The organism is Streptomyces sp. BV286 (genome assembly GCF_019090165.1).
Taxonomy (GTDB): Bacteria; Actinomycetota; Actinomycetes; order Streptomycetales; family Streptomycetaceae; genus Streptomyces.
Window position 1 is genome coordinate 113,506 of sequence record NZ_JAHRIB010000181.1, and the last position, 45,770, is coordinate 159,275.

General features: G+C 69.1%; 38 protein-coding genes and 2 pseudogenes. 22 read left to right on the top strand and 18 right to left on the bottom strand.

Annotation, left to right across the window (positions count from 1 at the left end; all coding sequences use genetic code 11):
• Nucleotides 1-459: 459 nt before the first annotated feature.
• Together KUF83_RS35595 and KUF83_RS35600 are read left to right on the top strand one after the other, a co-directional pair.
• A pseudogene (locus tag KUF83_RS35595) lies at nucleotides 460-1,560 on the top strand (polysaccharide lyase family 1 protein); the annotation flags it as partial.
• 78 nt (nucleotides 1,561-1,638) lie between these two features.
• Complete coding sequence (locus KUF83_RS35600) at nucleotides 1,639-3,174, top strand: fused MFS/spermidine synthase (RefSeq protein ID WP_374106228.1); 1,536 nt, start codon at nucleotides 1,639-1,641, stop codon at nucleotides 3,172-3,174.
• Nucleotides 3,175-3,280: 106 nt separating this feature from the next.
• On the opposite strand, the gene KUF83_RS35605 is transcribed toward KUF83_RS35600, so the two are convergent.
• Both KUF83_RS35605 and KUF83_RS35610 read right to left on the bottom strand, forming a co-directional pair.
• Nucleotides 3,281-3,943 (bottom strand): response regulator transcription factor, encoded by a 663-nt coding sequence (locus tag KUF83_RS35605; protein ID WP_217459174.1) that lies wholly within the window; start codon nucleotides 3,941-3,943, stop codon nucleotides 3,281-3,283.
• A complete protein-coding gene (locus KUF83_RS35610) occupies nucleotides 3,940-5,067 on the bottom strand; it encodes a sensor histidine kinase (RefSeq protein WP_217459175.1) in 1,128 nt (375 codons plus the stop codon). The genes KUF83_RS35605 and KUF83_RS35610 overlap by 4 nt, the downstream gene beginning before the upstream one ends.
• Before the next feature lie 239 nt (nucleotides 5,068-5,306).
• Here KUF83_RS35610 and KUF83_RS35615 point away from each other — a divergent pair, with 239 nt between their 5' ends.
• Nucleotides 5,307-5,702 carry a DUF6223 family protein gene (locus tag KUF83_RS35615; protein ID WP_217459176.1) on the top strand — a complete coding sequence of 132 codons (396 nt, stop codon included), beginning with the start codon at nucleotides 5,307-5,309 and terminating at the stop codon, nucleotides 5,700-5,702.
• Nucleotides 5,703-5,841: 139 nt separating this feature from the next.
• Here KUF83_RS35615 and KUF83_RS35620 read toward each other — a convergent pair whose 3' ends face one another.
• Nucleotides 5,842-6,348: a hypothetical protein gene (locus tag KUF83_RS35620; RefSeq protein ID WP_217459177.1), complete on the bottom strand. Its 507-nt coding sequence runs from the start codon at nucleotides 6,346-6,348 to the stop codon at nucleotides 5,842-5,844.
• 417 nt (nucleotides 6,349-6,765) lie between these two features.
• Between KUF83_RS35620 and KUF83_RS35625 the strand changes: the two genes are divergently transcribed.
• Nucleotides 6,766-7,290 (top strand): hypothetical protein, encoded by a 525-nt coding sequence (locus KUF83_RS35625; RefSeq protein ID WP_217459178.1) that lies wholly within the window; start codon nucleotides 6,766-6,768, stop codon nucleotides 7,288-7,290.
• Between the two features lie 171 nt (nucleotides 7,291-7,461).
• Here KUF83_RS35625 and KUF83_RS35630 read toward each other — a convergent pair.
• Nucleotides 7,462-7,743: pseudogene (locus KUF83_RS35630) on the bottom strand (carboxymuconolactone decarboxylase family protein); the annotation flags it as partial.
• A 169-nt stretch (nucleotides 7,744-7,912) separates the two neighbouring features.
• On the opposite strand from KUF83_RS35630, the gene KUF83_RS35635 reads away from it, so the two are divergent.
• Nucleotides 7,913-8,284, top strand: a complete 372-nt coding sequence (locus KUF83_RS35635) for an STAS domain-containing protein (RefSeq protein ID WP_217459180.1) — start codon at nucleotides 7,913-7,915, stop codon at nucleotides 8,282-8,284.
• Nucleotides 8,285-8,421: 137 nt separating this feature from the next.
• On the opposite strand, the gene KUF83_RS35640 is transcribed toward KUF83_RS35635, so the two are convergent.
• The gene (locus tag KUF83_RS35640; protein WP_217459181.1) at nucleotides 8,422-9,267 is read right to left on the bottom strand and encodes a DUF4097 family beta strand repeat-containing protein; all 846 of its coding nucleotides are present in this window, start codon (nucleotides 9,265-9,267) and stop codon (nucleotides 8,422-8,424) included.
• 82 nt (nucleotides 9,268-9,349) lie between these two features.
• Complete coding sequence (locus tag KUF83_RS35645) at nucleotides 9,350-9,877, bottom strand: toxin-antitoxin system HicB family antitoxin (RefSeq protein ID WP_217459182.1); 528 nt, start codon at nucleotides 9,875-9,877, stop codon at nucleotides 9,350-9,352.
• A gap of 205 nt (nucleotides 9,878-10,082) precedes the next feature.
• Between KUF83_RS35645 and KUF83_RS35650 the strand changes: the two genes are divergently transcribed.
• Nucleotides 10,083-10,706 (top strand): SMI1/KNR4 family protein, encoded by a 624-nt coding sequence (locus KUF83_RS35650; protein ID WP_217459183.1) that lies wholly within the window; start codon nucleotides 10,083-10,085, stop codon nucleotides 10,704-10,706.
• A gap of 344 nt (nucleotides 10,707-11,050) precedes the next feature.
• Complete coding sequence (locus tag KUF83_RS35655) at nucleotides 11,051-12,244, top strand: hypothetical protein (protein ID WP_217459184.1); 1,194 nt, start codon at nucleotides 11,051-11,053, stop codon at nucleotides 12,242-12,244.
• Nucleotides 12,245-12,328: 84 nt separating this feature from the next.
• On the opposite strand, the gene KUF83_RS35660 is transcribed toward KUF83_RS35655, so the two are convergent.
• From KUF83_RS35660 to KUF83_RS35690, 7 genes are all read right to left on the bottom strand, one after another.
• Complete coding sequence (locus KUF83_RS35660) at nucleotides 12,329-13,759, bottom strand: DUF2252 domain-containing protein (RefSeq protein ID WP_217459185.1); 1,431 nt, start codon at nucleotides 13,757-13,759, stop codon at nucleotides 12,329-12,331.
• Between the two features lie 172 nt (nucleotides 13,760-13,931).
• A complete protein-coding gene (locus tag KUF83_RS35665) occupies nucleotides 13,932-14,306 on the bottom strand; it encodes an amphi-Trp domain-containing protein (protein ID WP_217459186.1) in 375 nt (124 codons plus the stop codon).
• Nucleotides 14,307-14,387: 81 nt separating this feature from the next.
• Complete coding sequence (locus tag KUF83_RS35670; RefSeq protein WP_217459187.1) at nucleotides 14,388-15,899, bottom strand: MFS transporter; 1,512 nt, start codon at nucleotides 15,897-15,899, stop codon at nucleotides 14,388-14,390.
• Nucleotides 15,900-15,950: 51 nt separating this feature from the next.
• The gene (locus KUF83_RS35675) at nucleotides 15,951-17,798 is read right to left on the bottom strand and encodes a glycoside hydrolase family 15 protein (RefSeq protein WP_217459188.1); all 1,848 of its coding nucleotides are present in this window, start codon (nucleotides 17,796-17,798) and stop codon (nucleotides 15,951-15,953) included.
• A gap of 179 nt (nucleotides 17,799-17,977) precedes the next feature.
• Complete coding sequence (locus tag KUF83_RS35680) at nucleotides 17,978-18,157, bottom strand: hypothetical protein (protein WP_217459189.1); 180 nt, start codon at nucleotides 18,155-18,157, stop codon at nucleotides 17,978-17,980.
• Between the two features lie 16 nt (nucleotides 18,158-18,173).
• Entirely contained in the window at nucleotides 18,174-18,647 is a 474-nt protein-coding gene (locus KUF83_RS35685) for an SHOCT domain-containing protein (protein ID WP_217459190.1), read from the bottom strand.
• Between the two features lie 205 nt (nucleotides 18,648-18,852).
• Nucleotides 18,853-19,512, bottom strand: a complete 660-nt coding sequence (locus KUF83_RS35690) for an HdeD family acid-resistance protein (RefSeq protein WP_217459191.1) — start codon at nucleotides 19,510-19,512, stop codon at nucleotides 18,853-18,855.
• A gap of 381 nt (nucleotides 19,513-19,893) precedes the next feature.
• Here KUF83_RS35690 and KUF83_RS35695 point away from each other — a divergent pair, with 381 nt between their 5' ends.
• On the top strand, nucleotides 19,894-20,622 hold the full coding sequence (locus KUF83_RS35695) for an SDR family oxidoreductase (protein ID WP_217459192.1): 729 nt from the start codon (nucleotides 19,894-19,896) through the stop codon (nucleotides 20,620-20,622).
• On the opposite strand, the gene KUF83_RS43120 is transcribed toward KUF83_RS35695, so the two are convergent.
• On the bottom strand, nucleotides 20,594-20,908 hold the full coding sequence (locus tag KUF83_RS43120; protein WP_374106229.1) for a DUF5984 family protein: 315 nt from the start codon (nucleotides 20,906-20,908) through the stop codon (nucleotides 20,594-20,596). The two genes, KUF83_RS35695 and KUF83_RS43120, sit on opposite strands and share 29 nt — an antisense overlap.
• 15 nt (nucleotides 20,909-20,923) lie before the next feature.
• Nucleotides 20,924-21,283 (bottom strand): SH3 domain-containing protein, encoded by a 360-nt coding sequence (locus KUF83_RS35700; RefSeq protein ID WP_217459193.1) that lies wholly within the window; start codon nucleotides 21,281-21,283, stop codon nucleotides 20,924-20,926.
• Nucleotides 21,284-21,786: 503 nt separating this feature from the next.
• Here KUF83_RS35700 and KUF83_RS35705 point away from each other — a divergent pair.
• A complete protein-coding gene (locus KUF83_RS35705; RefSeq protein WP_217459194.1) occupies nucleotides 21,787-22,629 on the top strand; it encodes a phosphotransferase in 843 nt (280 codons plus the stop codon).
• 171 nt (nucleotides 22,630-22,800) lie between these two features.
• On the opposite strand, the gene KUF83_RS35710 is transcribed toward KUF83_RS35705, so the two are convergent.
• Both KUF83_RS35710 and KUF83_RS35715 read right to left on the bottom strand, forming a co-directional pair.
• Nucleotides 22,801-23,250, bottom strand: coding sequence for a hypothetical protein (locus KUF83_RS35710; RefSeq protein ID WP_217459195.1), 450 nt, complete (start codon nucleotides 23,248-23,250; stop codon nucleotides 22,801-22,803).
• A 31-nt stretch (nucleotides 23,251-23,281) separates the two neighbouring features.
• A complete protein-coding gene (locus KUF83_RS35715) occupies nucleotides 23,282-24,499 on the bottom strand; it encodes a TIR domain-containing protein (protein WP_217459196.1) in 1,218 nt (405 codons plus the stop codon).
• Nucleotides 24,500-24,663: 164 nt separating this feature from the next.
• On the opposite strand from KUF83_RS35715, the gene KUF83_RS35720 reads away from it, so the two are divergent.
• The 3 genes from KUF83_RS35720 (at nucleotide 24,664) to KUF83_RS35730 (ending at nucleotide 29,591) form a co-directional block, all read left to right on the top strand.
• Nucleotides 24,664-25,461, top strand: coding sequence for a trans-aconitate 2-methyltransferase (locus KUF83_RS35720; protein ID WP_217459197.1), 798 nt, complete (start codon nucleotides 24,664-24,666; stop codon nucleotides 25,459-25,461).
• A 34-nt stretch (nucleotides 25,462-25,495) separates the two neighbouring features.
• The gene (fxsT, locus tag KUF83_RS35725; protein WP_217459198.1) at nucleotides 25,496-28,528 is read left to right on the top strand and encodes an FxSxx-COOH system tetratricopeptide repeat protein; all 3,033 of its coding nucleotides are present in this window, start codon (nucleotides 25,496-25,498) and stop codon (nucleotides 28,526-28,528) included.
• A gap of 85 nt (nucleotides 28,529-28,613) precedes the next feature.
• A complete protein-coding gene (locus tag KUF83_RS35730; RefSeq protein ID WP_217459199.1) occupies nucleotides 28,614-29,591 on the top strand; it encodes a hypothetical protein in 978 nt (325 codons plus the stop codon).
• 227 nt (nucleotides 29,592-29,818) lie between these two features.
• Here KUF83_RS35730 and KUF83_RS35735 read toward each other — a convergent pair whose 3' ends face one another.
• Nucleotides 29,819-30,166 (bottom strand): hypothetical protein, encoded by a 348-nt coding sequence (locus KUF83_RS35735; protein WP_217459200.1) that lies wholly within the window; start codon nucleotides 30,164-30,166, stop codon nucleotides 29,819-29,821.
• Between the two features lie 131 nt (nucleotides 30,167-30,297).
• On the opposite strand from KUF83_RS35735, the gene KUF83_RS35740 reads away from it, so the two are divergent.
• From KUF83_RS35740 to KUF83_RS35785, 10 genes are all read left to right on the top strand, one after another.
• The gene (locus KUF83_RS35740) at nucleotides 30,298-33,219 is read left to right on the top strand and encodes a BTAD domain-containing putative transcriptional regulator (protein WP_217459201.1); all 2,922 of its coding nucleotides are present in this window, start codon (nucleotides 30,298-30,300) and stop codon (nucleotides 33,217-33,219) included.
• 175 nt (nucleotides 33,220-33,394) lie between these two features.
• A complete protein-coding gene (locus KUF83_RS35745) occupies nucleotides 33,395-34,489 on the top strand; it encodes a DNA glycosylase AlkZ-like family protein (RefSeq protein WP_217459202.1) in 1,095 nt (364 codons plus the stop codon).
• 242 nt (nucleotides 34,490-34,731) lie between these two features.
• The gene (locus KUF83_RS35750; RefSeq protein ID WP_217459203.1) at nucleotides 34,732-34,896 is read left to right on the top strand and encodes a hypothetical protein; all 165 of its coding nucleotides are present in this window, start codon (nucleotides 34,732-34,734) and stop codon (nucleotides 34,894-34,896) included.
• Between the two features lie 710 nt (nucleotides 34,897-35,606).
• On the top strand, nucleotides 35,607-37,085 hold the full coding sequence (locus KUF83_RS35755; RefSeq protein ID WP_217459204.1) for a sugar transferase: 1,479 nt from the start codon (nucleotides 35,607-35,609) through the stop codon (nucleotides 37,083-37,085).
• A 73-nt stretch (nucleotides 37,086-37,158) separates the two neighbouring features.
• On the top strand, nucleotides 37,159-38,475 hold the full coding sequence (locus KUF83_RS35760) for a nucleotide sugar dehydrogenase (protein ID WP_217459205.1): 1,317 nt from the start codon (nucleotides 37,159-37,161) through the stop codon (nucleotides 38,473-38,475).
• Nucleotides 38,465-39,745 carry a glycosyltransferase family 4 protein gene (locus KUF83_RS35765; protein WP_217459206.1) on the top strand — a complete coding sequence of 427 codons (1,281 nt, stop codon included), beginning with the start codon at nucleotides 38,465-38,467 and terminating at the stop codon, nucleotides 39,743-39,745. Before KUF83_RS35760 ends, KUF83_RS35765 begins: the two co-directional genes overlap by 11 nt.
• Complete coding sequence (locus KUF83_RS35770) at nucleotides 39,742-41,112, top strand: Wzz/FepE/Etk N-terminal domain-containing protein (protein WP_217459207.1); 1,371 nt, start codon at nucleotides 39,742-39,744, stop codon at nucleotides 41,110-41,112. The genes KUF83_RS35765 and KUF83_RS35770 overlap by 4 nt, the downstream gene beginning before the upstream one ends.
• Nucleotides 41,109-42,635: a Wzz/FepE/Etk N-terminal domain-containing protein gene (locus KUF83_RS35775; RefSeq protein ID WP_217459208.1), complete on the top strand. Its 1,527-nt coding sequence runs from the start codon at nucleotides 41,109-41,111 to the stop codon at nucleotides 42,633-42,635. The genes KUF83_RS35770 and KUF83_RS35775 overlap by 4 nt, the downstream gene beginning before the upstream one ends.
• Nucleotides 42,636-42,638: 3 nt before the next feature.
• The gene (gene asnB / locus KUF83_RS35780; RefSeq protein WP_217459209.1) at nucleotides 42,639-44,573 is read left to right on the top strand and encodes an asparagine synthase (glutamine-hydrolyzing); all 1,935 of its coding nucleotides are present in this window, start codon (nucleotides 42,639-42,641) and stop codon (nucleotides 44,571-44,573) included.
• A gap of 17 nt (nucleotides 44,574-44,590) precedes the next feature.
• Nucleotides 44,591-45,770: zinc-binding alcohol dehydrogenase (locus KUF83_RS35785; protein WP_217459210.1), on the top strand; the 1,180-nt coding region annotated here is incomplete at its 3' end.

A 45,770-nucleotide genomic window follows, 5' to 3' on the forward strand; every position in this document is an offset into this window, starting at 1 on the left:
GGGGCAGCGTCGCGCCACGCGAGCATCCGCACGCGAAGGGGAACCCCAGGGACGCGGACAGCTCGCCTCCAAGGAGCAGTCACCGGGCGCAGACCGGCAGATCGATGGCCGTGCGGCCGAGTTCGAGGCGGACACGGCACGCGACGCCGGGCGCCCTGCATCACAGCGCCCGAGGGTCGACGGGCTCCGACTCGACCCTTACACGGGTTCATGTCCATGAATAATGATCAAGTACGCGACTATTGACGCGTCCACGGCAAGAGTTCTAGCTTCCCATAGAAAGCGCTTGCCCGCAGCGCGCCCGGGCGGAACCGGCAACCGATCCACTGCAAGCAGCGCACCCACTTGTGAGCCGGCCGACGACCGGCCCAGTAACAGGTCGGCAGCCCCCACGGCCTGCCGAAAGGACCACCGATGTAGCAGCAGACCCAGCATTCAATGACGAATGGGGAGACAAGAATGAGTCGACCAGTCGCACTCCGGCTCTATGCGGCGCTGGCCACGCTGGCTGTCGCGGCCACGACCGGCGCGGTTCTGCAGGTACCCGAAGCATCAGCAGCCGCCGGGAGCGCCAGCGGTTACGCGACCCAGAACGGCGGGACCACCGGCGGCGCGGGCGGTCAGACGGTACGGGCCACCACGGGAACCGCGATCCACGCGGCCCTGTGCGGCCGGGCCAGCAGCAGCACCCCGATCACCATCGAGGTCCAGGGCACCATCAACCACGGCAACACCAGCAAGGTGTCGGGCGCCAGCTGCAACACCGCCGCCGGCGTGATCGAGCTCAAGGGCATCAGCAACGTCACGATCATCGGAGTCGGCAGCGGCGCCGTCTTCGACCAGTTGGGCATCCACATACGTGAAGCCCGCAACATCATCATCCAGAACGTGACCATCCGGAACGTCAAGAAGTCCGGCTCCCCCACCTCCAACGGCGGTGACGCCATCGGCATGGAGCGCAACGTCCGCAACGTCTGGGTCGATCACACCACCCTGGAGGCGTCGGGCGGTGAGTCGCAGGGATACGACGGTCTCTTCGACATGAAGGACAACACCCAGTACGTGACCCTCTCCTACAGCACCCTGCGCAACTCCGGCCGCGGTGGCCTCGTCGGGTCGAGCGAGAGTGACGTCTCGAACAGCTTCATCACCTACCACCACAACCGGTACGAGAACATCGACTCCCGCGCACCCCTGCTGCGGGGCGGCACAGCCCACATGTACAACAACCACTACGTGAGACTGAACGAGTCCGGCATCAACTCCCGCGCCGGAGCCCGCGCCAAGGTGGACAACAACCACTTCGAGGACTCCAAGGACGTCCTGGGCACGTTCTACACCGACGCGGCCGGCTACTGGCAGGTCAGCGGCAACATCTTCGACAACGTCACCTGGTCCGCGCCCAGTCAGGAGAACCGGCCCGCCGGCCCCAACCCGCAGTCCAACACCACCGTCAGCATCCCCTACGCCTACACCCTCGACACGGCCAGTTGCGTGCCGAGCATCGTGAGCCGGACGGCCGGCGCGAACAAGGGCCTGCTGGTGTCGGACGGCAGGTGCTAGCAGGGCCGTCGACCGGCGGAATCAGGGATTTCGCCCTGCTGCCGGGCCGATGAGCCGCGTGCGAGGATGACGTCCGTGACCAATTCGTCTTCCTCGCCTGCCGCCGAGGACGCGACGCACAGCTCCGGCCTGGGTCCCCGGGTCGCCGCCGTGCTTGTGTTCGGGTCCTCGGCCGCAGTCCTGGTGGTCGAGATCGTCGCTCTGCGGCTGCTGGCTCCCTATCTCGGCCTCACCCTTGAGACCAGCACAACGGTGATCGGCATCGCCCTCACCGCGATCGCTGTCGGCTCATGGCTGGGCGGACGCGTCGCCGACCTTGTCAATCCACGGCGGCTCATCGGCCCTTCGCTCGGAGTGTCGGGAGCGGTCGTGGCCCTGACCCCGGCCGTGCTGCGCGCCGCCGCCGAACTGGCTCCCGTACTGCTCCTGTTGATCGCATCGCTGACGATCCTCGTACCGGGCGCACTGCTCGCTGCGGTGACGCCGATCGTGACCAAGCTGCGTCTCACCAGCCTCGCCGAGACCGGAACGGTAGTCGGCCGGCTGTCCGGCGTCGGCACCGTCGGCGCCATCTTCGGCACCGTCCTCACCGGCTTCGTCCTCGTGTCGCGGTTGCCGGTCAGTGGCATTCTGCTCGGCCTCGGAGCGCTGCTGGTGGTCGGCGCGGCACTGGTCGAGTGGCACACACGCCGGTGGAGCGGCACCCCTGCCCTCGCACTCGTCGTCGTCGCCGGCGGCCTCGCCACCGCGGTCGCGCCCGGCAACTGCGACACCGAGACCAAGTACCACTGCGCACAGGTCGTCGCAGACCCCGACCGGGACAGCGGGCGCACACTCGTCCTGGACGGTCTGCGGCACTCCTACGTCGACGTCGACGACCCGACCTTCCTGGAATTCGAGTACGTGCGCGCCATCGCGTCGGTGGTCGACGCCACCTTTCCCGAGGGTGAACCGCTTGTCGCCCACCACCTCGGCGGAGGCGGTCTCACCCTCCCCCGTTACCTCTCGGCCACGCGGCCCGGGACGCGCAGCCTGGTGTCCGAGATCGACAGCGGGGTCGTGCGCGTCAACCGCGACCGGCTCGGTCTGCGGGCGGAGTCAGGTATCGACGTACGCGCCGAGGACGGCAGGCTCGGACTGCGGCGACTGGATGCCGACAGCCGTGACCTTGTCGTCGGCGACGCATTCGGAGGAGTCAGCGTCCCGTGGCATCTCACTACGTCGGAGGCGATGAACGACGTGCGGCGCGTACTCGACAAGGACGGCCTGTACGTCGCCAACCTCATCGATCACGGTGAGATGGCCTTCGCACGGGCCGAAGTGGCCACCCTCGGGGAGGTCTTCGAGCACGTGGCCCTCGTAGGCCGACCCGCGGATATCGGCCTCGGCCCGACCGCCACCGCCAAGGGCGGCAATCTGGTGGTGCTCGCCTCCGACCGACCGGTCGACCTACGTGCGACGCAGGAAGAACTCAACACCCGGCAACCCGGCTGGAAGACCACCACGGGTGACGACCTCAGCGACTGGATCGACGGTGCCCGATCACTCACCGACGACTACGCTCCCGTCGACCAACTACTGCAGCCCTCCAGCCCACGCAGCACCCAGTGACAGGACACACGGCCACGTCCTGCCGACCGTCCTGAACAAGCGGGCACGGTCCCCCTGTCCCTTCTATTGCACGTCTGTTGAACGTCTGTCCCATTGCCCTTGACCGTCACGAGTCGCGCGGTGCCACCAATCCGGATTCGTAGGCCATCACCACGAGTTGGGCACGGTCGCGGGCGTGGAGTTTGGTCATGGCCCGGTTGATGTGGGTCTTCGCGGTGAGTGGACTGATCGCCATGCGGAGGGCGATCTGATCGTTGGACAAGCCGTGCGCGACCAGGGAGACAGCCTCTCGCTCGCGGCCGGTCAACTCATCGAGTCGGGTGCCGGCGACGGCGGGGACCGGTTGACTGACGTACCGGTTGATCAACTTGCGGGTGATGGACGGGGCAAGCAGCGCGTCGCCGCGGGCGGCGACGCGCACCGCATGCACGAAGTCGTCCGGCACGATGTCCTTGACGAGGAAGCCGGCAGCTCCGGCGCGCAGCGCGTCGAGGACGTACTCGTCCAGGCCGTAGTTGGTGAGGATGACCACGTGCACCTGGGCCAGGGCCGGATCCGCGGCGATGCGCCGTGTGGCCTCGATGCCGTCGACGACCGGCATCTGGATGTCGATCAGCACGATGTCCGGCAAGAACCGTCGGGTGAGCGCCAGGCCTTCCAGGCCGTCAGCGGCCTCCGCCACCACCTCGATGTCGTCCTCGAGGTCGAGGAGCGCACGGAATCCGCTGCGAATCAGCGGCTGGTCGTCGACCAGCAGAACACGGATCATGAGATCCGCTCCACGGGGAGTTCGGCCTGGACGGTGAAGCCGTGCTCGCTGCGCGGCTGCGCCCGCAGCCGACCGCCGAGTGCTGTGACGCGTTCACGCATGCCGAGGAGTCCCAGACCGGGCGTCGCCACCGTGTCCGGCGTGGCCTTGCCGTCGTCATCGACCCGGATGGCCAGTGAGCCGCTCCGGTAGTCGATGCGGACCGACGCTGTCGCGGCACAGGCATGCCGGGCGACATTGGTCAACGACTCCTGCACGATCCGATAGGCGGTCCGGCCCACCGCGGCCGGCACATCGGCGCGTTGTCCCTCGATCATCAGCGTCGTCTCCAGGCCGGCCCGGCTCGTCTGCTCGACCAGCTCTGCGATGTGGTCGAGCCCGCGGGGCGAGGTGGCGTCGTCGTCCCGCAACGCCTCCAGGGTGGCGCGCAGTTCCCGGGTCGCCTCTCGTCCGGCCTCCTGGATCGCCAGCAGAGCCTCGGGTACGTGTTCGCCCCGCCTGCGAGCCACGTGGACAGCGACTTCCGACTGCACCTTGATGATCGAGATCTGATGCGTGAGTGAATCGTGCAGCTCCCGCGCGATGTTCAGCCGCTCCTCGTCCGCGCGGCGCTGCGCGGTCGCCTCCCTGGTGCGCTCAGCTTCGTCCGCCCGCTGCTCGGCCTGCCGCAGTGCCTCCCCCGCGGCGAACGCGGCGATCAGCCAAGCGACTTCGAGGACATGACGGGCCTGCGCCAAGGCCTCACGCGCAGGCCCGTCATGGAAGACCAGGGCGGTGAGGTGAAGCATGACCAGCACGGACACGGACGCCGCCGCTGTGAGGGTGCGGTACCCGGCCCGTACCGCGCCGTACACCGCAATCAGATACGGCACGGAGAGAACCTCGAAGCCGGCCGCCAGATATCCCACCGCACACAGCGCGGTGACGGCCAGGACGGCTGTGGGAGCGCGGCGACGCGCTACCAGCGCCAGACCCCCCACTGCCAGCAGCGTGTAGCCGAGCAGGTCGGAGTCCCTGCCGGGAGAGTCTCCGGACAGCCCTGTCCCGAGCAGCAGCGCGGCCGCGCCGAGAGCGATCGCCCAGTCCCTGACCCTGGCCGGGACGCCGAACCATCCATCGTCCATGCGCGCACCCTAACCGGCTGTGGCTGTCGGCAAGTCCCGCTCCAGGACGAGCAGTCGACTACCGCGCCCGCAGTATCCACGTGGTGCCTACCGCATCCGCGGCAGGTGACTGCGCCAGCGATGGCAGAGCAAAGTGCCTGCGTCTGCGGGACGACGCACGGTGCGCTCGGCAGACATGCTCAAGTCACATCTTGACCTTGGAACTGCACTGTACGAAGAGCACGAGGAAGAGGAGAAGCATGTACGCAGCAGACGTGGTGACGGCGGCTGCCGAGGGCGGAGCCATCGGTGACGGACGGACCGGAGCCAACCTGGCTCTCGGAGTAGGACTGGTCGGCGTGGCCATCGGCTGGCTGGCCCTGGCTCGCACCGCCGACCGCATCAGCAGCGGCAAGGCGCGCACGGGCGCCATGTCCGCCATCGCGGCAGGGCTGGCCGGTACGGTCCTCGGGGTCCTGCACCTGGCCACCTCCAGTGGTGGTCCCGGCACGGGCAATGGGCTCGTCGGAGCCATCGCGGCCGTCCCGTTGGGGCTGAGCGCCGTGGTTCTCGGTCGCCGGGCCCTGACTCGCTGCCACCGCACCGAGCCGAGCGGCGAACCGAACGGCGAACCGACCAAAAGGCTGACCGGTTGAGCGCAGCACATCGGGGCGCGGCCCAGGGCAGTCAGCCGCGGACCGCGAGGCCGCACCTGATCGCAGACGCTTCCGGCTGCCGAGCCAGTGGCCCGTACCCTGCTCGCCGCTTCCATCCGGCCAATCCGCCCTGTCCGCCCTATCCGCCCTGTCCGACAAGCAGTTCAGCCGCCCGGCGGTACGGTTCGGACTGCGCCTCGGCAAGCTCCCACAGTGCGGGGAGACCGTCCGCCCTCACCCGCTCCACCGCCCCCTGCTGGCAGGTCAACTCGAAGTCGGCGAGCCGCGTGAAGGACTCGTCACGAGCATCTGACGGCCAGGCGGCTGCGGCCTCAAGTGCACAGTCCAGCCCTTGCGCGGGAACAAGCTCTCGCCGGCCGGGCCGGGTCACCCCGATCGTCACGAACACCAACCTCGTCCAGCCCTCGAAGAAGGCCAGGCCCGGCAGCTCGGCCGGGTATCTGGCGTCCAGCGACCAGTTCTCACCGAACGCCTCGCCCAACATGCTGTCGTCAAGTTCTCGCCCCTCAAGGGAGGCCACGATGCAGCCCACGCCCGCCGCAACCAGTTCGTAGCGGCCGGACAGACCCGCCGCCCGGGAGGCCGACGCCTTCCCCCACGCACAGCTCCCGCTTCCGGCCTGCAAGTTCGTGAGCTGACTGCCGTACACCTTGCCCGGCCTCGCCTCGCTTCCGCTCTCCCGCCAGCCGCGTGTACGGAGCCATGGGGAGCCAAGAGCGTCAGATGCCGCGCCACGGCAGGCCCTCGCCCCGGCTCCCTCTCACTGCCTCGGAGCAGAACCCTCTCCCGCTGGGAGGCAATCACCTCCACGCCGTTCCGGAGAATCGGCCACGGCACCATTCGGTGGCACTCCCGGACGAACCCGTGACCTGCGCATTTACGTCCTCGACTCCACATTGGCGCCACCGACGAAGACGTAGATGCCAAATAGACTCCTCATGGCGCCACTTGTGTGCCATGATGGCGCCAACAGGAGCGCACCTCTCGGCTCGGCGAGGTGAGGGCGCGCGTTTGTCGGGGTGAATAGTCAAAGGGGCGGATCATGAAGACAGTGCAGAGCCGGCGACAGACGGCACCCGGCGCCTTCGCTGCCTTCGCCCGTTTCGTGTTGTGCGGTGGCGGGGTGGGGCTGGCGTCCAGCTTCGCCGTGGTGGCCCTCGCGTCCTGGATTCCCTGGGCGCTGGCCAATGCCGCGGTCACGGTCGCTTCCACCCTCCTGGCGACCGAGCTGCACGCCCGCTTCACTTTCGGCGCCGGCGGGCGGGCGACCCGACGCCAGCATGTGCAATCGGCCGGGTCCGCAGCCGCTGCCTACGCGATGACCTGCCTGGCCATGGTCGTCCTGCAGCAACTCACCACGACACCCGGCGCGATAGTCGAACAGGCCGTCTACCTGTCCGCCTCCGCACTCGCCGGCGTCGCACGCTTCGCGGTTCTGCGCCTCGTCGTCTTCGCACAGAACCGTCCCCAGGCCGCCCCCGCCATGCCCGCCACCCGGCCCGTCCACGCCAGCGTTACGTGCGTCCCGGCACCGCGTCACGCCGCGGCGCTTTGCCACGCCGCCTGACCACCGGGAGAGTCGGACTCCTCCGCCGGAATTCTCAGCACGCCACCAAGGCAGGCACGGCCGCCACCGTCCCCGCTACCGGAGGGGCAGAGGAAGATCAGCGCGTCGCCGTGAGTGACCGCGGTGGGCATCCGCTTCACCTGCTGGTCAGTTCGACGCACTGGCGAACATCTCGTCGGACATGTCGTGGTCGCCGAGTCGGGTGCCTTCCGCGGTGAGCCGCAGCGCGGCCCGCTCGGCCTCGGTGAACACGGTGCTGTGCCGCCAGGCGGCGAGGCGGCTGAGCCGGACCGCGGTATCACCGGCGGCTGTGGCCCCCTTGGCGTGGGCGTCTACGCAGACGCCGAAGCCGTTGATCTGGCCGACCCGCAACTGCACGAGTTCCCGCAGGGGCTTCGGAAGCGTGGATTCCGACTGAGCGGTGACAACGACACCGTTTCTGGCGATGCGCATCGAATACGGTCTCGTGTGCCGAAAGCGATCTGAGCGCTGCGGTCGCATGTAGCTGACGCGCGAGGGGTGTTGTCCGGCGTTGCCGTCCGGGTGCATCCAGACATGGGGTTACGGCAGAATCGTTCGCGTACGCCCCGACCGGGCGAGCCTGAGCGCAGTTGAGGAGACGGTGACCGACAACAACCAGAAGACCGACCGGTCAGACCGGCTCGTAGTCGATTGCGTCGTGGTAAACGGCGTCCGTGTCGTGACTGTGCAGGGCGAGATCGACCAAGACGTGAAGGACGCCCTCGGAAGGGCGTTGATGTCCGAGGAAGGCGCGGTGCCACCTCTTCGGGTCGTTGCGAACCTCAGCGGTGTGACGTTCATGGACTCCAGCGGGATCAACATCTTGGTCGCCGCACATCGGCGTGTGCGGGACGTCCAGGGGTGGCTGCGCATCGCCGGAGCCCGAGAACCCGTCATGCGTGTGCTGCAGATTGTCGGCCTCGACACGGTCGTGACCTGCCACCCCACGACCGAGCAGGCATTGAACGCCTGACCGCCACGGCTCGGCCCGCCCGGCGGACGCCGGCTACCGGGAAGCAAGCCGGGTACGCCACGCGCTCTGTCCGCGGGCTGAAGCGGACAGGGGGGAGTTCAAGTCATCTGGGCAAAGGCCAGTTGACGGGCAGGCCCTCAGACCTGGACACGTCGGATGTCGATGTTGCCGTGCCGGGTACGGGCGCGGACCTCCACGGTCTCCTCGCTGCTGTCCGGGCTCTTCGACATGGTGAGGGTGTTGCGTACCTGGCCTGAGTTCGAGATGACGTCGAGATACGCGGCCGTGCCCTCACGGATGCCGACATCGATGGCGCCGTGGGCGGTTTCCAACCGGACGATGCCGCGGACCGCCTCGTCCACCCGCAGGGCCCCGTGAGCGGTGGTGGCGGTCACCGAGCCCTCGGCGTGTCCGATGCTGATGTCACCGGCGGCGCCGCTCACCCGCAGTTCTCCGGCCGCGGTCCCGACCGTCGTCGTACCGTGCGAGTTCTTCAGTACGGCGGGACCCTCTACAAGGCCCACGCGCAGACTTCCGGTACTGGTGGTGATCTCTGCCGCGCCCTCGATACGGTCCACGGTCACCGAACCGTGCGACGCAGTCACCTGCAGCCGAGCGGTCGTCTCCAGGCGCACGTCACCCGACGAGGTCTTCACCCGGACCTCACCGAGCCGGCCCTCACCGAGCACCTGGACCGCACCGCCACTCATGTCGATCCTCGAGCCCGTAGGCAGTTCGACCGTCACCTCCACAGCGCCGACACGGCCCACGCGAAAGCGCTGCCCGGGCGTCCTGACGGCCAGCGCACCGCCCGCACAGGTGACTTCGCACTGCTCGGCCGCCCGGACATCCGGCTCCTTCTTCGGATCGCGGGGCCGCACCTCGACCACCGTCTCAGGGCGGTCACCCGCGATGAACCGGATGGCACCGGCCTCCACATGCACGGTGGCTGAAATCGCTTCGGGAGTATCGAAAGAAGGCATGACCGCCCCGTCCTCACAATTCCTAGGGTTCTGCCCGCCCGCGGGAAACGATGCGGGTGACGCTGCACCGGCGCGGTCGCAGCTAGCGCACCCAGCCCGTGACACTCTGCCCGGCACCGTGGACCTGGTCCGCCGCACGGGACCGGCCGCCCCCGTCGACTGCCGCCGACACCGCTCTCACCAGCCACGCGTTGACCGACAAGCCCTCGCCGGCCGCGGCCTCCTCGGCACGGGACTTGAGATGGGCCGGCAGACGCAGATTGACACGGGCAGTGCCGCCCTCCTCGCCCTCACCCGCCGCAGGAGCAGTAGTCGGCGCCCTGAGCGATTCGGCGTACCCGCCCCGCTCGTCGCCACCATCACCGCGAGACGGCAGCGTCACCACGAAGTCGGGCTCAACCCCTCGCAGCCGTACATCAACCGATCCGGGTGCCAGTTCCCGGGTGACCTCGCCCATCGCGTCGGACAGCACATTCAGCAACGTCAGCCGGGCTGCCGACTCCAAAGGAGCCGTCAGCCGCTCCGCCAGCTCGCGAGCGTCATCTCCACCGGCCTCGGCGGCCACCGCAAGTTCCCGGCGGAGGGCTTCCACATACGGCGCAAGATCCATGACGTCAGGATGGCATCATTGTGGCGCCATGCGCAAGCCTGAATGGCACACGATGCGTAGCATCCAGATCAGCGCGTCACCAGGACGCCTCCGCCCTGTCCATTGGACCGTTCTCGTCTTCAGCCACGGCAACGGCCTGATGATCAGGAAGGAGCGGCAACGACAGTCTGGTCCCTGACCGGTCTCGCGGGCCACGATGGGTGCCATGACGATTGACGGCTCGTGGTCGATGATCGAGAGCTGGTTGTCCGAGCACGCGCCGGGCACGTACGCCTCGTTGCCCCCTGCTGCGGACTCCGACACGGTACGCGCGGCGGAACGCGGGTGCGGGCTCGTGTTTCCCGAGGAGGTGGTGGCATCCCTGCACCGCCATGACGGCTCCGGAGAGTTCCTACTACCCGGCAACTACCGCTTGTCCGGCGCGGCCGAGATCGCCAAGAGCTACGCGGGGTGGATGGGGTCGCAGCAGCGGGATGTACCCGAGGAATCGCGCTATTGGCGTCCGTCCTGGTTGCCCCTGGCCGAGGACGGCGCCGGAGATTCCCTCTTCATCGAGATGGCGCGGGGCGACCGGCTCGGGTGCGTCGGCACGCACGCCCACGGGGATGGCGGACAGTACGTCGACCTCCCCCACCACGCCTCACTGCAAGCTCTGCTCACCTGGGCCGCGCAGGCCCTGTCCGACGGCTCTGCCACGGATGTACTGGACTACGTGCTCATCACGGACGAACAAGGGTCCTTCTCCTGGCAGGACGCGGACGCAGAAGAGGACGGCGCGCCGGTGAGCTGGGACATGGCAGCCCTGGAGCACCGATACCGCGAACTCTGAGCTCTCGCCCCACGCATACACCTCCGCGACCATGACCTCGTGCCGAACGGTGCCTGCCGCTTCTGCTCGGCGCAGCTGGCCGGGGCATGGGTAGGCGGGAGCGTCCCAGTGCCGTCCCCGGTGGCGCACCCTGCGGGGCGGGGTTTAGCTGGAGTGAGGAACCCAGGTCGGTCGGGGGTTACAGCGGGGATACGGACGTGAGCGATTCGGAAGCCACTGGCGGTTCCGCTCCTCTGTCGGAGGCCGAGCGAGCCGAACTGGTACGCCTGCGGAGCCAAGTGGCGGAGCAGAAGTCGCCTTCCCCAGGTGGGAAGAGGCACCGGTCTCGGTCGATGCTCGCCGTGGTGCTGATTTCCTTGGCAGCACTGCTGGCTCCGCTGAGCGTGATCGCGGTGTGGAGCAGCGACATCGTGGGCGACACGGACCGGTACGTCTCGACCGTGGCGCCCCTGGCCTCGGACCCGGACATCCAGGCGAGCGTGACCACCAGGGTCACGAATGCCGTCATGGACCACGTCGATGTGCCCCTGCTGCTGGAACAGGTGACTCCTGAGGACCGGCCTCGCCTGGAAGCGGCCATGGGGCGGCTCGAAGAGCCGCTGATGAGCGGCTTGCGAGGGCTGGTGGAGTCGGTGACCGCCAGATTCGTGAGCAGCGACGGCTTCGCGACGCTGTGGAGTGAACTGAACCGTGGTGCCCATCAGGCGGTCAACAAGGCGCTCACCGGCAGCGGAGGCGGCGCCGTCCAGCTCGAAGGGGACAACGTCACGGTCGACCTCGCCCCGGTCGTCGAACGCGTCAAAGCGCTTCTGGTGGACAACGGGTTGAGCGTCGCGGACAAGATCCCTGAGCTGCACACGGACCTCACTGTGGCGACCTCCGAGGAGATCGGGAAGGTCCAGACCGGCTTCAGGCTCCTGCAGTTGATGGGAGGCTGGCTTCCACTGGTCACCGTGTTGATGGCCGCCGCGGGTGTCCTGCTGGCGTTCCGTCGGCGCAGGGCGCTGATCACCGCGGCCCTCGCCGTGGTTGTCACGGTCGGTCTGCTCGGGGTCGGTCTGTCCGTGTTCCGCGTGTTCTACCTGGACGCGCTGCCGGCCTCCGTGAACTCCGCTGCTGCGGGCTCCATCTACGACACCCTGGTCCGCTTCCTGCGCGGGACCGTTCGCGCCGTGGTCACCCTGGGCGTGCTCACAGCGGTCGCGGCCTGGCTCACGGGTCAGAGCCGGTGGGCACTGAGTGTCCGCGCGGGGTGGCGGTCCGCTCTGGGCGCCGCCCGGGCCGCCACGGGTCTGTCACCCGGCCCGGTCGGGGTTCTCGTTCATCGGCTGCGGACCTGGCTGAACTGGGGCGTTGTCGCCCTGGCCGTGCTGACGATCGTGCTGTGGGATCGCCCCACCGCGATGGTGACCTTGTGCCTGGCACTGACCGTGCTCACGCTCCTCGCCGTCCTTGAGTTCCTCGACCCGGCTGCTCAGCACACGGGCCATCGCCACACGAGGACAGTGGACTCCCCGTCCGGCCGAGGCCCGGCCTGACGGGCGTCATCGCCTGCCGACATGAACGGCCCTGGCTGGGGGGTGCGCCGTACGCGACCTCGTGCGACGCCTGCTTTCCCGGCGTCAGGCTTCGTCGAGGTCCTGCGCAGGCAGCCGCCCCGAGCGCACCGCGTCGATGAGCGTCTGATGGTCGCGCTCGTTCTGGTCGGCGTAGGCCTCGGCGAACGCGGCGAGGGCTCGGTCGAACACCGCGCCGCTGCCCAGATAGGCGGCGATGGCGATCCGGTCGCCGGAGCGTGCGTGCGCGCGGGCCAGGGTGACCCCGCACAGCTGGCCGAATGCCTTCATGTCCTTCGGCCGCATCCGCTCGGGCACGGCGATGCCCTTCCAGTCGCGCAGTTGGCGGAGATAGAAGTCGCGGCGCTTGCCGTCGATCCCGTCGACTCGCTCCCAGCCGAGGAAGATGTCGCTCGAGGCCTGCATCAGCCGCTGGCCGGCGACGACCCGCTGCCCCTGGTTGGAGAACCGGCTCGGGCCGACGTGCGAGGCCAGCACGGAGGCACCGGCTTCCTTCGCCTGGAGGAAGAGGGGGTCTCCGCCGTCCCGGCCGAGGAGGAGGAAGATCCAGCACCGGGTGCCGACACTGCCCACTCCGACGACCTTCCGGGCGATGTCGACCAGGCGGTAGTCCGCCAGAAGTGAGCGCCGATCGGATGCGAGCGTACGAGCGTAGCGTTCGAGCAGGCTCTGGAACTGGCGCTCCAGTGCGGTGCGCGCGACATCCGGCAACAGGTCGGCCGCCGGGACGAGCAAGGGCGGGTCGGCCGCGATGCGGGGCCCGTGCTCGGTCGTCCGGGTGAGTTTGTCGAAGGCTTGCAGGCTGTCGCGAGTGCGCGCCTTGGCCATCGCGCGAAGCAGGTTCTTCCGGCCGCGCTTGTGGAGGCGGTCGGCGGCCAGTGTCCCTAGGAGGCTCTCGTCGATCTTCGCGTACCAGACGTCGAGGTTGCTCATGTCCGCGAAGCGGATCATTGCTTCGCGGTACGAGCGGACCATGGCGCTGACGACGCGGGCGCGCTCGGCGTCGTCGAAGCCGTTCGCCCGGCCCGCGATGGCGAGACTCGTCGCGAGCCGCTTCACGTCCCATTCCCAGGGGCCCGGCAGCGTCTCGTCAAAGTCGTTGATGTCGAACACCAACTGGCGTTCCGGCGAGGCGAGCAGACGGAAGTTCAGCATGTGGGCATCCCCGCACAGCTGAACCGTGAGGCCCGAGGAGGGACTGTCGGCGAGATCGGACGCCATGATCGCGGCGGCGCCCCGGTAGAAACGGAACGGTGACTCCAGCATGCGGGCGTACCGGATCGGAACGAGCTCGGGGAGCCTCGTGGCGGACTGGGCTTCGAGGATGGCCAGTGGGTCCCGCCGGCTTGAGGAGAGCTGGTGGACGGCGTGGGACGACCGTGGGGAACGGCGCCGGGACTTCTTGCCCAGGGCTGTACGTTCCTCAGGCGTGGCTTGAGGTGCTGCACGCATCGCTGTGGCCACGATCTTGGACATCGCACACCTTCCTGCCTGGTCCTGCCCTGTCTTGTGGCACGGCCGGTGAGGTGACCGGTCGCGGCTTCGGGAGTGGGGTGCGGTGAAGCGGCGCGGCCGGACCGGGCCATGGCCTGATCGCTGTCACGGGTGAGCTGCGTACAGGTGCGCAGCCCGCAGCCCTGTTGTCGAGTCAGGACGCTTTCGTGGCGGCCCGTTTGACGCGCTTGTTCTTGGCTGTGCCCGCGCCGGTCTGGGCGCGCTTCGCGGGCGCCCTCTTGCGCTTCGGTGCACCGGTGGTGGAGGCGGCTGCGGCAGAGCGCGCGGACGCCTTCCGGGCCGGTCTGCTCGGCCAGGTGAACTCGATTTCGAGCTCGATCTCTCCGTCGTCGACCTCGATCTCGATCTCACTGCGGAGATCGTCGGGGATCTTCAGGCTCAGTGTCCCGTGCCCGAATTCCAGGTCGACGTCCCCGCCCTTGCGCAGGGCGTCCGCGAGCGCGGTGAGCTGGTCCGCCGCCTCCGTGCGCGACAGCGAGCGCTTCTGCTCGAACTTCAGGTCCGTCATGGGGTTCTCCGATCAGGCACACACAGCAGGTGTGGATCATTGTCACGTCATGCGGGAAATCCAGCATCCTGACGTCCTGATCTACCGCGACGACGGTCTCGGCGGGTCCGGGCGCGGGCCCGGGCGTCGGTCGGCGTCTCCCTTCGCACGCTCTTCGGTGTTGCCCCCGCGCCGGGTCGGGGCAGGACCGGTGGTGGCTGCGGGCGGGGGAAGCGTAGAAGGCAGACGGGTCGCGGTTACCAGGCCAACGAGTCCGATGGCAGCCAGGAAGCCCATCGCGGCGGCGTAGGCACCTTGGGACAGACCGGCGACGAGGATGGTGCCGGCTATCGCGGTGCCGAAGGAGGAGCCGAGGTTGGAGACGCCGCGGGAGAGCCCGGAGATCTCGCCCTGGCGCGCTTCGGGGAACGCGGACTGGACGACGTTGACCGAGGGGGTCAGCATCATGCCGAGACCGAGTCCGATCAGCAGGAGGCCTGGGGCGAAGGCCCACGGTCCGGCGGAGCTGGAGACGAGGGCGATCAGGACGCCGATCCCGGTGATGGTCAGTACGAATCCGGCCATGATCAGCGAGCGCTGGGACCACCGCGCCGCCAGCCGCGCGGCGGCCAGGGACGTAACGAGCAGGCCCAGGGTGGCCGCTGTGAAGATCACGCCGGTTTCGACGGCGTCGTAGCCCCGGACGGTCTGCAGGAACGCCGCGACAGTGAACGACGTGCCCATCAGCAGCAGCCACTGGACGTTCTGGGTGATCAGGCCGAGGTTGGACGTGCGGTTGCGGAACAGGCCGGTCGACAGCAGTGGCTCCCGTCCTGCCCTCTCCTCAGCGCGCACCCAGTGCACGAACGCCGCCAGGACGAGAGCTCCGGCCGCCAGCAGAGCAGCCATCAGCCACAGGTTGTCGTCGGCGGCGAGGATGCCGGCGACGATCAGTACCAGGCCCGCGGCGGAGAGCACGGCTCCGCGGACGTCGAAATGCCGCTTCGCGTCGGGCGGGAGCGGGTCGTCGAGCGAGCGGCTCAGGATGATGATCAGTGCGATCACCAGGGCCTGGAGGACGAAGGCGGCACGCCAGCTGATCGCCGCGGTGACGAGGCCGCCGATGAGCGGTCCCGCTGCCGCGCCGACGCCCCCGGCGGCCATGACGGTGCCGAAGGCGCGGGCGCGCGAGTCGAGGCTGGTGAAGAGCAGGGTGGTGAGGATGTAGACCGGCGGAATCAGCAGGGCGGTGCCGACGCCCTGGAGGACGGAGTAGCCGAGGATCAGCACGCCGAGCCCGGGCGACACCGCACTGAGCACCGCACCGATCCCGTACACGGTGAGGCCGGTGAGGAAGCAGCGTTTGCGGCCGAGGATGTCGGTCAGCTTGCCACCGGGAATCATCAGCGCGGCCATGACGAGCAGGAAGATCGTGATGACGATCTGGACTCCCTGGACGGTCGTGTCGAGGTCCTCACTGATGTCGTTGATCATCACGTTCATGTTCGACCCGGCGAAGCTGCAGATGAACTGCGCGAGGGCGAGCGGGGCCAGGACCTTCAGGCCGGCGCGCGAAGGGGTGTGGGGGCCGGGCTCGGGTGTCCGTTCGTTCATGACGCCTCCCAGGTTCCCCCTGCTTCCGTCCTGCCGGCAGTACCGGAAGGATCAGCAGGCCCGTGGTTCTGCCCGGTCGAGTTCCTCGTCGAGGGCGATGGCCGCGTCGATGAGGGCCAGATGAGTGAATGCCTGGGGAAAGTTGCCGAGCTGCTCGCCGGAGGGACCGATCTCCTCGGCGAAGAGACCGACGTGGTTGGCGTAGGTGAGCATCTTGTCGAAGGCGTAGCGCGCCTGGCCGATGCGGCCGGCCCTGGCGAGGGCCTGGACATAGAGGAAGCTGCACAGGTTGAAGGTGCCCTCGGAGCCCTTCAGCCCGTCGGGCGATGCTTCCGGGTCGTAGCGGTAGACGAGGCTGTCGCTGACGAGTTCCTCGTCCATGGCGTCGAGCGTGGTGAGCCAGTCCGGGTCGTCCGGGGCGAGGAAACCCACGCGCGGCATGAGCAGCAGAGAGGCGTCGAGCACGTCGGAGTCGTAGTGCTGGACGAAGGCGCGGCGCTTGTCGCTCCAGCCGCGGTCGATGATCTGGTCGAAGACGGCGTCGCGAGCCGCGGACCAGCGGCCGAGATCGGCCGGGCGGGCGTGGGCGGTGGCGAGTTTGACACCGCGGTCGAAGGCCACCCAGGTCATGAGACGGCTGTAGGTGAAGTCGTGCCCGCCGCCGCGGGTCTCCCAGATTCCCTCGTCGGGACGGTCCCAGTGGTCGCAGAGCCAGTCCAGGAGCTTCGCGAGGGCCTTCCAGCCGCGTATGCCACCGATGTCCTTCGCCTGGGCGATGGCGTAGGCGGCCTCGCCGTAGATGTCGAGCTGGATCTGGTCGGCCGCCGCGTTCCCCGCCCGGACGGGTGCGGAGTTCCGGTATCCCTCGAGGTGGTCGAGGATCTCCTCCGTCAGGTGGGGTTCGCCGTCGATGCGGTACATGATCTGCAGTGGTTCCCCGGAGGCCGTGGCTCCGGCGTCGAGGCGGTCGCGCAGCCAGCGGCGGAAGGCCTGGGCCTCGGCGGTGAAGCCGAGGTCGATCAGCGCTCGGACGGACAGGGAGGCGTCGCGGATCCAGGTGTAGCGGTAGTCCCAGTTGCGTTCGCCGCCAATCTGTTCGGGCAGGCCCATGGTGGCGGCGGCGATCGGTGCGCCGGTGGGGGCGTAGGTGAGGAGTTTGAGGGTGATCGCGGAGCGGATGACCATGTCGTGCCAGCGGCCGCGGTAGCGGCATGAGCGCAGCCAGTTCAGCCAGAAGGCGCGACAGGCGTCGAAGGACGCGGTGACCGTTTCGACGTCGGGACGGGGGTCGCCGGGGTCGCGACCACGAGCGGCGGTGTCCGCGCTGTGGCTCGTGAGGACGATCGCGGCCTGTTCGCCGGCGCGGAGGGTGAAGTGCGCGGTGACGTCCGTGCCGCCCACGTCGAGCGCGACGGGGGCGGTGGCCTGCACATGGAGGTCGGTGTCGGGGCCGCAGAAGACGACGGATCCGTCGTCGAGCCGGTCGAGGGAGTGCTCGGCACGGCCGTAGTCGAAGCGCGGCCGGCAGTCGAGTTCGAACGGCAGGCTGCCGCGCACCACGCGGGCGACCCGGACCAGGCGGTGCCGGCCGGACGGGGTCGTGGAGGGGTCCGGTTCCATGAAGTCGACGACTTCCCCGACACCGTCGGGCGCCAGGTAGCGGGTCACCAGGACGGCGGTGTCGGGCATGTAGAGCTGGCGGACCGTGACGTTCTCGCCGATGTCGACCGTCAGACGGCAGTGACCGCCTCGCTCGCTGTCCAGAAGGGAGGCGAACATGCTGGGCGAGTCGAATCGCGGGGCGCACCACCAGTCGACCGTGCCGTCGGCGGCGATCAGCGCCGCGGTCTGCAGGTCACCGACGATCCCGTGGTCGGCGATCGGAGGGTAGCTGTTCATGGCTTCTCCTTGTGGTGCGGGGCGCCACACGTGTCCGCCGTGGTGTGGCCCGGCGCCTGGGCGGGACGGCTGCGTGCGAGTCGTGCCACGTGGGAGTACGGCAGGGGGGGCTGCCTGCGGTGCGGCCACGACAGCAGCGCCCGGATGTCACGTACCGCTCCGGTGTGCGCGAGAGCCCGCTACGCTCCCGCGGCGGGCGCCAGGTCGGCGAGGCCGACCCGCCCTATGACGCCGCCGCCGCTCGGCGGGATCGTCATCGCTCTCCACGGCCCGGCCCTGGTGCGGCCCGCCTCCCGGAGCTGGTTCGTCGAGTCCGCCTGCCGTACGGGGGTGACGGTCAGGGCCGATGCTCGTTCCATGTCCTGCGGCACGCGTTCAGCGGTCGCCGTTCATGGCTGCCGTACTGGTGGCGCTTGCGTTCCCGGTCGGGGCTTTGCCGCTGAGGACCAGTCCCTTGGCCCTGCGGAACTCTTCGTCCGTGATGTCGCCGGCGGCTCGGATCTCGGACAGCTTGGCGAGCTCGTCGACGCTGCTGCGGCGGCCGTCGCCGGCAGCCTCCCTCACATAGGCATGGAACGCGTCCTGCTGCTCCCGGGCCTTTGCGATCTCCCTGCGGCCCATGTTCTTGCCCCGGGCGATGACGTAGACGAGAACGCCCAGGTAGGGCAGGAGGATGGTCAGTGCCAGCCAGCCTGCCTTCGCCCATCCGTTCATCGCGTCGTCACGGAAGATGTCGGTGACCACGCGGAAGAGCAGCATGATCCACAGAATCCACAGGAAGAACAGGAGCATGCTCCAGAAAATGCTCAGCATCGGGTAGTCGTACGCCAGGTTCACGGGTGCGCTCATGTCCTTCTCCTCCGTCGCGGGCATCGGCCCGGCTGGTGGGGCGTGCTGTCCTCAGCGTGCGCACCGCCGGCGGCCGTGCGCCTCACCCGGAGGGGGTGAGGGAACGGCCGACCGGAGGGGGTGAGGGAACGGCTGCCCGGAGGGCGGCCGTCCCCTCCGGGCGGAGGGGACGGCCGCAGGTGTGTGGGGGGGGTGGTGTGGCCTGTCAGGCGCCGAGACGTGACGCCGGGTCCTCGGCCGCTTTGTTGAGCGCTGCCCGCCAGGCGAGGGCGAGAGCCGTCTCGGCGAGCCCGAGCAGGACGAGCCACAGGCCCAGCAACCGGGTCAGTGCCCGTGCGGACTCCGACGGCAGGGCAAGCACCACGATCCCCGCGACAATGCCGAGGAGCGCCACGGTCAGGACGACACCGCGGTGCGGCAGGTCCTTGGCAGTGATGGCGGTGTAGAGGGTCAGCAGACCCGAGACGAGCCAGACGGCGCCGACGATCAGTGAGAGCGCGGCGATGGTCTGCAGGGGGTTTCGCAGGCACAGCACCCCGGCCAGGACGAAGAGCACAGCTGCGAACAGCCCCGGGAGCCGCTCACCGTGCTCCTTGTGCGCGAAGACGGACACGAACCGGAAGGCCCCGGTGGTCAGCAGATACAGGCCGATGAGGACCGCAACGACGTGCAGGGTCCCGTCCGGCCACACCAGCAGCAGAACGCCGGGCACCAGCGTCACCAGTGCCGAGACCAGGATCCAGGTCCAGGAACGGCCCAGACGCGTCAGTACGTCCGCAGGGCCGCCTGCGGGGCCGGTGGCGGCCTCACCGGCTACCGGCCGCGGTCCGTCGTACTGCTGTGTCGGGTCACGGGGTGCGGTCATGGCGTGCTCCTCACGGAAACGGGCGGGACGTCTCCGCCCGCCACCGACGGCGATCGGGGGCCCTGCCACTTCAGCCTCGCGCGCGTCGTCCGCCGCCGTGTCACCCGCTGCGGGTGATCTGTCGGCTCCGCGAGGGGCGGCCGGAGCCGCAGCGCCATCAGCCCGGACAGCGCCTCTTCACCCCGGCGCCGGACTCTCCTCCCCTCCTCTGCGATCCTCGCCGGGATGCTCGGCGTCCGCTTCGACGTCGCCGTCCAATGGCAGCGAGCATCAGCCGGGGACCGAGCCACCCATGCAGCGACGCGAGCCGCCGCTGCCCAGAGCTGCCCAGAGCTGCCCAGAGCTGCCCAGCAACGATCCACGAACCAGGAGAGCGACACCATGAGATTCGACAAGCACCGCGTCGTCATCACAGCCGCCGGGCGTGACTTCGGGCGAACCCTGGCGATCCGGCTCGCGGATTGCGGTGCCGAGGTCTTCCTCTCCGCTCGCAGTCTCGATGCCGCCGAACGTGTCCGTGACGAGATTCGCGCTCGTGGCCATCAAGGAGTGCACGCGTTCGCCTGCGACCTGACGGACCCCGCCTCCATCCGCGACTTCGCCTCCTCCGTGGCGCGACATACAGACCGTGTCGATGTGCTCGTCAACAACGGCTCCCGCTACCTCGAAGGGCCGGATCTGCTGTCCGCGACTGACGCCGATGTCGTAGACACCATTGCCTCCGGCGCCACGGGCACGGTCCTGACCGTGAAGAACTTCCTTCCTCTCCTACTGAATTCGGACAAACCCGATGTCGTGATGATGGTCTCCGCGTGCGGAACCCCGGGCCACCACCGGTCGGACGCCCACGACGCCTTCTACGCAGCCAAGAACGCCCAGGCAGGATTCACCGAGATCCTCTCCAAGCGCCTGCGCCCCCAAGGAGTCCGGGTGATATCGCTGTACCCGCCTGACTTCGACAACGCCGACCCGCTCACCGAGGAATGGGAAACCACCCCGCGCGGGTCCGAGGATGCCCTCACCGCGCACTCGCTCGTGGAGTGCATCCTCTTCGCCGTCACCCAGCCCCGCGACTGCTTCATCAAGGCGTTCCACTTCGAACAGGTCTGAGCAGTCCTCGCGCCCCGCACGGCCGTTGATGCCGGATCAACGGCCACTGCGACCGCGGGCTCGGGTGTGTCGAGCCAGGTCCAGATCGGTGAGGTGTCGGCCGCACGCCCACCAGGTTTTCTGGCATCGATTGCACCGCCTCCGGCACGAGCGCGATCACGTCCTCCCCGAGGCGGACGACGTAGTGATCCACATTCGGGTGTGGTTCTCGACCGTCGCTGTCGTTCCGCAGTGTCTGGACAGTGCGCTCCGAGTTGCGCAGCACCTCGTGCCCGTCGGGGCTCACAGCGGCTGTCGTTGGTCAGGAGGCCGACCCGGAGCATCTCGGCGAGCCGGGGATGTAGCCGTCGCTGCCTGTGTTGACGTTCGTGTCGGACACGAATCCGTTGTTGCTGAGCTTGTCCCAGATCGCGGAGGTCCCGTACGTCCCGGTCACCCGCTCGCCCTCCGTCTGACACACGATGTTGACCACGGAGCGCGCCGGGAGCACCTGGATGATCCGGTAGGACGTCGACGGACCTGTGCGGACGTTCACTTGGACGTTGGCCGTGTAGAAGCCGGCCGCGTTCGCCGTTCCCGCGCCTCCCAGTACCCAGGCTCCGGTCATGGTGGCCACCACTCCACCCCACGCTGCGGACCGGCGGATCTTGGCACTCAACATCGGGAACTCCTCCATTGCGGCATCCCCCAGAGTTGGGGCCGCACGGCGTGAACTCTACCCAGGGCAAAGGCAGTTCATTGTCTGCGCCAGGCAGGACGTCGCTGCCCACGCCGGTCCCGACGCCGCACGAATCGATGCCGGCACCCCGCTTTAGAGCAGTCGCAACCCGGCTACCCGAGGCGACAAGGCCGACCACCGCCACAAGCTCGCGTCCGGTGGCTGACAGTACGCCCCGTGGTCAGGGCGCCCGGTGCACATGTCCAACGCGTTGGCGCTTCCACCTGCCGTCCTCCGGTCATGGCGATGATGCCGTCATCGGCCACGACGGCCGCCCCGACCTACAGAGGGTGCCGGAGTATTCCAAGGCTTGTGCAGTCCTTCTTTGCGATGCTGGTCGCCACGTCCGGATGTGGATATGGACGCCACATGACGCTCTCGAAGACTTCGAGGGCGTCGCAGTCGTCCTCGGACGCCTATGTGTACCCAAGAATGAGGGAGGACGTATGGAGCCGCCGGAACTCCGTCGGGCAGTCGAGGCAGGCCGGGCGACCGCTTCTGAGCTGGGTCTTCAGGTCGATGATGTAGTCGTCATCCACAACTCGGATCGCGTCGCGCTACGCCTGGACCCATGCGACGTCTTGGCTCGGGTTGCACCTGTGGAGCACTTGGCTGATTCCGAGTTCGAAGTAGAGGTCGCTCGCCGTCTCGCCGACGTTGCCGCTCCGGTGGCCGAACTCGACCCTCGGGTGGAACCGCGAGTATTCCTGCGTGACGCCTTCGCCATCTCGCTCTGGACCTACTACGAACCAGCGGAGTCGGAGATCGCGCCTGCCGACTACGCGGACGTCTTCCTGCGACACCATGCCGCCCTGCGCCAAATCGACCTGGATGCACCGCACTTCACCGATCGAGTCGCTGTGGCACTGCGCGAGGTGAAGGACCGGGAGCGGTCCCCCGAGTTGCCCGAGTCCGACCGGGAACTCCTGAGCGAAACACTCAGTGGACTGAGCGCCGCGATCAGCACCGAGCATGACCGCGACCAGCTGTTGCACGGCGAGCCGCATCCGGGAAACCTCCTCAACACCCGTAGAGGGCTGCTCTTCGTGGACCTCGCTACGTGCTGCCGCGGTCCGATCGAGTTCGACCTCGCCCATGCGCCCGAAGAAGTGGGCGACCACTACGAAGGGGCCGCCCCCCTCCTGATCCACCGGTGCCGCGCCTTGAACTGGGCGATGTTCTCGGCCTGGCGTTGGCGCCGGGCGGACCAGATGCCCGACCGGGACCGTTGGAGGGTGGCGGGGCTCAACCATGTGCGTGCCGCACTCGATCGCTGCGACCTCGACTGACCACGTTCACAGAGTCACGGGCGACGCTCCCCCGCTGCGCCGAGAGGGATGGCTCAATGAGGGATGGCACCATGCACGAATCACACCGTCCCCGAATACGCCCGGAAGGTGGACACCGCCTCGACGCCCTGCGCCACCTCGGCTCTCACGTTCTTCCGCCTCCGTCCGCTGTCAAGAGTCTGCTGCCCCTGCCGGTCCTTCAGGTCCTTCAGGTCCTTCAGGTCCGCCTGTTCCTTCCGGATCACCGTCGGTCGGCGGGGGAAGCTCTGCGGCTGACAGCGCGTTCGCCAGTTCGGCGACCTTGGCGGAGTCCATGTCCTGCGGAATCAGGACGGTGACCGTTCCACGCGTCAGAGTCAGCGGCGGGGTCTGTGGTGGCTGAGTTGCGAACCACCGGCGCACGCTGTCCAGGAACGCCGGGAGTCCGAGAGCCGTGGAGAGCACCACGGCGATGACGGACAGAGGATCGCCCAGGTGCTCGTCGTGTGCCGCACTCGCACCGGTCGGCGATGAGGTCACGCGCATGGTGCCGCGCAGTCGGTCGTCCGCCAGGAGCCACCTTTCAAGACCGGCGCGGATCATGAGGTCGGTCGGATCAACCTGGAACGCAAACCCTGTCATGTGGCACTCCGTCTCGATGCTGTGCGGCTTCCTACAGCGGACCGGGCTTCCAGCGGTTCGGAATGAGCATGATCCGGTGACCGTCGTTGCGCACCTGACGGTGCGGCTTGGGCCAGTCCTTGTCGGCACAGAGCCGGCGCGCCCCCTCGAACAGGGATTCCGCGTCCAGCATCGGCGGTCCACCTGGCAGACCGCGCTCAAGGATGTCCAGGAGAGCATCGGTGAAAGCGGTGCGCGCCCTTCCACTCGGTGCCAGGGAGACCTCTGTCGCGCCGGAGGAGGCCATCAGAAATGTGCCTTCGATCGGCGGGAGGAGAGGACCTGCGGCAGCGAGCGTGTCAAGCCCTCGAGCGCTGTAGCAGCAGTCGATGATCACCAGACGCTGGGAGGCGGGCGACGTGGCGACCACCTCGCGGATCTGCTCGAACGGCAGGAAGGTGTGAGGGGAGAAGGCACGCGAGTCGGCAACGGACAGGAGCAGTTGGCCTGTGCGAGGGTGCGGAATGCCGTGACCTGCGTAGTACACCAGGAGCATCCCGCTGTCGAAGGCGGTCGCCTGGCCGGCTCGCTCGATCGTGTCAATGATCACGCGCGGATCCGACGGGTTGTCCACGGTTGTGCATCGGTCGTAGGGAATTCCGAACGAGGTCGTCAGAAGCTTGCCCAGATCCGCGAGGTTCCCTTTGATCGCAGGCTGATTGCTCAGCTCCTGGTAGGTGTGGACACCCACCAGAACGGACGCACCAGTGCTCCAGTCGGCGGCTTTTCGACCCCGTGGCGAGGCCGGTGGGAACCGAGAACGTGCGGTGTCACGAGGGGCCCCCGGAAACGGCGGTCGGTCCTGCGGTCTGCCCGGCGCACGGAGAACCTTGAGCAGTTCACGCCGGGCGCTCTCATTGTCGAGGCCGTACAGGGACAGTGCCAGAAGTGGCCTGAGGAGCTTTGGCGGCTCGGTGTCGTCGATGCGCACCGGGATGAGCCGGTCCCCGGCAGCGAGAACCGCGGACCAGTGATCGGCAGTGGAATAGCGGGCATCGAAGTAGGCCCTGGAGAACAGCGCCAGCACTTGGCCGTTCTCCACTGCATGACCAAATCTGACCTGCTGGTTGTCTCCGGTCCGCCAGTGCCAGGCGTCCAACTGGACCTCGTATCCGGCTTCTTGCAGCTCCCATGCCACCCACTCGGCCCATGAGCGGTCCGGCTCGGCATAGCTGATGAAGAGATAAGCAGGCTCCGCCGTCTGTGGCATCCGCAGTCCCAACCTTTACCCCCGTCAGGGTTGTACCTTCGGCGGATTCACCGCTTCATCGGAACTGTGCCCCGTCCGCGAGACATCCGTGGCCACTAGCCTGGTGGCATCATGCCCAGGTTCGAGAATCCCCTCACGCGATGGCTTGCTCAAGGTGGCCGCTCATGGGTTCCCACAAGGAACGGGAGAGCCTGATGGCAAAGTACAAGTTCGGTGACTCGACGACGGCGGAAACGCGACTTGTGACGGTTGCCCGGGTCTTCGAGCCGAGCAGCCGCGCCTTCCTGCAGAGCTACGCCGCCCCCGGGGCATCGCTTGCGGTGGACCTGGGCTGCGGTCCCGGGCACTCCACGCGGCTGCTGCACGAAGTCCTGCAGCCGACTCACACGCTCGGCCTGGACCGCTCCGCGAGCTTTCTGGCGACAGCTTCGGCGAGCGCCTCGCCCGGCATGCTCTTCCGCCGCCACGACGTCACTGTCACCCCGTTGCCGGTCCGACAGCCCGACATCCTCTTTGCCCGGCTGCTGCTGTCTCATCTGAAGGAGCCCGCCCGCCTGGTTTCGGAGTGGGTCGCCGAGCTGGCGCCGGGCGGCAGCCTCCTCCTCGATGAGGTCGAATCCATCGAGACAAGCGACGAAACCGGCAGGGAATACCAGAAGGTCGTCCAGTCAATGCTCCGCAACAACGGTCAGCGTCTCGACGTGGGTCGTCTGCTGACCGCCGCAAGTCCTGCTGGAGCAGGCAGAGTCCGACAGCGGTTGGTGACCGTGCAACCCACCTCGCAGCAGGTGGGTTTGATGTTCGCGCTGAACCTGCGGGTGTGGCGGTCGGACCCGTTCCTCGTGGCCAGGTACTCCCCCGACTGGCTTGATGCCCTGCAGTGCGAGCTGGACCGTGCCGCAGAAGGCTTGCGGAGCCTGGCAGTGACCTGGACCATGAGGCAATTGGCGCTCACGCGTTGATCCCTCAGCGCGGTGTGTGACAAGGGGGACTGCGGTGGGCGGCGCTTCGGACAGAGCAGACTTCTACCTCAGCTACCATCCCGCCGACCTCTCATGGGCACACTGGCTCAGCTGGGTACTCGAACAGAACGGCTACAAGGTCTTCGTCCAGGACTGGGATCTGAAGCCCGGTGAGAACATCGTCGCCCGCAAGGCCCAGGCTCTCGACCGTTGCGATTTCACCCTGGCCGTGGTGACACCCGCCTACCTCGCAGCTCCTGCCTGCCGGGACGACTGGACCTCCGCCTTCCTCCAGGATCCGGACGGCCGCGACCGGCTTGTCTGCGTGCAGACCGAGGTGTGCGACCTCCCGCGGCAGCTGCGAACCCGCGGGGTGATCGACTTACAGGACCGCCCGGAGGGTGAGGCCCAGGCCGTCCTTCTCGACAGCCTCGATCCCGGTCGCCGACGTCTCACGGCTCATCCGGGCTATCCGCGCTTCCTTGACCGTGCGGCAGAGCCTCCTCGGTTCCCTGCCGTGCCGCCGAGCATTTTCAACGTGCCCCCACGCAACGACCACTTCACTGGACGGCTCAACCACCTGCGCGGACTCCACGGGCACCTGGAGACGGTGACGGTCCTGCAGGCAGCAGTGCACGGGCTCGGCGGTGTGGGCAAGAGCCAGGTGGCCATCGAGTACGCGCACCGGTACGCGACGTCGTACGACATCATCTGGTGGGTGGCAGCGGAGCAGCACGCGGTCATGCAGGCGGACATCTCCGCACTCGCCGCCGCGCTGGACATCCCACTGACCGGCGACCAGCGTCGCCAGACAGAAGCGCTGTACGCCGAACTGCGCCGACGTGGCCGATGGTTGATCATCTACGACAACGCGGAGCACCCTGACGACGTGTACCCCTTGCCGGAGGGCGGGCGGGTCCTCATCACGTCACGGAATCCGAACTGGGCCAACGTCGCGACAGCGATGTCCCTGGACGTACTGACCGACGCGGAAGCCAGCGGCTTCCTCGACAAGCGTCTCAGCACCGGCGACCCTCATGACTACGGAAGTCCGACCGATATCGGGGAGTTGAGGCAGCGGCTGGGGAATCTGCCCTTGGCTCTCGAACAGGCGGCAGCCTTCATCCAGGCGGCCGGGATCAACGTTCGTGACTACCTCGGTCTGCTCTCCACCAGCCCGAGGGACGCGTTCTCCACGCGCCCGCCGGTCGGTTACGCGCTCACCGTCGTGGATACGTGGATGCTGACCCTGGACAAGATCGAGAAGACCTGCCCGGACGCCTACAGGCTCCTTCTGTTCTGCGCGTTCCTCGCACCTGACCAGATCCCGCGAAGGGTTCTGAGCCGGCCCGAGAGCCGCTTGCCCCGACACCTCAGCAAAGTCGTGACCACCCCGTCGCGCTACATCGCGGCTGTCAGCGCGCTGCGTCGCTATTCCATGGTCAAGGCCACTCCCGAGGAGATCTCGCTGCACCGACTGGTGCAGTGGGTGGTCAGGCAGAGAGCGAACCGGTCCGGCCCGCAGCCGGCCGAGCTCGTGTCGGACGTGGTGCGATGGCTGTTGAGCATCTATCCCCTGAGCGCAGGTGAGCCGGAGAACGCGGCTCTGGCCGACACCCTGCTCCCCCATGTACTGGCAGTTCACGACCACGTGCCTGCATACCGGCACAACGCTCCCCGGAGAGAACTCGCAGTCCTCCTGGAGCGCTCTGCCGTCTTCCTGCACGCCAGTACTCGTCTGAAGACCGCGGAGACCCTGTTCGACTCGGCGCTTCGGCATCTGAGCGGTGTCAAGCCCACGGACCCTCAGCTTCTTCGCACCCAACTGGCTTACGGGCGACTGCTGCAGGACGTCGGACGGACCGACAAGGCGCATCACCTGTTCGAGCAGGTTCTCGTCCAGGCCAGGAAGCGACAGGCCGGTCGTTCGGGCCTTCTCACCCCCGCGCTGGTCGACATGGGACGCCTGCTCCAAGAGGAAGGGCGACTGCGGGAGGCTCGCGAAAGGGTGACGGAGGCGCTGGCCCTGGCTCCCGCCGAACGACTGCCGGTCGAGCTGCAGGCCAAGGTGTACGGGAGCCTGGGCCGCATCCAACAGGATCTCGGAGAGATCCCCGAGGCCCGCCGCGCCTACGAACTGGCTCTGCGGCTGGCAGTCCAGACGTTCGGCGAGAGCGACAGCCGCGTCGCGCTGCGCCGCAACAATCTGGCGGGCGCTCTGCACCTGGCGGGAGACATGGAGGGAGCGAGGCGTCATCTGGATGCCGCGCTCGCCGGACTCACACGTATCTACGGCGGCGAGCACGACCGCACTGTCGCCGTACGGGTGAATCTCGGGGCAGCGCTTCAGGCACTTGGGGAGTACCGGGCGGCCCGTGTGCAGCTCGACCAAGCCCTGCAGGTCTGCGGGAAGCTCGAACTTCACGAGGATCCGCGCATTCCGATGATCCTCACCGGCCTCGGCGTCTTGTCCCAGGACGACGATGATCTGCCTCAGGCGATCACCCATCACCGTGCCGCCCTGGAGGCGGGCCTGAAGCTGTACCTCCCTGATCACCCGCGCATGGTGGTGCTCTCGTCCAACGCGGGCGCGGCGATGACCCGCGAAGGCTCGGTCGCGGAAGCCTCGACGACGCTCCGCGAAGCCCTCGGGGCAGCCGGCGCTCTGTACGGAGAGCACCACCCGAGGGTCGCGGTGGTGCGCAGCCACTGGGGCATGTGCCTGGCAGCCGCCGGAGACACCGGCCAGGCGTGGACGCAGGAGAGTCTCGCCCTCGAGGACTCACAGCGGACGTACGGCGATCGGCATCAGCGGGTCGCGACGATCCAGAACAACCTCGGGTGCATTCGCTGGATGCAAGGGCGACCGCGGGAGAGCGGCGAGCTCTTCTCCCGTGCGCTGCAGATCGCCACGCTCGCCTACGGTCCCGCGCACCCGCGAACCGCGGTCTTCAGGGCGAACCTCACCATCAGCGACGGCGATCCGGTGAGTGGAGCCGGACCGGAACCGGCGGCCCTGTTCATCCCTCTCCACATCCACCAGCAGGCGACGACCATTGATCGCTAGCACTGGTTCGGCTGCCGGGGACGGAGGCAGGGGTCACACGTATCCCGGCTGCCGGTCGACCTGAGCCGGTCGTTAGCCTCGGCGTATGACTTCTGTGCGGCCTGCGAAGGTGATCACACGTCACCGCGCCGGGTCGATCCACGCGTACGTGATCCGCCCCGGCGCTCTCGGCCCGCTGGAGCCCGTGGCGGTGTTCCAGCCGTTGCCCGGCGACGACGTCGTGGAGTCGGCGGTCCGGCCCGATCTTGAGCGAGTCGTATATACGACGCTGGACCGCGCCGTCTGCCTGACCCGCACCGGTGACCTGGCGTGGACATCGGTCTTCGAGCCGCACTCCGACCAGGTCCATGGACACAGGCCCGGCTGTGCGCTCGCCCTGGACGGTCGAACCGCATGGATCTACCGGCCCGACGCGATGGCGGGTCGCCGGGACGCGGACCAGTGGGTGGCGCACGATCTCGACAGCGGAGCGGTCCTCGCCCGTCAGAAGCTGGAAACGGCCGGGCACGGCGCCGTCCATCACGTGCACCCCCTCGACGGCAGCGTCTACCTCGACATCGGTGAAGGGCAGGACGGTTCCGTCATCCTCAGGAGTGCGGCCGGGCACGGCGGCAGTCCGGAATTCCTGGCCTACCCGTGGCGGGACCGCTGCCTGATCGATCTGGCCCCGGACGGGCAGCAGTTCATGACCGCCGATCACGGGCAGACGGACGTCGCCTTCCACCGCCATCCCAGCGGAGACGTCCTCTTCACCCTGCCCGTCGAAGCATTCGGATACGACCCAGACGAAACCTTCGTGGAATGGAGCGGCGGCTACCTGACCCCGGACACGGCCGTCGTCACCCTGGGCGGGGAGGGGCATGACGAGGAGGAGTGGTTCCGACACCACCTGATCGACGTGCGCACGGGCACGCTCCGGGGCGAGATCGCCGTCGAAGTGACCAACCCGTACGAACTGGTGCTCCTGGGCGACGGCTCCTGGCTCACGGACGGCCCCGACGGCAACCCCGTCCGCTGCCCGGGCTCTCCACTGCCTCCCGCACCACCGCTCCCGGGAACCTGACGGACGCTCACCGGTCATCCCGGTGGACGACTTCCGCGCGTGCTTCGGGCTCGGAGCTGTTCGGATGGGCGCTCGCTGCCACTGGCCGGAATCGAGCCTGCGGTCGGCCATGGCATCAGGCACTCGTGGGGGTTACCTGGCTGGAGGCGTCGACACCGCGCATACCATCCGCGCCGTCCGCGGTGCCGACACCCCTGTCTGTCCCCCGTCAATCGTCGGCGGGAGTGTTACCCCTCTTGCCAGGTCACGCTGCCGACACCCGTGCCGCCGAAGCACCGAGCGCTCGACACGTTGGACTCACCGGGCCTCAGCGTCTTCCATGCACCGACGGCGTCCGGCCATGCCCCGCAGACCACCTCGGCGCGGAAAGCCCGCACCTCACTGGCGTTGTTGGTGCAGTGGGCGTGTCCCGTCCAGCCGTCCGTGTCCGTGCGGCACGTGAGGATCTTGGCGGGCGCGGCCGGTTCCCGCTGAGCCGCCGCGGCGGCCGGCGCGAGGGCGAGCACCGGCAGCGCCGCGGCCACCACGCCCACGAAGCTGAGGACGAGGCCGGTAAAGCGGCGAGGCTTGTTCATACTTTGGTCTCTTTCTTCCTGCCGCGGTACACCGGACGCGTACCGCGGTCTGTACTGCTGTGATGCTTCCAAGCCGCCCTGTCGTACCGGTCACTCAGCGGTCACTCGTTACTAACCACCCGTAATGTGTAGTGACGCAACGTCATGAGGGGGTGGGGGCGACGGAGTTCGAGTACAGGGTCCTGGGGCCGCTGGAAGTGCTGTACGGCGGCAGTCCCGTAGCAGTGCGGGCCGGCAAGCAGCGAGCTCTTCTGGCTTCGCTCCTGGTGGACGCCAATCAGGTCGTACCCAGAGACACTCTGATCGCCAGGCTGTGGGACGAGCCACCGGACGGAGCCCGCAACGCCCTGCAGAACTACGTACTGCGACTGCGCCGCACCCTGTCCAGAGCGTCCGCCGACACGTCCCCGGGCGGGCCCGAGGGACCGATCCGCACCTGTACCGACGGATACCTCATCGACGTGCCCGGCGATGCTCTCGACCTGCACCGCTTCGACGCCCTGGCCGTCCGGGCACGCGCCGCGAAGACCGCAGGGGCCACGGAGCGAGCGTCGGCGCTGCTGGGTGAGGCACTGGCGCTGTGGCGCGGGGAGCCGCTGTCCGACGTGCCGTCGGAGCTGCTGCGCCTGGAGGCCGTTCCCGCGCTGAACGAGCGTCGGTTGAGCGCGTGGGAGCGGTACACCGATGCCGATATGGAGCTCGGACGGCACGCGGACGTACTGCCGCGGCTGCGCGAACTCACCGCCGCGCATCCACTGCAGGAGCGCTTCTGGGCGCAGCGGATGCTGGCCCTCTACCGATCGGGCCGCCAGGGCGAGGCCCTGGACTGCTACAGCGTCATCAGCACGCTCCTGCTCGAAGAACTGGGCGTCGATCCGGGCGCAGAGCTGTGGCAGCTCCATCAGCGGATGCTCACCGCGGACCCTTCCCTGAGCGCGCCGACGTCGTCGCGGGAGGCGCGGGAGGCGCGGGCCGAGGGGAACCTGCCCGCCGAGACGACGACGTTCGTCGGCCGGGAGAGCATGCTGCGCACGACGCAGAAGCTGCTCGACTCCGCCCGGCTGGTGACGCTCACCGGGCCGGGCGGAGTCGGCAAGACACGGCTGGCGCTGCGCGCGGCCGCCGAGGCTTCCTGGGCGTTCCCGCACGGGGCGTGGCTCGCTGATCTCGCGCCGTTGACCGAGCCTCGGCTCCTGGAGCGTGCGGTCGCCGAGGCTCTCGGTGTCCGCGACCATTCGCAGGGTCCCGGCACGGCGGTACTCGTCGAGCACCTGCGGGACAGGCGGCTGCTCCTGGTGCTCGACAACTGCGAGCACGTCGCCGAGGCGGCCGGCCAACTGCTGGCCGTCCTGATGCGCGCGGCACCGGGCCTTCGTGTGCTGGCCACGAGCCGTCAGGGACTGCGGGTCGCGGGCGAGTACCTGCTGCCCGTGCCCCCGCTGGCCGTGCCCCGGGACCGGGGCGCACCGGCCGCACTGACGCGCTGCGAGGCGGCGCGGCTGCTGGCCGACCGTGCTCGGGCCTGCGCCCCGCACTTCCGTATCACCGGGCGCAACCAGGAGGCTGTGGGCCGCCTGTGCCGCCGGCTTGAAGGCATTCCGCTGGCCATCGAACTGGCCGCCGTCCGGCTGGGCACCCTGTCGGCCGAGGAGATCCTCGAACGCCTCGACGACCGCTTTCAGCTGCTGTCCGGCGCCGGGGCACCCACCGGGGCACGCCACCAGCGCACCCTGCGTGGTGTCGTCGACTGGAGCCACGATCTGTGCGACGAGCGCGAACAGCGCTTGTGGGCAAGGGTGTCGGTGTTCTCCGGCGGCTTCGGTCTCGCTGCGGCCGAGGCGGTGTGCCCGGGGCAGGACACCCGCCGGGAGGACGTCATGGACGTCCTTGCCGCGCTGGTGCACAAGTCGGTCCTCACCGTCGACACCACTGGACCCCGGGCCCGCTACCGCATTCTGGAGACCTTGCGCCAGTACGGGCAGGACAGGCTCCAGGAACTCGGGCAGGACGTCGAGTTGCGTCGGCGGCACTGTGCGTACTACGCGGACCTGGCCGCGCGGGCGGCGGCCCAGTGGTGCGGGCCCGATGAGGAGACGTGGCTGGCCCGGCTGCGCCTGGAGTCGGCGAACCTGCGGGCGGCCCTGGACTTCTGCGTCACGGGCAAGGGCGATGCCACCGCAGGGCTGGAGATCGCGGCGGACCTCACCCGCACCCGGCACTGGTTCTTCCGCAGCTCGCTCGGTGAAGGCCGGCACTGGCTGACCCGCGCGCTGGAACTCGCCCCGGACGCACCCGCACCGCTTCGGGCCGGCGGTCTGGCGCTCGCCGCGTGGATCGCGCTGTGCCAGGGAGACCAGCCCGCAGCCGAGGAGTTCCAGACGCGGGCCATGGCGCTCGGCAGGGACATCGCTGACGGCCCGGCACTGGGCGTGCTCTCCCACATGGAAGGCGCACTCGCCTTCCTCGCCCGGGGGGACGTGCGGGCCATCGCGCTCCTCGCGCGGGCCAGGGCCCACTTCCGGGCGGGCGGCCAGGTCGGCGACGCCCACATGGCGACCATGCTCTGGGCCATGGCGGCCGCCTTCCTGGGTGAGAAGGAGCCCGCCCTGACCGCCGGGAGGGAGTACATGGCCGAGGCCGACGCCCACGGCGCGGGCTGGGCACGCACCTGGGGGCTGTGGGTCATGGGCCTCGCGGAGCTCCGGCACGGCGATGCGCGCCGGGCGGCGGACCTGTTTCGTGACGCGCTGCGCAGGCAGTGGGCCATCGGTGACCGCTGGGGTCCCGTGTGGGGCGTGGAGTCGATGGCCTGGGCCGCCGCCACCACCGGGGACCACGGTCGCGCCGCCCGCCTGATAGGGGCGGCGAGCCGGCTCCGGCGGACGACCGGGGTCGCACTGACGGGCCTGCGGCCGTTCCACGACGCCCACACGGAGGTCGAGCGGTCGGTGCGTCGCACGCTCGGCGAGCAGGCCTACACGGCGGCTTTCGCCGAAGGAGCGGAAACGCAGGACACCATGCGGCTCGCGCTGGGCGAAACGGCACCACGATGAGTACCTGCCGAGCGCCACGGAAGGGGGCTCACCGGAGCCGCCTTCTTGTGTCGCGCACCGCCAGGTCGAACTCCGTCACCGTTCCGACGGCGCGGGGAAGGGCCACCGGCCACCGAGTGACCCTCACCGACCCGCGCCTGTACGGTTCCCACCACGCACATGAGGGAGGCAGTAGGTGACCGGCACACATCGCGTCGAAGTGTCACGGGAGCAGGTGCTGGCCTACCGGGTGGCGGCCCACGGCTTCGACCGTTCCCTCACCGCGCCCGCGATGCTGGCCCTCGGAGTTCAGGACACACCGAGGGGTTCCGCGCGTACGGCACTGGCGGCGAGGGGTGCCACGGCCGACGGGCTGGAGCTCGTGTGGTCGTTCCGCGGAGGGCCGCATCTGCACCGGATCGCCGACCTGCCGGGGCTGGCCACCGCTCTGTGGCCGGTGGACGACGCGGATGCCACCGCGCGGATCAACACCACTGTGATCAAGGAGGGTGCCAAGCTCGGCCTCGGAGCCTTCGAGGCCGCGGCGCGCGCGTTCCGCGATGGGGTGACCGCACCGATGGCCAAGGGAGACGTCAGCACGGCGGTCAGCGCGGCCGTTCCTCCTTCACTGACCTTCTGGTGCGAGACGTGCGGCGCCCGGCACATCTCCGGTCTGCTGTTCCAGCAGGCGGGGCTGTTCGGATCGGTGCGGATCGGCGCGGAAGGCGGCCGGACGGTCGTCTCACCACTGCTGCGGCGTTTCCCCGTACCGGAGTCCGCCACCGGGACGGAGGCGCTCGTGGAGGCCTATCTCCGCTTCCTCGGTCCGGCAACGCCCGCCGAAGTCGCGAAGTACCTGGGAACCAAGCCACCCGTGGTCAAGAAGGTATGGCCGCAGGACCTCGTCGAGGTCTCGGTGGACGGCAGAGCGGCGTGGCTGCCGGGTCGCGACCTGGATTCCCTGGTCTCCGCGCGGAGCGGCGAACTGGTACGGCTGCTGCCGCCGGGCGATCCGTTCCTCCAGGCGCGCGACCGGACGCTGGTGGTCCCCGACAAGGCCCGTGAGAAGCAGGTCTGGCGCGCCATCGGAGGCCCTGGGGCCCTGCTCGTCGGCTCGGAGATCTCCGGCATCTGGCGTGCCAAGTCCACCGGCCGCAAGCTCGACGTGACCGTCACGCCCTTCGGCCCGCTCGCGGCCTCGGTCCGCAGAGCGCTGGAAGCAGAGGCCGCGCGGGTGGCCTCCGCCCGTGGCGCGACCGAGGCGCGGCTGCACATCGGCGACGGCGCGTAGCGGTTCACCTGACCGCGGCTCCGCCGTCGTCAGGTGCACCAGGCAGGGCCACACTCCCCGCGATCTCCCCGAGCGCTGCCAAGTACCCACAGGCGGCGGCCGGACCGCCTCGCGGACGGCCGTGGAACGTTCCCTCTCATGCCCCAAGCGGGGGTCCGGCACAGCCGTCAATGACCGGGTACGCCAGAAGACATGCAGGTCATGGGCCTTTCGCGGCAGGTTCAAGAATGATCACGCATTCCATGCGCAAGATCACCGGAAAGGGCGTGGAGCTGACCGGAACCGACTCCTGCGGAGTTGACGCGCAGTTCAGGCCTTTCTTTGAGCCTTCCAGCCAGGATCCGCCCGTGCCGGGCAGCAAACAAGCGGCGCAAATTCGATCAGGATTGCCCAAGGCCCAACCCTGATGCGGTCGCGCTCGCTCTCGGACGTACCGTCGGACTTCACAAGATCTTGCACGTGCACCTCGCCGTCCGGATCGCTCACCCCGCCTGCCTCCGGAGCCCGCAATGGCACGCCGTAGTGCAGGAACAGCAGGAAGCTGTTGCCGAACAGGGCGCCCTGGGCGGCCCGTTGGAGCCCGCCGGTCCGCTGCCGCTCGGGGGCCGCAGCCGCGGAACCCGGCCGACTGCTGGAGCAGCGCGGCGACCCGGAACCCGCAGCGGAAACCGGTCGATGAATCATGACTCAACCTTGAACACAATTTGCACACATCCTCTCTCCATACGGGCCCTGATGGTCTAGATTGACCGTGCTTCAGCTGTTCGGGCACTACGCGACCAGTAATGATCAATAGATCCTGCGTTACGCAAAGCCAGCAGTTCGCGTTCCCGACGCCAATTGTCGGGATGATCAGTCCTTAAAACCTGAGGGGGGTCTCGGGTGTGGGGAGCACCCGGGAATTCAACGGGTTTCCGCACGCCTCAAGGGTCTGGCAGGACAGGCATGTCTGTTGCTGCCATGCCGAGTTGTGCGCGCACCTCTGAAACAGCCTGATTGTCATGCGCGGAGGCGGGGGCCTCCCGAGGGGAGAAACAGTGCGGGGGGCGGGGGCCTCCCGTGGGGGAGCAACAGTGTGAGGCGAACACGTCGAACCACTGGGGACCTGGGGGGTTCTGTGGGGCAAGGGGGCAGAGTCAGCACGTTTCCGCCGGCTGGCGGACGTCTGGCGAACGGGGCAGTCAGCCCACCCACGATCGACTGGGAGCAGCGCTACCGCCGCACCGTGATCATCAGCGACACCGTGGCAACCGCCCTGGTGGTGGCGGCGATCGGCAACTTCTTCGGAGCCCGGGACGCGGCCAACTGGCACGAGAAGTGGGGAATACTCGCCTTCGGCACCGAACTGCTGGTGCTGGGCTCGCTCGCGGTGAGCCGGTCATGGGCTCCGGTCGTACTCGGCCAGGGCGCCGAGGAGTTCCGCCGGCTCGGACGCTCACTCTTCACGGCGACCGTCGTCCTGGCACTCGGCGGGATCGCCCTGACCTCGCGCAACATCAAGCTCTGGATCTTCGTCGCGATCCCCGCGATCGCGATCGTCACCATGACCGCGCGGTATGTGCTGCGCCTCTCGCTGCACAAACAGCGGAAGGAAGGACGGTGTCTGCGACCGGTGCTCGCGGCCGGGAGTCTGGACACCGTGCGCGACCTGATCACCCGGACCCGCAAGTTCCCGCACCTCGGCTGGCGGGTGGACGGAGTGTGCACGACGGACGGGCTCCTGCTGGAGGGGGACCCACTGGACGGAGTGCCGGTCGTCGGCCGTCTGACGGACGTCGCCAAACATGTCGAGCACGACGGCTACCGTGTCGTCGCCGTCACACCGGACCCGCACTGGACACCGGAACGGCTGCAGCGGCTGGCCTGGAACCTCGAAGGCAGCGATGCCGAGATGATCGTGGCCCCCGTCCTGATGGAGGTGGCCGGACCGCGGCTGCACGTCGACGCGGTGCTCGGGATCCCGCTGCTGCGGGTCAGCATGCCGACCTTCACCGGAGGCCGGCGGGTGGTCAAAGGGGTCGTCGACCGGATCGGCGCGGCGATCCTGCTGACGCTGTTCGCACCTCTGATGGTGTTCGTCGGGTTGCTCGTCCTGACGGACAGCCGGGGCGGGGCGTTCTACCGCCAGCGCAGGATCGGCAAGAACGGCCGCGAGTTCACCATGCTCAAGTTCCGCACCATGGTCGCCGGGGCCGACAGGGCACGTGCCGAACTGGCCGACCTCAACGAGGGCGCCGGCCTGCTGTTCAAGCTCCGCCGGGATCCGCGGGTCACCCGGGTGGGAGCGGTCCTGCGCCGGTACTCGCTCGACGAACTCCCGCAGCTTTTCAACGTACTCACCGGATCGATGTCGCTCGTCGGCCCGCGGCCACCGCTGCCGGAGGAGTCCGCCGCGTACGGCCCGGACATCCGGCGGCGGCTGCTGGTCAAACCCGGGCTCACCGGCCTGTGGCAGATCAGCGGACGCAGCGACCTGTCGTGGGAGGAGGCGGTCCGGCTGGACCTGCGGTACGTGGAGGACTGGTCGCTCGCCCTGGACACAGTGATCTTGTGGAAGACGCTGCGAGCGGTTCTCTACGGACAGGGCGCCTACTGATGCGCGGAGGTCGTCATCCGGCCGCCGCGTGGACCGCAGGCCGAGAAGGCCTGCCTGGGGGGAGAAACGGGTCATGAGAGTCAGCGTTTTCGGGCTCGGTTATGTGGGCTGCGTGTCGGCCGCGTGCCTGGCCAGCATGGGCCACGAGGTCGTCGGGGTGGACGTGAACCCGGTGAAGGTCGACCTGGTCAACGACGGCAAGGCCCCGGTGGTCGAGGAACGCATCGGCGAGCTCATCGCCGAGGTCGTGGGGACCGGAGCGTTGCGCGCCACCGACGACGTCCGCGAAGCGATCATGAACAGCGAGGTGTCGCTGGTCTGCGTGGGCACGCCGTCGGAGGCCAACGGCAGCCTGTGCACCACGTACTTGGAGCGGGTCACCGAGGAGATCGGCGCCGCGCTGGCCGAGCGGGGCGGGCGGCACACCGTCGTGTTCCGCTCCACCATGCTCCCGGGCACCTGCCTCAACCTGCTCGTACCGATCCTGGAGAAGTACGTCGGCGGCACGGCCGGCGTGGACGTCGGGGTCGCGGTCAATCCGGAGTTCCTGCGCGAGGGCACGAGCGTGCGCGACTTCTTCGACCCGCCCAAGACCGTCATCGGCGAACTCGACACGGCGAGCGGCGACGCCGTGGCCGCGCTGTACGACGGACTGCCCGGTGAGGTGTTCCGGGTGCCGGTTCCGACGGCCGAGGCGATCAAGTACGCGGACAACGCGTTCCACGGCCTCAAGATCGGCTTCGCGAACGAGCTGGGCGCGGTGTACCAGGCCCTCGGGGTGGACTCGCACCAGGTGATGGACGTGTTCCTGGCCGACCGCAAGCTGAACATCAGCCCCGCGTACCTGCGGCCCGGCTTCGCCTTCGGTGGCTCCTGCCTGCCCAAGGACCTGCGCAGCCTGGTCCACGCCGCGCAGCGGGCCGACGTCTCGGTGCCCATCCTCTCCCACGTGCTGCCCTCCAACTCCGACCATCTGCAGCGCGCGGTGGAGCTGGTCGAGCGAACCGGCAAGCGCCGGGTGGGCCTGTTCGGGCTGTCCTTCAAACCCGGCACCGACGACCTCCGCGAGAGCCCGCTCGTCGAACTGGCGGAGCGGCTCTTCGGCAAGGGGTACGACCTGCGGATCCACGACGCCAACGTGAGCCTCTCCCGGCTGATCGGCGCGAACCGCGAGTACATCGAGACCCGGCTGCCGCACCTCGCGCAGCTGATGGCGGACTCCGTCGACGAGGTGCTCGAACACGCCGAGGTGTGCCTGGTCGGAACCAGGGACCCCGCTGTCCTCGCGGCGCTGCCCCACGGCGACGGACCACTGATCGTCGACCTCATCCACCTTCCCGACGCCGACGCGCGCCGGACCGAACCGGGGTACGTGGGCCTTGCTTGGTGACACATCGTTCGATGACACGGCCGGCGGCGACCGGCACACCCGGCGCGCGCTGATCCTGGTGGAGAACCTGTCGGTGCCGTTCGACCGGCGGGTGTGGCAGGAGTGCACGACGCTGCGCGACGCGGGCTGGGAGGTGCACGTCATCTGCCCCCGCGGGGAAAAACGGGACACGGAACCGGAGGCGGAGATCGACGGCGTGCGGATCCACCGCTACCCGTTGCGCGCGGCCACCGGAGGGCCGGCCGGCTACCTGCGGGAGTACGGAACGGCGTTGTGGCATACGCTCCGGCTGGCCCGGAAGGTCGGTCCGGTCGACGTGGTCCATGCCTGCAACCCGCCCGACCTGCTGTTCCTTCCGGCACTGTGGCTCAAGCGACGAGGCGCGCGGTTCGTCTTCGACCAGCACGACCTGGTACCCGAGTTGTACCTCTCCCGGTTCGACCGCGGCGAGGACCTGCTCTACCGCGCCGTGTGCGCGCTGGAACGGCGGACCTACCGGGCCGCGGACGTCGTGCTCGCCACGAACGAGAGCTACCGGGACGTCGCGATGCGCCGGGGTGGTCAACGCCCTGAGGATGTTTTCGTGGTGCGCAGCGCGCCCCAGGTCGACCGGTTCCAACCGGTGCCTCCCGAACCGGAGTTGAAGCGCGGCAAGCCTCATCTGCTGTGCTATCTCGGCGTCATGGGACCTCAGGACGGCGTCGACTACGCCTTGCGTGCCCTCGCGAAGCTGCGCGACGAGTACGGGCGGACCGACTGGCACGCGGTGTTCGTCGGCGCCGGCGACGCCTTCGACGCGATGGTGGAACTGTCCCGGCGACTCGGGCTCACGGAGCAGGTGCAGTTCACCGGGCGCATCCCGGACGCCGATCTGGTGCGGTACCTGTCCACCGCGGACGTGTGCCTCTCCCCCGACCCGCGCAATCCGCTCAACGACGTGTCGACCATGAACAAGGTCCTGGAGTACATGGCGATGGGCCGGCCGATCGTCTCGTTCGACCTGAAGGAGGCGCGGGTCTCCGCCGGTGACGCCGCCGTCTACGCACCCGCGAACGACGAGGCACAGTTCGCCAAGCTCGTCGCGCTGCTGCTGGACGACCCGGAGAAACGCGCCCGCATGGGCAAGATCGGCCAGGAACGGATCAGCGGGCAGCTGTCCTGGCGGAACTCGCAAGCGTCGCTGCTCGCCGCCTACACCGCTGCCTGCGCTGACCACGCTCCGGTGTCGGCGGGCACGACGATACGCACAGGGAAGAGGCCGCGGCGTTGAACGAAGACACCATCCGCCTGGTCACCATCGGGCGGATCCTCCGCCGGCGTGGGCGGCTTCTCGCCGTCCTCGCCGTGGTGGGCGCGCTCGTCGGCTGGGGCACCTCGGTGCTGCTGTTTCCGCCGCGGTACACGGCCACGGCATCCGTACTGCTGCCAGGACAGTGGGAAGAGCGCGAGTTGCTGACCCAGGTGGACATCGCGACCAGTTCGTCGGTGGCCGACCGCACGGCCGCCGAGCTCGGCTGGCGGGGCCTCAGCGGCGGCGACCTGCGGGATCGAGTGACCGCCAAGGCCGCCGACGGGAACATCATCAAGATCTCGGGTACGGCCGACACCCCGGAGCGCGCGCAGCAGCTCTCCGACCAGGTCGCCCAGCAGTTCGTCAGGTTCGCCGCGCGGATCGCAGGCGGCGGCACCGACGTGGAAGCCGTCGAGGGGCCCGAGGCGCTGCGGAAGAAGGTCGAGGAGACCAACCGACGCATCACCGACCTGGCCGACGCGGCCGACCCCGGGCGGACCGTGGAGAGCGTGCAGGCCCGCACCTCGCTCGAGAAGCTTCGTACCTCTCTGGAGGAGGCCATGACGAAGCTCGAAGAGGCCGACCCCGCGGCGGACAAGGCCGGCTTGGTCGTGATGGGGCCGGCCGCCCGGCCCACCGGCGAGGCACCGCCGACGAGGACGCAGCTCATCGTCGGCGGAGCGCTGCTGTTCTTCCTGCTCGCGGTCGTCGGCCATCTCACCGCCGCACGGATGAACCGGCGGCTGCGCACCGAGCCGGAGATCGCCGCGGCCCTGGGATCGGAACTCCTCGGCACCGTCGACGTACCTGATGAACCGTCCGCGCTCCGGCCCGAGGACCGTGGCCCGCGGGAACGGATCCGCCGGCTCCTCGGCATCGACACCCGGTGGGACGTACCGGCCCCGCGAAGGTCCGGCGACGACGCCGACCGACAGCTCCGCTACCGGCGGGTGTGCGCCCGCCTCCGGGACCACCTGTCGGCCCCCCGGCAACTGCTGGTCGTCGTACCGGACGGCGACGAGACCGCCCGCCGGGCCGCCGGACACCTCGTCGCCGAGACCGGGAGCGATCCGGAGCTGCGCGTGGTGGAGGTTTCGGTGGACCGGCCGACGGTGCCGGACCGCGGAGCCGAGTCCGGCACCCTGGTCGTCCTCAGCGCGGGCCGCTGGACCGCGGAGGAGGTCGCCGGCATCGCCGGGGCGTGTGCGGACGCGAGCCACAAGGTCGTCGGTGTGGTCGTCGCCGGTCCGGTCCGGGCCCGTCCCACGGGGACTGCCGACCGTCCTGCGGACCACGCCACTGCGGCACTCGCGGTTCCCGGCCGCGCGACGGGAGGTTCGGCGTGACTTCGAACACGGCTCCCGAGTCGTCACCGGCCGCTCCGCTCTTCGACCTGCAAGGGCTGGTGGTGGCGGTGCGCCGTCGCCGCCGCCTGTGGTGCTCGCTGGCCCTCCTGGGAATGCTGGCCGGCGTGGCGGTGGCGGTCCTGCTGCCGCCGCCGCCGAGCGCGATGACCAAGGTGCTGGTCGCGCACGCGGAGGACCAGCCGAACGACACCGGAACGCTGATCCGCACCGACATCGCGGTACTGGGAACCACACGGATCGCCGACAAGGCACTGCAGATCCTCAAGTCATCGGAAGACCCTGAGGACTTCATGCAGGACTACCGGGGCACCGGCCTGACCAACAACCTGCTGCAGATCGATGTGACAGGTGACAGCGACGAACAGGCGGTGGCCCGGGCCGAGGCGCTCGCCGACGCGTTCGTCGCGGACCATGTGCGGCGCATGCGGGAGATCGCCGAGGCCGAGGCCAAGGCCCTGCTCGACCAGCGCGACCGCATGCGGAACGAACTCGCCGAGGTCAACAAGGAGATCGGGGACCAGTCGCCGGAGGCGGAGAGTGACCCGCAGGCGTCGGCGAGTATCGAGACGCTCTTCGCCCGCCGGGCGGAACTCAACTCGCGGATCATCGACTTCGACCAGCGCGCCGCGGAGGCACGCACCGGCACGCCCAAGGTCATCGCCGGCACGCAGATCGTCGACGCTGCGCGCCCGGTGCGGCACTCCCTGCCCAAGACCGCCGCCACCAACGCCGCCATCGGGCTCGTCCTCGGGCTCGTCCTCGGCCTGGCGCTGGCCGCCGTCGGTGCCGTGGTCGCGGACCGGCCCGTACTGCGCCGGGACATCGCGGCGAACCTGGGTGCCTCGGTGATCACGGAGCTGCCCCGCAGGTCGGGCCGGCTGTGGCAGCGCCGACGGACCCGGGCGGCGCGCGAGCGGCTGACCGCGCACCTCGCCCGCCTCATGCGTGACTCCACGGAACCGCTGTCGCTCCTCGAACTGGGCTGCGCGCGCAGGACGAGCGTGATCGCCCTGGACCTCGCCGGGTCCATGGCGGCGGAGGAGCCAGTGGTGATCATCGATGGTCTGCCCGGCCCGCAGCTCGCAGGCCGCCGCCCGAAGCCAGGAGACCCCAGCGTGGTCAGCGGCGAGCAGGCCGCGGCCGTGTCGCACCAGGAGCGCCGGCTCGGCGTCGGCTCGGTGGCACCCGGCACCGCGTGGACCGACCTCCAGTACCTGGGCACACGGACCGTGCTCGTCGTACGGGCCGGGCACGGCAGCGCCGCATGGCTGCACACCGTGGCGCGGCAACTCGCGGACCAGCACATCCCGGTGGTCGGTGTGGTGCTGATCGACCCCGATCCGCGTGACCGGACCGACGGCACCTTGTGGGACGGGCTGCACACCGCGCTGCGCGGCCCGAGCGAGCGGACGGCCCTGCAGAACGGCACGGGCCGGCGGCCGTCGGAGCGTCTGCCGGTGTGGACCGCACGGGTCCCGGACAGCGACCAGGAGGAGCGGTAGGACATGTGTGGCATCGCAGGCACATACCGATGGCCGGACGGGAAGGCCGTGACCGACCGGCTCACCGACACCCTCGCCCACCGCGGTCCGGACGGCTCGGGCAGGTACGGCCACTCCGTCGGTGACGGCGAAGTGCAGCTCGGGCACCGACGGCTGGCCATCATCGACCTGTCCGAGACCGGCGCCCAGCCCATGGTCTCGGGCGGCCTCGTCCTCACGTACAACGGCGAGCTGTACAACGCGCCCGAGTTGCGTACCGAGCTGGCAGCCGGCGGCGTGCGCTTTCGCGGTACCTCCGACACCGAGGTGCTGCTGGAGGCCTGGCGACGCTGGGGCACGGACTGCCTGCCCCGGCTGCGCGGCATGTTCGCGTTCGGGATCTTCGACGAGCGAACCGGTGAACTGGTCCTCGCCCGCGACCAGTTGGGCATCAAGCCGCTGTTCCTGCTCCGGCGCGGCGAAGGTCTGGTGTTCGCCTCCGAGCTCAAGGCGCTCGCCGCTGTGACCGGCGGGTCGCTGGAGGTGGACCCCGCGGCGCTGGTGGCCTCGCTGCTGTACTACTGGGTGCCCGACTCACGGTGCGCGTTCCGTGAAGCGGAGAAGCTGCCGCCGGGAAGCTGGCTGAGATGCCGGCCCGACGGCCGGGTGGAGCGCGGCCGGTACTGGAACCTCCGGGATGTCGCAGCCGAGGGCCAGGAGCGGGCCAGGAGCGGTGAGCTGCCGGACATCGCCGCCGTCGTCGAGGAGTCGACCCGGCGTCACCTGCTGTCCGACGTCCCCGTGGCGACCTTCCTCTCCGGTGGCCTCGACTCCAGTTACCTGACCGCGCTGGCGGCCCGCGACCGGCCCGGGATCTCCGCGTACACGATCGGGTTCCGCGCCGAGGACGCGAAGTTCGAGGCGATGCCGGACGACCTGCGCTACGCGCGGCAGGTGGCCGAACAGTTCGGCGTCGACCTGCACGAGATCGAGATCGCACCGAACGTGCTCGACCTGCTGCCGCAGATGACGTACCACCTGGACGAGCCGATCGGCGACCCCGCCGCGATCAACACCTTCCTGATCTGCCAGGCCGCCCAGGAGGCCGGCGTCAAGGTGATGCTGTCGGGGATGGGCGCCGACGAGCTGTTCGCCGGGTACCGCAAGCACCTGGCCAACCTGCTCGCGCTGCGCTACCAGCGCGTCCCGCGACCTCTGCGGCGAGGCGTGTCCGCGGTCGTGGACCGGCTGCCGGTCGCAACGGCCCGCCGCGGGTACCGGTCGGTGCGCTTCGCCAAGCGGTTCCTGTCCTTCGCCGATCTGCCGGAGGAGACCGCGTTCCGGCGCAGCTACACCATGTACGACCAGGACGAGCTGCTCGCCCTGATCGATCCGGACCTGGCCGGGACGGTCGAGGACGTGGTGACCGAGCATGCGGACATCTACCAGGACAACGACCTCGACGACTTCGTCAACCGGATGTGTCTGGGCGACGCCCGGATGTTCCTGCCGGGCCTGAACCTCGCCTACACGGACCGGTCGAGCATGGCCGCGTCGACCGAGGTGCGGGTGCCGTACGTGGACGTCGAGGTGGTGAAGGCGGCGTTCGCCGTGCCCGGTGATCGCAAGATCGTCGGTCGGCAGGGCAAGGCCGTCCTCAAGGAGGCGGCCGGCTCGGTCCTGCCCCGGGAGATCGTGTACCGGCCCAAGGGCCTGTTCAGCGCCCCGCTGCGCGCCTGGATGAGCCGGGACCTGGCGCCGCTGGTGCGTGAGGTGGTGCACGACGGCGTACTCGTCAGTTCCGGGCTGCTGCGCCGCGACGCGCTGGCGCGGATGGTCGCCGAGGACGCCGCCGGGCAGCGCGACTTCTCCAAGCATCTGTGGCACGTACTGACCCTCGAGTACTGGTATCGCGGCGCGACCTCTGGGTCCGGCCAGAGCACTCGATTGACGGCTTAGGAATCAGAGGAGTTCGGGTGAAGCAGGTAGTACAGAACTACAAGAGCGGCGAGCTGGCGCTGCTCGACGTGCCGGTGCCGGGGTGCAAGCCGGACGGTGTGCTGGTCCGGAGCGCCTACTCGCTGATATCCACCGGCACCGAGCTCATGAAGGTGTCCGAGGCCGGCATGTCGATGGTCGGCAAGGCCCGCTCCCGCCCTGACCAGGTGGCCAAGGTCATGCAGAGCGTGGCCACCAACGGGGTGCCCGCCACCTACCGCAAGGTCATGGGCAAGCTGGACTCCTACACTCCGCTGGGCTACTCGCTGTGCGGGGTGGTCGAGCAGGTCGGCGCGGGGATCGACGATGTGAAGGTCGGCGACCTCGTGGCCTGCGCCGGCAACGAGCACGCGTTGCACGCCGAGCTGAACTGGGTGCCGAAGAACCTCTACGCACCGGTGCCGGACGGCCTCGCGCCGCAGCATGCGGCCTTCGGGACCGTCGGGTCGATCGCGCTGCAGGGCGTCCGCCAGGGCGAGCCGCAGCTCGGAGAAGTGGCCCTGGTCATCGGACTCGGGCTGATCGGGCAGTTGGTGGTGCAGCTCCTGACCGCCTCGGGGGTCCGCGTCGTCGGGGTCGACCCCGACCCGGCGCGCTGCGAGCTCGCCGAGCGCCTGGGCGCGGTGGCCTGCGGCGATCCGGCGTCCGCGGCCGTGGTGGGTGCCGTCGCCGAGCTCACCGGCGGTCACGGCGTGGACCAGGTGTACCTGGCCGCCGGCGGTGGCAGCAACCAGCCGGTCGAGCTGGCCGCCCAACTGAGCCGGGACCGCGGCCGGGTCGTCGACATCGGCAAGTGCCGCCTGGACCTGCCGTGGAACGCGTACTACGAGAAGGAGCTCGACGTCCGGTTCTCCCGCAGCTACGGCCCCGGGCGCTACGACCCGGCGTACGAGCTGGAGGGGCGGGACTATCCGATCGGTTACGTGCGCTGGACCGAGCGCCGCAACCTGGCGTGCTTCCTCGACCTCGCCGCCCGCGGCCGCGTCGATGTGGAGCCTCTGGTCTCCCACGTCGCCGACTTCGACGACGCGGTCGAGACGTACCAGCGCCTCAAGGAAGGCGAACTCAAGGCCGTGACCGTGCTGTTCCGGTACCCCGGCCCCGCCGAACACACCGCCGGGGCGGCGGCCCCGGCGGTGGCCGTGCCCGCTGTGCGGC

What these genes read in the sequence shown, in the direction of transcription:
- KUF83_RS35605 (WP_217459174.1), bottom strand. Translation starts at nt 3,943, where the DNA reads ATGATCCGTGTTCTGCTGGTCGACGACCAGCCGCTGATTCGCAGCGGA.
- KUF83_RS35610 (WP_217459175.1), bottom strand. Translation starts at nt 5,067, where the DNA reads ATGGACGATGGATGGTTCGGCGTCCCGGCCAGGGTCAGGGACTGGGCG.
- KUF83_RS35615 (WP_217459176.1), top strand. Translation starts at nt 5,307, where the DNA reads ATGTACGCAGCAGACGTGGTGACGGCGGCTGCCGAGGGCGGAGCCATC.
- KUF83_RS35625 (WP_217459178.1), top strand. Translation starts at nt 6,766, where the DNA reads ATGAAGACAGTGCAGAGCCGGCGACAGACGGCACCCGGCGCCTTCGCT.
- KUF83_RS35640 (WP_217459181.1), bottom strand. Translation starts at nt 9,267, where the DNA reads ATGCCTTCTTTCGATACTCCCGAAGCGATTTCAGCCACCGTGCATGTG.
- KUF83_RS35645 (WP_217459182.1), bottom strand. Translation starts at nt 9,877, where the DNA reads ATGGATCTTGCGCCGTATGTGGAAGCCCTCCGCCGGGAACTTGCGGTG.
- KUF83_RS35650 (WP_217459183.1), top strand. Translation starts at nt 10,083, where the DNA reads ATGACGATTGACGGCTCGTGGTCGATGATCGAGAGCTGGTTGTCCGAG.
- KUF83_RS35660 (WP_217459185.1), bottom strand. Translation starts at nt 13,759, where the DNA reads ATGTCCAAGATCGTGGCCACAGCGATGCGTGCAGCACCTCAAGCCACG.
- KUF83_RS35665 (WP_217459186.1), bottom strand. Translation starts at nt 14,306, where the DNA reads ATGACGGACCTGAAGTTCGAGCAGAAGCGCTCGCTGTCGCGCACGGAG.
- KUF83_RS35670 (WP_217459187.1), bottom strand. Translation starts at nt 15,899, where the DNA reads ATGAACGAACGGACACCCGAGCCCGGCCCCCACACCCCTTCGCGCGCC.
- KUF83_RS35675 (WP_217459188.1), bottom strand. Translation starts at nt 17,798, where the DNA reads ATGAACAGCTACCCTCCGATCGCCGACCACGGGATCGTCGGTGACCTG.
- KUF83_RS35680 (WP_217459189.1), bottom strand. Translation starts at nt 18,157, where the DNA reads ATGGAACGAGCATCGGCCCTGACCGTCACCCCCGTACGGCAGGCGGAC.
- KUF83_RS35685 (WP_217459190.1), bottom strand. Translation starts at nt 18,647, where the DNA reads ATGAGCGCACCCGTGAACCTGGCGTACGACTACCCGATGCTGAGCATT.
- KUF83_RS35690 (WP_217459191.1), bottom strand. Translation starts at nt 19,512, where the DNA reads ATGACCGCACCCCGTGACCCGACACAGCAGTACGACGGACCGCGGCCG.
- KUF83_RS35695 (WP_217459192.1), top strand. Translation starts at nt 19,894, where the DNA reads ATGAGATTCGACAAGCACCGCGTCGTCATCACAGCCGCCGGGCGTGAC.
- KUF83_RS35700 (WP_217459193.1), bottom strand. Translation starts at nt 21,283, where the DNA reads ATGTTGAGTGCCAAGATCCGCCGGTCCGCAGCGTGGGGTGGAGTGGTG.
- KUF83_RS35705 (WP_217459194.1), top strand. Translation starts at nt 21,787, where the DNA reads ATGGAGCCGCCGGAACTCCGTCGGGCAGTCGAGGCAGGCCGGGCGACC.
- KUF83_RS35710 (WP_217459195.1), bottom strand. Translation starts at nt 23,250, where the DNA reads ATGACAGGGTTTGCGTTCCAGGTTGATCCGACCGACCTCATGATCCGC.
- KUF83_RS35715 (WP_217459196.1), bottom strand. Translation starts at nt 24,499, where the DNA reads ATGCCACAGACGGCGGAGCCTGCTTATCTCTTCATCAGCTATGCCGAG.
- KUF83_RS35720 (WP_217459197.1), top strand. Translation starts at nt 24,664, where the DNA reads ATGGGTTCCCACAAGGAACGGGAGAGCCTGATGGCAAAGTACAAGTTC.
- KUF83_RS35730 (WP_217459199.1), top strand. Translation starts at nt 28,614, where the DNA reads ATGACTTCTGTGCGGCCTGCGAAGGTGATCACACGTCACCGCGCCGGG.
- KUF83_RS35735 (WP_217459200.1), bottom strand. Translation starts at nt 30,166, where the DNA reads ATGAACAAGCCTCGCCGCTTTACCGGCCTCGTCCTCAGCTTCGTGGGC.
- KUF83_RS35750 (WP_217459203.1), top strand. Translation starts at nt 34,732, where the DNA reads ATGCGCAAGATCACCGGAAAGGGCGTGGAGCTGACCGGAACCGACTCC.
- KUF83_RS35760 (WP_217459205.1), top strand. Translation starts at nt 37,159, where the DNA reads ATGAGAGTCAGCGTTTTCGGGCTCGGTTATGTGGGCTGCGTGTCGGCC.
- asnB (WP_217459209.1), top strand. Translation starts at nt 42,639, where the DNA reads ATGTGTGGCATCGCAGGCACATACCGATGGCCGGACGGGAAGGCCGTG.